This window comes from Corynebacterium silvaticum (assembly GCF_004382825.2).
GTDB lineage: Bacteria > Actinomycetota > Actinomycetes > Mycobacteriales > Mycobacteriaceae > Corynebacterium > Corynebacterium silvaticum.
This window is the reverse complement of sequence record NZ_SDQO02000004.1, coordinates 115,343-173,013: the sequence shown is the minus strand read 5'-3', so window position 1 is coordinate 173,013 and position 57,671 is coordinate 115,343. Positions and strand designations below refer to the sequence as shown.

The following is a 57,671-nucleotide window of genomic DNA, read 5'->3' as shown; positions in this document are numbered from 1 at the left end:
CGGAGGGGCGGCCTCCCTGGCCTGACGCCACTCCGCCACCTGACCGGCCGCGCGCGCCACGGTCCGGCCCGGCCAGACCGAGGCCAGGATGAGCAGCCACCAGGGTGCGGCGTCCCCGGCTACCCAGAAGAGCGCGGTGGCGATGGCCGCGACGGTGAGCAGGGCGCTGAGGATGCCCGCCCGCTCGGCCCGATCGAGCGCGAGGTCGGCGATGACGCCGGCGCGGGAGAGGAGATCAGCCATCGACCTGCACCTCCTCCTCAGGCACCGGGGCCTCCCGCGGCAGCGGCCAGGAGCAGCACCATCACGGGGAGGTCGACGATGAGGGTCGTGGCCCGGGGCCAGCGGAGGAGCGCGCGCATCACGGCGCTACCCCCGCGAGAGCGTGCTGTGCGGCGGCGGCGACGGCATCCGGCCAGGTCAGCCGGTGGCGCTGCCGCCAGGCGCCGATCTCCCGGGCCCAGGCCGCCGGTCGGCGGGGGCACATCGGCGCTGGACGACGCGAGCAGGGGATGCGTCGGCGCGGGCTGCGGCCAGCAGCGCATCGGCGAGGTGCTGCTCGCGGTGGGGACGCGACGCGTCGCCGGTCAGGACGTCAAAGGCGGCGGGGGCGCCGTACACGGTCACGCGGTGGAGGGCTGAGGGCATGGGGTGGCTCCTAAGACAGGGAATGGGGGTCTTGCAGGTCACGGGCTGGATTGCTCCGCTGTGTCCCACCGTCGGGGCGCTTAGCGGCGTCCCAAGGGCTCATGGGCGTAAAGAAACCCCCGGCCGTACTGGCCGGGGTGATGTCGGAGCCACCGACACTCCTCACCGTGCCGGCGGAGCGCTTTCCCGCAACCGCTGGAGGCGGGCTACTGCCGCCTCCAGCTCCGGCCCTGCTGCGTGGGCGAGCGGGGCCAGCACATCGTCCTCCCAAACTCCTGCGGTCTGGATCTGCAGCGGGGCGACCGCTCCCATCAGCACAAAGGCCTGATCGGCCGGCTGTTCTCGGAGGGCCGCCGGGGATGCCAGGTCCTGGCGCTGGATGGACTCGGTCTTCGTGACCGTCGTCGACTTCGACGTCGACTTGGAGCGCTGCTCGCCGGTCGAGGTCGAGGTCCCTTCCGTCTCGGCAGTAGAGGTCGTGACCTCCCGGAGATTTCGCTGTCCAGCCAGGGTCTGGAAGTCCCGAAGGCCCTCGACGTCTGCGAGGCCGGGCAGCACGATTACACCACCCGCGCAGGAGCTGACGATCTCGTACCACCCGTCGCGGGTGTACCGGCGCCGCAGCTGGGCGGGGGACTGGATGCCAAGCGCGAGGCGGACCCGGTACGACCGTGCGGTGGACAGCCACTCGGTCAGGCCCGGCAGGCTCGCCACCGACGCGAGCTCATCGAGGACGACGAGGGCGCTCTCGGGCAGCGCTTGCCCGGGGCACCGGCCGGCGTGGTCGAGGATCTCAGTGACCGCTGCGGTCACGAGGGCGGAGAAGTACCCGCGGTAGACGGACGCGCGGATCGGTGCGATCAAGTGCAGGGTGTCTGCCTGCGACCGCGCCCACGCACCGAGGTTCAGCGCGGCGGGGTCGTCCCACGCCACTTCTGCGATGGCTGGAGATGCCAGCAGCGGCTTCAGGACCGTGTGGAGATTGCCGACGATGCCGGCTGCGGTCTCGCCCGCGGCCTGGGCCACCCCCGCGATCGTGTCGAAGACGCCCCTCATCGTGGCGACGTCCCACTGGGCGCGCGCGTCATCCTGGGCGTATCGCCCAGCCAGCCCCTGCAGCACTGCTGCCACGGTCCGCCACCCGCCACCTGCCTGCGTGCGTACGAGGTCTACGAGGCCGTCGGGGGTTTCTGGGAGCTCCAGGCTGGTGGGAGGGGTCGTCTGGAGCGCCGAAGACGCCGTCCAGCTCTGGCTCAGGGCTCGTGTCAGCGACCCTCTGGACTGCTGCGAGCAGCTCGCCCACGGTCTGCATCGTGCTCCCGGGCACGCGCGTGGCGAGCCAGAGCAGCACGGTGAGCAGGGATTCAGCGCTGCTGTCCCAGAACCGAGCGCCACCACCACCCTCCTGCACGACCTCAGCAGATGCTGTCACGAGCAGGTGAGCTGTAACCTCGGCGGCCTCGGCCGTGCGCGCTGCCTGCAGCGGGGTCCAGGCAGCGCGGCAGTCTGATACGGCACGCGCGCGGGCGGCCTTGGCCTCCCCGTGCTTCCGCGCAGTCGTGGTCTGGGCGACGGCAGTGGAGACTCCGGCGGGGTCGATGACGCTCACCCGCCCGATGAGCGCCCTGGGAGCTGTGGTCATCTGCGCGAGGTCGGACTTGACCGACGTAGAGAGCACGGGTCCGGGGGCGGTGAGGATTGCGGGGGCGAGCACCCGGGTGGTCTTGCCGGACCCCGGCGGCCCGACCACCATGACGGAGGTATCGCCGTCGGCGATGACCCGCTGGCCGATGGACCCCGCCGGGGGGATGTGCCGGCCCAGGGGTAGCCCTCGGCCTGCGTAGTAGGCCTCGTCCGTGGCGGCGACACGCGTGCCGAGGTCCTGCTCCTCTGCTGTGGAGCTGTCGCGGCGTAGCTGGCGGGCCTCGGCGTCGGCGGCGTCCTGCGCCGCCCCCGACGCTTGACGATCCAGACAGCGGCGACCGCGGTGACAGTAGACACTGCGGTGTGGTCGAGCAGCAGCGCGATGAGGGACACCAGCGCGAGCAGCAGGCCCGCCCAGTGGCGCCGTACTCGCTCGGGGATATAGGCAGTGATGGGCATGGTGTAGATGGCTCCTAAGTCAGAGGGGGTTACGGGGTAGGGGTGAGGTGGGCTGCGGCGCGGATGGCCTGCGACCAGGTCAGGCCGGCGTGCTGGCGCCAGGTCTGGACGGAGTCGAAGGCCGCACGGTCGGGGAAGACCAGCAGCCGCTTGGCGACGTCAGGAAGTGGGCCGGCGCCAGGGGTCCCGGTTACGCCGGTATCGGCGGCTGCGGTGAGCAGCCCTGCTGCGTGCTGCCCGATTGGCTCGCGCGCGTGGATCGCGGCGGTGGCGATTCGCCGCCAGTCGGCGGCGGAGGCCCTCACGTCGATGCGGTAGGGGTGCATGGATCGCTCCTCTGATGGGATGGGTTCGTGGTCACCGTGCCGACTTTTTGTCCACACGCCCCCACCGTGGGGGCGGGGTTCGGAGGCACAAGAAAAACCCCACCGGGGCTCTCCGGTGGGGGTTGGGCGTCCGCTACTCGCGGGCATCAGGGGCGGGCAGGTCACACGGGCACGCACCCCGCCGACCGCACTCGCACAGCGGGGGCGTGGATGACGTCGGCGACGCGCACGCGCGCGAGGTAGGCCCTCTCTCGAATCTCCACGCGCACATGTTCAGGTAGCGCCGCGCGCACGGACACCAGCCCCTGCGGTACAGGGGTGGTGAGGTCGGCGGGGGAGAGCTCGACGAGCATGTCAGCGATCAGGTCCTCGACGCGGACTCCGCGGGCGGTGGCTGACGCGGTAAGCGACTCCCAGTCGCTGCGGTCGACGCGGGCGCTCCATCGCGGGGCGGGGGTGCTGGGCATCATCACGGCTCCATCTCAGTGGGGTGGTGGGTCTCGGTCACCGATGACCGTCGGCGCGACGGCCCGGCACACCCACCGTGCCGGGCGCGGGGTTGCCAGCCTGATGGACGCGCGCGAGGTCATGCCCCTGTAGTCGAGCTTCATCCGCGGCGAGTCACAGTCACGTGCTCAACTCCGACACGAGCACAAACCTCTCAGCACCTCAAGCACCTACACGAGCACTACTCACCCTTCCTCTTTTCTCCCTTCACACCCCTCTTCCTCTTACTTCTACTTCCATCCTTTTCTCCTCCTCTACTCCTCACTCTCCTTCACCACCTCTAACTACCCATAACCACACAACACAACATTTAGGCGTTTGCACCTTGGGTGCCCGCCCGGCGTCGCCTCGTCTTGGGGTCGCCGCGGCCGCCCCGACGGGTGGGTAGTGCGTGGACAAAAACCGGCACGGTGACCACGCATCCACCGACCCGAGGAGACCTACACTTGCTTTCGATCAGCACCATCAAGGCCGGCCAGGCGGCCGCGCTCAGCGACTACTACAGCGCCAAGGTCAGTGCCGGCGAGCTGACCCCCGAGCAGGCCATCGAGCGCCAGGTCGCCGACCGCGCGGCTGAAATCGCGGAGGGCCGAGGCCTCTCAGACGAGGACGCGATGGCCCTCGCTAAGCGCGAGCAGCTCATGAAGTCAGGCCTCGCTGCGACCCAAGGCGCTGGAGCCTACTACAAGAGCGCCGAGGAAAAGCCCCGCCTTGTCTGGATCAAGGGTGGCGGCCCCAAGGGGGCCCGGGTCACCGACGAGCAGCTCCTCGCGCACCTCCAGGGGTTCACTGCGGATGGCAGCCGACGGCTGCTGGATGCCCACCCCAAGCGCCTGCAGGCCATCGCCCGAGAGCTGGGAATGGCCGACGATGCGGTGATGGAGGGCCCTGCTCTGGCGGCTGTCCGGGAGGGACTCCACCCCGAGACAGGCGCTCCGCTGGAGGGACGCGCCGCGAAGATGGCTCGCGCGGCGTGGGCCGCCAAGGATCACTCCGACACTCAGGTCACGACATACGATCTGACGTTCTCGGCGCCCAAGGGCCTGTCGGTCTTGGCGGGGTTTGGGGACGAGAAACTCCGGGAGCGGATCATTGGGCTCCACGAGCAGGCGGCCGACGCGGCGATGGAGTGGGCCGAGACGGCGGACATCTTCGCGGTGAGCCGCGGACACGCGCGGGAGATCGCCCTCGGGGCCACGCCCCTCCAGACCATGCGCAAGACCGAGTTGTCGTCGCGGGCCGGCGACCCCCTCATCAGCCACGTACTCATGTCGGCAGCTGCCGTGGGCGACGATGGCCGGCGTACGACTCTCGATGGCCGGAGCGTTTACCACGCATCCCGGGTGATCCGCTCGCGCTACGAGGCCACGCTGGCCACCCTCGTCCAAGAGGAGATGGGAATCACCATCGCACTCAACGAAGCGGGGGTCCGCGAGGTCGTCGGCTTCGATGAGGGGGTATTGGAGCAGTACTCGAAGCGGTCCGCCGAGGTGGCCGAGAAGCTCGCGGAGCTGCAGCGCGCGGACAGGCTCCTGGTGACACGAGTAGAGAGCGACCGGCTGGGGTACGAGGAGGCCGCGGAGCGCCGAGACGCGGGGGTTCCTCTCGATGCAGAGCAGGCCCAGATGGCGGACGATTGGGATCGCTACGAGCAGGTCCTCCGTGAGTGGGCATCGGGGCGGGTGGCGACGTCCACGCGCCAGAAGGCGTCCCTGGAGAGCCGCTCGACGAAGGGCGAGCTGTCGGAGCAGGAGCAGCTGCGGGTGTGGGCTACAGCGGCAGATCGGCCGGACGTGGCGCGCCTCCTGGGCGACGTCCGCCGCGTGACCCAGGGGCAGCGGCAGGCCGCTACCGTCGAGAGCGTGGTCGCCGCAGCGCTGGCCCGTGCGACCTCGGACGCATCGGTCATCCGTCAGAAGGATCTCGTGGCCAGCCTCCACGAGGTGTGGCCCGCCGCGTGGCCGATGGAGAATCTCCCCACGGTGCAGCAAGCCCTCATGCAGTCCGAGGAGCTCCTCCAGCTCACCGAGCACACGCTGCTCCAGCCGGGCGCCTGGACCCGTGGCCAGGGGGTCGAGTTCACCACCCGCACGGCCGTAGCCCAGGAGTCTCGCATTGAGGCGATGGCGACGGCACTCGCCCACGACGGCGGCGAGTGCTTCGATCCGCGTGTCACGGCCCAGTGGGCCGAGCGCTACACGCTCACCGACGATCAGGCCGCGCTTCTCGCGGCTGCGACCCGGGGCACCCGCCTCGTGGTAGCCGAAGCGCCGGCTGGCGCGGGCAAGACCCACACCCTGAGCCCCCTCGTAGCGCAGTACCAGCAGCTCGGATACGAGACGATCGGAGTCTCGACGAAGGCCCAGACGGCGGCCGCGCTCGCTGAGGCAGGTGTGGTCCGTACCGCCTCGTTGGCTCGACTGGAGATGTGGGCGGAGAAGGGGCGGTGGGATGACGGGATCAGCCCCGAGATGGCACTGCAGGGCGAGGCCTGGCGGACGGCTGTGCGTCAGGCTTCCACCCCCGAGGAGCGAGCGGCGGCCCAGGCCGGCCTGGATGCGTGGGAGGAGCAGGCTGCTGAGCTCCCACACCGGCTGCAGGCAGAGAAGGAGGAGCTCCAGCGGGAATGGGCTGCTTTCAAGGCATCACCTCCTCACGACTCCAGTGAGCGCCAGCAGGCGTACGAATCGCTGAGGGCCCGGGGCGCGGATTTGCAGGAGCGCGCCCCAAAGACGATGGAAGAGGCCCGGAACCGGGTGCTCCTCGTCCTCGATGAGGCAGCGATGTCCTCGAACGACCAGCTGGAGAAGGTCCTCCGACTGGCTGGACAGCGAGGCTGGACCACCGTCATGGCAGGCGACTCGCGGCAGCTGCAGGGCATCGGCCGATCCACCGGATTCGGCCTTATCGCCGACGCGGCAGGCCGCGTCGAAATCTCCGAGACCTACCGCGCACGGGACGCAGTCGAGCGGCAGCTCCAGGTCGCATGGCACGACGCTGAATCGCTTGTGGAGGGCCGCGTCCCCGAGGGTGCCGAGGCAGCAGAGGCGATGCTCGAGTACTGGCAGGAGAGGGGCCGCGTCCACATCCAGACGGTGGGGCAGCTCGAGGAAGCTGCCCGCGAGCGACCGGACGCCAAGAACCCCGCAGAAGAGGAGGTCATCGAGGAGATTGCGCGGAGGTACGTCGACCACCAGGAGGCCCAGCCGGACGTCGATCGCCTCGCACTGGCCCGCACGAACCGCGGCGTCGGGCAGCTGGCGGAGGCCATCCAGCGCGAGCAGATCCGGCGCGGGCTCATCGACGAGCAGCTGCCAGCGGCGTCCCTCGTGGACCAGAAGCGCGGCCTCACCCAGACCATCCGCCAGGGGGAAAGCATCCGCATCACGAAGAACGTGGCAAAGTCTGCAATCCGAAACGGCCAGGTCGGTGTCGTGCGAGCCGTAAATCCGGACGGGTCAATCCGTGTCAGCCTCCCCACTGGCGTCGGTGGCGCCATGAAGACAGAGACCATCCGGGCCGAACATCTGACGAGGGGATACGCGGCACTTGGGTGCGCCACTACCGGCCACGGGGCCCAGGGGCGCACGGTCGAGCAGGCATGGGTGCTCGCGGACGCCGGGGCGGATCGGGAGTGGCTGTACCCCGCGATGACCCGGGCGAAGTCGGGGACGGACCTCCACTGGGTGACGGATGCTCCCGACCGCGCTCCGGAGGAGATCCGAGACGCGATGCTCACAACGGGTGCCGAGGCATCGGCACTGCAGGTCGCGCGAACCCACCCGACCCCGGCCCAGCGGGCGGCGGCTGCCCACCACCTGGAGGCGCGGGGACAGGTGGCCACCCCGGAAGCGGTGGCCACGATGGCGTCGCAGCTCCAGGCGGTGGAGGCAGCTAAGCGGGAGCAGCAGAGGGCCGAGCTCGGGTGGCTCAGGAGAGCAGCGTAGAGGCGGTCCAGCGAGCTCGCGCCCGCCGGGCACAGCAGGCCTCACAGCAGCAGGCCCAGAAGCGCCGGGGCCCTCCGGCCGCGCTTCCGAGACACGGACTGTCACGATCTGCCGCTCGCCGTGGTCCTCGACCCACGCCTGAAGGGGATTCTCCCACTCCAGGGCACCGAGCACGGACACCGTGTACTGCGTCCATTCGGGAAGGCCAACGACGTGGACCTCCTCCCGGCTCACCGGATCCACGAGGAGGGCGCCGAGGCGGGGCTCGATGTCAATGGCGCTGGGGTCAACCGGGGCAGATGTGGTCATGCTGCCTACCGTGCCTGCTCGCGTCAGCGAGGAAAGCTACCCCCACCCCGCGGGCGGCGGGCCGGGTACTCGGACTGGCGCGGGGCGCCCGGATGCGCGTGGTAAGCGGCGGCCATGCGGTCCAGCTGCCCGGCCGTCGGCTCCTCGGCGCCGTTGACCTCGACGAGGGCGTCGAGCAGCGTGCGGCCGGTGGACGTGGTCGGGGTATCGGGCATGCCCCGACCGTACCCCGCCCCCGGCGCTCTCAGACGCACGCCACGAGCCGCGGCCAGCCACGCGACCAACTTGTCGCGTGGCCCCCGGTCCAGCCGTATCCCGCTGGCTGAGGGCGTCTGAGGCCGATGTAGAAGGCGTAGCACTCTCACTACGCGCCGGAAATGAGCCATTCGTTCACACCGGGGAGGTCACCCTTGCGTCAGCTGGGCGATCATTTGGACATCGCGGGATGGGTCTTTGGCACCTGAGTACACGGTTAGTTCGTGGTAGTCGGGGTCATCAATTTCAAGAGAGTGTAGAGGTGCTTCTCGGAGCCTGACCACAATGTGACCATCTCGGAGCAGGTCAATGCTCTTGATGCGGTCGACGGGTCCTTTGTCCTTGTGCCAGTATGCGCCGTCGTATTCGATCACCAGGGATCTCCCGTCGGCCAGCGAAACACGGATGTCTACCGACCACGAGGAGTGGTTGGTGAACGCAGGTGAGTGGATCCGCGGCCCCGACTGGGCTTCGCCCCAGTACGCACGAGCGGCCTCGACGTACAGCCGCTCAATCATCGACTTGCCTGCTGTCCGGCATTTGGGACACTGGGAGCCGTTGACGCGAACTGCCGGCATCGCCGACCACGTGTGCGCTGGGTTTCGTCGGCAAACCCACAGGGGAGGCTCTACCAGCTGGCTGGTATTAGGTCGAACATGCCATGGTGAAAGCGAGTTTTCGGAGGACCACTCATCCGCGATTTCGGGGTAGTGGAAAGCCAGCGAGTCGAGAATTGTCCTGCACTCGGGGCACCGTAGTCGCTCGTACTTATCTCGCTCCCGGGGCGTTGCCTGAAACTCATGGCCGCACCACCACACAACTCGACGTGAATTGGGCGAGATGGTCGACAATTTAAACTTTTCATTCTTGGTTGGGTGCCATTGGCTGGCGATCTCTGGTGTCAGACGCGTGGACAAAGGGTCTTCCGCAGCTTCATCAGCACGCCGCTTTCGCGTTTCCGCCGCGGCCTCTCGGCACGTGGGACATGGAGAGGAATGGCTGCCAGTTACGTCCGAGATTCGCCGTTGGAAGGAGTGATCTGCGGGGCAGCGCCACCAGGCTTCTTTTCGACTTTTGAGCTTCGCGGTTTCCCACAACTCTGGCGGGTTGCGGTCGTGGTCCCACCAGTCTGCGTACCGACTGTCGGAGTTCTTTAGGAGGTTCGCTCCGGCTGTCTTCTTAGTCCCGGCGGATGCCGTTTTTGTGTTCCGGCTGCAGGTGCAGCCCCAACCGAGGTCCCCTGGCCGTTGGGCCTCGACGCGTCCGCACCGGTTGCAGCGTGTTCCATGTGGATCTTCGTCGAGGCTGGGTTCCGTCAGTGGACCAAGGTACGTGAATCCATTGGCCTCTGCCATTTGCTGAATGTGGTGGAGATCGACTGGACGATTCCCTGAGTGCTTACGGGCACCCTTCGCCCACTTGGTCCAGTAGCAGGCACGACAGACCTGTTCCGAGTGCTTGCGGCGCTCGAGAACGTACTCGAACCGGTAGTGGCCCTCAAACCCACAGTGATTGCAGCGCGTGAGGAGGTATTCTGCGGGTTTGGTAAACCTGTCGAGAAGAGTAAGCCCGCCTTCCTTATACAGAGCGCGCAGGTGCTCGTCACACCAAGTCGGCCGAGTGCGTGTCCTAAATGCCCCGGTTCTTTCACAGCCATCAGCTGCGCAGGTCATCATCGTCTTTCTCCGCTCGTGATTCGAGTTTCTTAACTTCTTTTTCAATCCTATTCCGGCACTGCATCAGCTGGGCTGACAGACGCGGCACGTCAAGGCTCGAAGCCCTTCTCCGGCAGAGCGTCGGTAACGGCCCAGCCGTATCGACTGAGGGTAAAAGCTTCGTGGGCATGGCCGGCCTGCTGGGTCACGAGTGGTACTGGTACGCCGCGGGAGAGCCACTGGGAAACCGCGTAATGCCTCAGGTGATGGTGGGACCAGCCGCGGCGGGTGGTGCCTTTGTACCCGGGCCACACGTGGAGGACGTCCGAAACGTAGTCGTAGAGCGGCGAAACGTACCTTCCTGTGAGGTTGGTAGGGGACTGGTATGTGCCGTGGGGGATCTGGGTCGCGAATGGCCAGCGGGCTGGGAAAGCAACTCCGGGGCCGCGATTACGGGGCGGGTTGCGCGTCGGGAACAGCAGTGCGTCCCAGAAAACCCGCACGTCGCGGTCGCATTCGATCCACATTTCGCGCAGGCGGTCGTGCAGTAGGTAGGCGATTGGAGTGAATCCCGCCCGCCAGAGGAGAAGTGCGTCGACCTCGGTCATGTCCCAGAGGATCCCTTCGCGAGCGGTTGCGTCGAAGACATCGAATTCAGCCGAGCGGAGGATGCCATTATGCGGATCTGCGAGGAGATCCCGCAGCGGGCGTTGAGCGTCTCGATCCCAGGCTGGGTAGAGGAGGGGGGAAAGATAAATCCGTCGTGCTTTACCCATCTTCGGGGCAGTGACGGCCATGCGCCCGCCGTCCGGGGAGACCTGCTCGACGACATCGACAGCGCCGCGGTATCCGCGCATGAGCAGGGGATTGAGGCCTTCGAGAGGTGTGGGCGTGTATCCGTCATTGACCTCTCGCAGGAGCACCCCGTGCATGGTCTCCTCCAGGTTGCGTGCGGTGTTTTGGTCCAGGTGTAGGCCGAATAGGTGCCGCGTGCGCAGCGCCAGGGCCTCCCCGATGCGCAGGCCGCCCGCAGCGCCGAGGGCAGTCAGTAGGGCGATTTGGCGGAATCGGGACGCGAGCTCTGCCGTCTCCGCTGCGCGGCGGCCGATCGGGTCCTTGTAGTGGTCCGGGATGCCGCGTCGCATGCTGCTGATGAGGGGGAGCGGCGCCCCAAGCTGGAGCTTTTCGCGGACGAACCACATTGATCCGGGGTCGTCCGTAAGAACCCTGCCGGTGTGCTCCCCGGTGAGGGCGTCGACGGCTTCGCCGGGGCATGCGAGCGCGGGGTGCAGCTGGCATGTCGAGTAGCAGGTATCGATGACGCCGGAGACCCACTCGGACGTCGGGATTTGGGTGCGCTCGACCTCCCGTGGCGCGTCCTCTGAGGCGGTGCCGGGGAGGCGGATGGCGTCGGCGTAGCGGTCGCCTGGACGGCCGGTCCAGCGCCTCGCCGCGTCAAACGCGGACCGGACGATGGTCCGGACCCGCTTGGCCTGGCCACGGCTGAGGCCGTCGGCGAGCCCCCGGAGGTCGTCAGGCCGTACAGCGGTGACGGGGAGGTCCCAGAGGTCATGGAGGGCGCGGGCGCGGTACCGGTACGCGGTCGTCGTCCGTGACACCCATCGATGCTCATTGTCGGCGATCCACGCCTCGACGGCCTCTCCGACAGTGGGCGGTGCGACATCGGTGGGGTCGTCAACCCAGTCGCCGAGGGCCTCAGCGGCTTTCTGGACGACGATGTCCTTGGTAGCGCCGGTCCGGTTCTTCGGCTTGCCGGTGACGGGGTCGCGCCAGACCACCTGCCACCGGCCCCCGGGCGTCGACGGCCGGTAGAGTCGGGCCCGGCCGCCGAGGATTGGGACAGATTTCTTGCGGGGAGGCATAACGAGAAGATTAGCGAAATACGTGAAACTCCGTCCTGATCAGGGGTAAGAAGTTGGGCGACATGTGCCTCGTAGAGTTTAAGTTCAACATCTAGTCGGGCTGCTCCGTGTCACAACGGCTTCTGGATTCTCGCCCCCGGCATCGTTTTCCTTCGGGAGATTCGATGCCGGGGGCGTTCCTCACGGCGCTATCCTTGTGCCTGCACTAGTGCGAGACGATTGCTAGAGGAAGTGCGTCAGCTCTTTCGCAGCTATTTTTGTGCGCCCGTATATCCATGGCGAAATCGGCTGCAATGGAGTGTGCACGACCGACGCTGATGGGGACGGTGGGGCGTGGCTGTCGGGGAGCCTAATGGTGATAATGCTAATGCTCTATCGTCGGAAAGAGGTTTGCGTAGGGGCAGAACACCTCCGTGAAGTGGGTACCGTTTTCGTCGCAGGTAAGAGGGAAAGAAACGACGAAGTCTGGGTTGGCGGTGAGTGTGCCGTCGATAAGCGAGATGCTCAGAGGTGTTGCTGCTGAAGGGGGTCGGCTTTCAATCTGGGCGTCGCAGGCGAAGAGCCCGGCCAAGATGAAGGTGTCCAGAACACACCAGGTGTACGCGCTGGTCCCGGTGGATAGGTGCACCAGGTGGGGTGTGGGATTCGGTGAGATGAGACGGTCGGCGAGCCGCTGAATACCGCCGTCTGTGTGGCCTTTGAGCAGGGTATGCAGGTCGCGTGCGGAGGGGGAGAACGAGTTTGAATACACTCGGTGAGGCTACCACTAATGGCAATGGTTGTCAGCAATGGTCTTTGTGTGGGATCCGCGCCATATGGGTCTTAGGGCATCGGTTGTAAGGCGATGTCACAGCGGCCCTCGTAGAAGTTAAATTCCAGCGGAATGTCGTGTAATTTAAGTTCAATGCTAGATCAACTTCCTCCGTGGCCTGAATGCTCGGAGCCGTACACCTATGAACAGGGTGCGCTTCTCGTGTACCCGATGTGCGCTTATGAATGGACCCTCGCCGCGGATAACGATGACGAATCGCTGTCCACAGGAGGCGAAGGCATCCGTGATGCAGTGGGCAATCTGCTTGCTGACGGCGATTCCGTAACCGTGGTCAAAGGCCTGAAAATCGCTGGCAGCGGCGGCGGAACCATCAAGGTCGGGACTAAAGTCAAGAGCATCCGACTGCTCGATCAGCCTGTCAATGGCCACGACATTGACGCCTCTGTGCCCAGCCTCGGGCGGATTTACCTGAAATCCTCGGTGGTCAAAAAGGCTTAAGCCGAGGCGCTGTGGAGGGATCAGAACAATCTGGTCCCTCCTTTTGCCGTTCTGTGTATCCCTCTCTAGGAGAGTAAAGGGATAATCCGCTGGTCATCACCGTGCTCATGTGCGCGATGCGAGATTTCGATGATCGTAAGCTCCGGATAATGCTCCGCGAGCGAGCTTCTTATTGCCTGGTCCAGCTCCGCGTTGACGTTGGCGGTGAATTCGTCGAGAACCAGCACCGAAGGTTGAGTAAGCAGGGCTCGAGCTAAGCATAAGCGCTGCATTTGCCCGCCCGATAGCCCCGCAACCTCGGTGCCGGTGAGCGAATCTAGGCCTTGCGGTAGGCGACGAATCTCTTGATCTAAGTGCACCACACTAAGCACATGCCACATGGCTTCTTCTGTGGCGTCGGGGCGCGCGAGTAGGAGGTTGGATTTGATGCTTGCAGTCAGTAGCTCGCTGCGCTGCGGCACAAGCGCAATGGCTTTGCGCAGTTCTGTCAGCTGATACTGAGATACGGAAATTCCGTTGAGCAGGATGTTGCCGCTGCTAGGGTTATCAAACCTGAGTAGGAGATGGACTGCCGTGGATTTTCCACTTCCTGATGGTGCAACAAAGACCGCATGCTCACCGTTTGTGATGGTCTGCGTAAACCCCTGCAGCACCGGTTTTCCCGGGGCATCGGGATATGCATAGCTAACGTTGTCCCAGGTGATCGTGATGGGCTGTGTGCGATCAACGCTAAGGGTGCCGTCTCTTACTACTGCTGGGAGATGGCAGATGTGATGGAGTCTGCGTGCGGCAGCAAGCGAGTGATCGAGCGCACCGGCGGCGTCTTCTAGGCCGCGTGGGGCGTCGAAAAGCAGCAGGCAGCCGCCCATAATAAAAGCTATGTCGGCGGGGTTCGCGTTGCTTGCGATTCCGATGATGAGCACGCCGAGCACACACGCGTAGGTGAGTCCGAGGTTGATTCCGCACCGAAGCGCACGATAGTGCGCGGCTGGCATAGCTAGCTTTGCGACGTCCCCCGCAATTCCCCAATTCTGCTCAAGCCGTTCCTGCTGCCGTCCGTAGGAGACGATTTCCTCCGCACCAAACACCGAATCCGTGACGTGTTGCGACAGCTCACGGCGCCTGCTCAACACTTTTTGCGTGGAATCGAAGGACTGCTTCGCCCCAATCAGCGGAACCACAAGCGCAGAAAACAAGCCAAAAACAAGAGGAACCGCAGACAGCTGCCAGCCGTAGAGCAAGCCCCACGCAACACCGAATCCTAGGGGGACGGTGACTCCCGCAATCGCTGGGGCGATAGTGTGGGCATAAAGCACCTCAATCCGGTCGATGTCCCTGGTAAGCGAGGTGACGAGGTCGCCAGATTTAATGGAGCGCAACACCCCGGGAGCCTTGGGCCAAAGCCGGGAAAAAGCGGCACTACGAAGCAACTCAAGGGCCTTAAACGCGACATAATGACCAGAAAACTGCTCTACATAGTGGGTGAGCGCCTTGATGCCAGCCAGCACCACCAACGTGACGAGGATAGGGGTTATCTGGCCAGCGCCCATAACGATTCCTACTACGTTCTGCGCAGCCAGCTCAAAGATCATAATTCCTAAGCTGAGCTGGATGATGCGCATGACGATAGAGCAATAGAGCGGGGCGTGAACGGGTCGAGTGATCGACAGTACCCAACGCACCACCTCTCCTAGTGACGGTGGCATCGTAGTCGTCGTGGTCATCGCAGCTCACCTGCTTCCATTGTGTAGACGGTATCGGCTGCGGCTAGGAGGGCGGGGCGGTGAGTGACCATGATGGCTGTGATGTTCTCCGGAAGCTGTTGGATCGAAGAGACGATGAGCGCCTCGGATTCGAGGTCGATGTGGCTGGTGGGTTCGTCGAAAAGCACAATGTCGCGGCCGGATAGTAAGGCACGGGCAAGGGATAATCGTTGCGCTTGTCCTCCGGAGAGGAAGGCCCCGCGCTCGCCGACGTCGGTGTCTAAGCCGTGGGGCATACTGCGTACCTCATCGGCTAGGTTGGCGCGCGAAAGCGCTTCCCACATGTCGGCTTCTGAGGCATCGATGCGTGCGATGCGCAGATTATCGGCGATCGAACCGCTAAAGAGCCAGGTGTGCTGCGCTACGGTTGCGGTGGCAGTGCGGATGGTGTTGAGAGGCGTTGTTGCTACGTCTAGGCCTCGGATAGCAATCGCGCCGGGAGTCGTGGGGAGGAGACCGCGAAGGAGATGGAGCAGCGTGGATTTGCCTGATCCGGAACGCCCGACGATAGCTATTTTCGCGCCACTGGGAACTGTGAAACTGACGTTGGTGAGCACCGGAGTCTCTCCGTAGGAAAAGTTCAGCGAATCGACGACGATAGCCTCGGAACACGCGCCATGTTCTATCGAATTGGCGTCGCCGTTATCTGCGGTCTCTGTGCGTTCGTGCGTGTGAAGGTACTTCTTGATGGCTCGCTGCGCGGCAATGCCTCCCATGCCGACGTAGAAAAAGCCGGCGACCTTGGCTAGCGGTGCGAGTAGGAGAACTAATAGGAAGACGGACGCTAAACCGTGACTAGGAGAGAGGGATCCGCTGGAAACCCGCGCAGCGATAATCGCAACGGTGGTGCAGATAAGAACAAGCGAAACCGCAAGATCCATAACGATGATCACCACCTGATTGCCTGCCAGCAACTTCATGGTGGCGCCACGGTTGCGTTCTCCTTCTGCGCGTAGTTGGCGTTCCACCCGACTGCCTGCATCGATGAGGCTGATTGTGGTGAGATTTCTGATGGCGTCGAGATATTTTTCTGAAAGTCCGGTCCGCTTGCGCCGTGAATCAGCAGAACGGCCCCTGAACAATCGCATGAAGTCGCGTAGGAGGAGGGGGACAAGGATGAATTGGCCGAGCATACTAAGCCCCAAAAGCCAGTCGTAAGCAACGGCAATGTAGATGACGACAGCGATGGGAAACGCCATGGCTGCCAGCGCCGAACCCAGATATGCATGGCGAAATTCCGCAGCCCGTTCAACATTGTCAGTCAAGAGTGCGACGAGTTTTCCGGGGTGAAATTCTTTTCGATCCCGATTCGACATGGTTGGCGCAGAGTACAGCGTCGCTAAAAGACGATGCCGTATGTGGCGTTCGTGGTCGCGTGCAGTGCGTGCTCCGGTGCGAATATCCAGGGCAGTAAACACTCCCGCGGCGAGGATGGCCGCTCCGGCTGCCGCGTAGGAGAGGGAGGGGGGTTGCTCCTGGTGAATATACCGAGCAAGCGCAGCAGCCATAATCACAAGAGCAATGCCCGCGGCGAAGTAGCTTAATACCGCATATAACGGCACAAGCCAGGCGGAAAGCGGACTCATCTCACGGTGGCTGCTGGTGGGGGATGAGTCGATATGGGGAACAGACGACATAATTAGTAATGATAGCATTGCCTAATGTTGGTGTCTGTCTGTCACCTCTCCTACTCGCGCGATGGGTGCGGTGAGTAGGAGAGGTTAGCTCACATAAGACTTCAAATACTGCGCAGTCACAGTATCGGCCTTGTCGATCATCTCCTGTGGCATCCCGGAAAAAGCAACGCGCCCGCCAGCAGAGCCTGCCTCGGGGCCCATGTCTATCACATGGTCGGCGTGGGCGATTACTCCGAGATGATGCTCCACACAGATCACGGTTTTGTTCGCGTCGACGAGGCTATCCAATAGGGCAAGGAGCTTATCGACGTCCGCCAGATGCAACCCTGTGGTCGGTTCGTCCAAGATGAAAGTGGTGGCTTTCTCGGCCAAATGCGATGCGAGCTTGAGGCGTTGGCGCTCGCCGCCTGACAAAGTGGTCAGCGGCTGGCCAAGAGTGATGTAGCCGAGTCCGACGTCGACAATTCGCTTGAGAATCTTTGCTGCGGCTGGGACTTTGGCTTCCGCTGAGGAGAAGAATTCCAATGCCTCCTTGGCGGGCATGGTCAAAACAGTGGCAATATCCTTGCCGCCAAAGTGGTAATCGAGGACGGAGTCGTCGAAACGCCGCCCCTCGCAGACCTCGCAAGGAAGGTCAACACCAGACATAATCCCCAGGTCGAGGTACACCACGCCCGCACCCTTGCAATTGGCGCACGCGCCTTCGGAATTAGGAGAGAACAGCGCGGGTTTCACACCGTTGGCTTTTGCAAAAGCCTTCCTAATGGGCTCCAGGGTGCCCGTGTACGTGGCGGGGTTTGAGCGGCGAGACCCGCGGATAGGAGACTGATCGACCATGACGATGTTATCGTTTTTGGGCAGCGATGCGATTAAGGAATACTTTCCCGACCCAGACACACCAGTAACCACGGTAAGCACTCCCAACGGAATATCTGCATCAACATGGTCGAGGTTGTTCAGAGTGGAATCGCGGACCTCGATGACTCCGCGAGAAGCGCGGACGCTGGCTTTGGTGGTGGTGCGGTCGTCGAGATGCTTGCCAGTGATCGTTCCCGATGTTGTAAGTCCTGCCAAGGAACCCTCATATTGCAGTATGCCGCCCTCGCTACCTGCGCCCGGGCCTAGATCAATAATGTGGTCGGCGATCGCGATGGTTTCAGGCTTGTGCTCCACAACAAGTACGGTGTTGCCTTTGTCGCGAAGTTCCAGGAGCAGGCGATTCATCCGCTCGATGTCGTGCGGGTGCAGGCCGGCGGTGGGCTCATCAAAGATATACGTGACATCGGTGAGCGCGGACCCCAGATGGCGCACCATCTTTGTTCGTTGTGCCTCGCCGCCAGAAAGGCTGTTTGCGGGACGATCTAAGGTGAGATAGCCCAGGCCGATCTCGACGAAACTTTCCAAGTTGTGCTGAATCGCTTCCAACAATGGGGCAACTGATTTATCAGTGACACCGTGCATCCACTTCGCAAGATCGTGGATCTCCATCTGGCATAGCTCAGCAATGTTTTTCCATTGATCTTGGATTCCAAAGCATGGCGAGCCAGTCGTGTGCCGCCGCATTCGGGACACGCGATGAAGGTCACGGCGCGGTCGACAAACTCGCCTATAGCTTTTTGCATCGACTCGCGATCTTTGCTCAAAATAGACTTTTTCACCCTGGGGACAAGGCCCTCGTAGGTGTAGTTGAAGCCGCTGAACTTGGCCTTTGTCGCCTCCTGATAGAGCAGCGAGTGTTTTTGTTTTTCGGTGAATGCATCGATGGGCTTGTCTGCCGGATACAGCCCTGTTTCCGCGAAAGTCTTCCACACCCAGGAGCCCACTTTGTAGCCGGGGACGAGGAGGGCGCCGTCGTTAAGCGATAACGACGTATCCACCAACTCAGACATATCAATGTCGCTCACCCGGCCCATGCCCTCGCACGTGGGGCATTGTCCGCCGGTGCGCTTGAAGTTGACGTGTTCTTTCTTCCCCTCTCCTTCGGAGATCGCGCCGGAGGCCTGGACGCTAGGAACATTGAACGAGTACGCCCCAGGCCCTCCTACGGACGGTTGTGCGATTCGGGAGAACAGAATGCGAAGCATCGCGGTGGCGTCTGTTGCCGTCCCTACTGTGGAGCGTGAGTTGGTGCCCATGGGGTCTTAATCCACCACGATGGCCGTGGTGATGCCCTCTAGGCCGTCTACGTCCGGCCGTGCCAATGTGGGCATAAAGCCTTGGACGAAGGTGGAGTAGGTCTCGTTAATGAGTCGTTGCGACTCCGCGGCGATCGTGCCAAACACTAACGACGACTTTCCAGATCCCGAGACACCTGTAAAAACGGTGAGCTTGCGTTTGGGGATGTCTACGGTAACGCCGCGAAGGTTATTTTCATGTGCACCGATGACTCGGATGAATTCTTGGGACATGAGGCAGTTGCTCCTAGGGTTAAGACGCTGAGTGGGAGGAGCCAGATCGGCAAGAGGGGCTAATGAATCTGGGGTGAAAATACGAAGAATCAGCATACGCAGCGGATTATGTTGATGCATCACAAAAATTGACCCCGATAAGAATACTCATCGGGGTGGAGTGTGATCGGGGCGCGCGTCTAGAAGCGTTTAATGCTTCTTCTTATGCAACGCACGGTGAATTGGCTCAACGAGAGCTACGATGATGCCGCCTAGTAGAAGGCCGAAGATCAACGAGCATGTTGTTTCTGCAATCCAGCGGACAAACTTACCTAAGTGCTCCACGTGGTGAACAACATCATGGATCACATTATGCGGAAGGTGCCACCACCCAAGTTCTGCAAGGCCGGCGACCACGATATGCCCGCCCACCCACAACATGGCCAGCATTCCGATAATCGAAATCGCATTGAGCACCTTGGGCATCGCCGTGACGAGTCCTCTGCCGAGTCGCTTGGCACCAGCCGAGTCGCGCGTGCCAAGTTTTAGCCCAAAGTCATCCATCTTGACTAGGAGGGCAACCGCTCCGTAGACAATTGCAGTGATAAAAATTCCGACAGTGATAAGAACTGCGGCTTCCATCCAGATGCTCTTGTCGGCTACTTCATTCAGCGAGATAACCATGATCTCTGCAGAAAGGATGAGGTCAGTGGTAATCGCGCCTCGGACGAGAGTGTTCTCGTCTTTATTGCCTGCTTCTTCCTCACTCGCGTGCTGCTTGCCGGAGATCATTTCCCAGACTTTTTCTGCGACCTCAAAGCACAGGTAGGCACCTCCGAGCATAAGGATAGGAGTGAGCAGACTCGGAGCTATGGCGTTGAGCAACAACGCTATGGGCAAGATGATGAACAGCTTGTTAACGATGGACCCTTTGGCAATACGCCAGATGATAGGAAGTTCCCGAGCGGGCGCTACTCCTTTGACATATTGCGGGGTCACCGCGGTGTCATCGACCACCACGCCTGCGGCTTTGGCACTCGTTTTTGCGGCTGCTGCTGCAACATCATCAACGTTGGCGGCAGCGGCTCGGGCGATAAGGGCTACGTCGTCGAGAAGGGCAGCGAGGCCACCAGCCATGAGAGAATCCTAACAAGAGAGGGAAATATAGAAATTCCATCGTAGCGGGGAACCCCGCCATCTACCCAACAGAAAAACAAAGGGGGATAACCGTCTTGTGGTGCTGTGAAGTGGCATAAGGTCTAGATCATGCACATCGTTATTATCGGCGCCGGGGTGGTTGGCGGATACTTCGGCGCTTTGCTTCATGAAACTGGAACAGACGTTACTTTTGTGGCTCGAAATGAGAGCTTGCGAGCACTAAGAAGCAGGGGACTGCGCATTCATACTCCCGAGGGACTTCGAGACGTTCCCGTACAGGCGGTGTCTTCTCTTTCAGAAATAGAGTCGGCAGACATCCTTCTCCTAGCCACGAAGACGCTTTCTGCTCCCGAGCTGCCAGAAGCACTGCCTCGCGGTGCCGTGCTGGTGACCACACAAAATTCTGTGGAAATGCCACAGATAGCTATCGACGCCTTTGGCCCGGCTTCAGTGATCCCAGGCGTGGTGCGCAGTTTCCTTACTAGGAGGGGGCCTGCGGAAGTCGAATTCACTGGAGGCGTCCTGAGCTTTACCTTTGGCTCGGTAGACCCGGCAACACAGGACACTGTCAATGAATTGCAGCAGGCTTTAGCTAAGGCGGGCATCGAACCGATTGTTCACCCCGCGGTGATGGAGGACATTTGGGCAAAGCTATGTTTGTCACGTGTTTTGGTGCGCTAGGTGCCCTTGTGGAGAAGCCTTTGGGCGACGTTCGCACAACATACCGTGCGGATTTAAGAAACTTAATGCGGGAGGTTGAAGAGGCCGGACATGCATTAGGAATTGATCTTCCCTCGGATGTTGTGGAGACCACGCTTGCGTTCGCAGATCCTCAGGCGGCTCACGTGACCAGCTCCATGCAAAGAGATATTCTTGAGGGCCTTCCTAGCGAGTTGGATGCTCAAGTGGGAGCTGTGGTGCGGATGGCGGAGCGCGGGGGTAGGGAAGCACGAATGCATCGCCTGATCCTTGATGTTCTTTCCCACCGATAGAGGTAAACTGTCCCGCGCGCATAAGCGCACAGAGGAAACGGGTGCTTAAGGGGCGATACGCCTTGAGCTGAGATGGGCCGCTATATGTTGCGTCGTAAAGCCCAAACCGTAGGAACCTGATCCGGATAATGCCGGCGATAGGGAGAAAAACATGAGTACATCTGTATCTTCATCTGCTTCCGCGCGCGCGTCCTGGCGCGTTGTGGATATTGTTATTGCTTCAGTCCTGGGCATTGCCTGCGGATTGATCTTCTGGGCTTGGAACTCCGTTGGATACGCGTGGTATCAGGCGGCCAACGCACTTACTCCTGGACTAGGAGGTATTGCCACCGGCATCTGGCTGATGGGTGGCGTGATCGGTGGGCTTGTTATTCGTAAGCCTGGCGCTGCGGTATTCGTGGAAGTTCTGGCGGCTGCAGTCTCCGCAGGAATCGGAAATCAATGGGGGATTGAAACGCTGTATTCGGGTCTAGCGCAGGGCTTGGGGGCAGAACTGATTCTGGCTGTCTTTTTGTATAAGCGTTTTGGCGTGGTCGTCGCGATGCTTGCGGGCGTGGGCGCTGGAGTCGGCGCATTCATCCTCGAGCTCTTCCTTAGCGCAAATTACGCCAAGACACTTGCGTTTAATCTGACGTATTTAGGGGCGATGGCAGTCTCCGGTGCGATTTTAGCGGGACTCGTGAGCTACCTCTTGGTCAAAGCGCTTGCCTCAACTGGTGCTTTAGATCGCTTCGCCGCAGGTCGGGAAGCTCGCGCGCGGGTGTAACGCTCTCGCTCGGCTCGCACTCAGCTCGTGCCATGAGTTTTCCGCGCGTGGCACATAGCTGGTTACGCGACTAGGAAAGGGAATGTCGTTTTTGAGAACACAAGAAAAGCTGTCCTGCGCTTTTATGCGTGACGTACGCTCTACCGTTCTCAAAAACGACAATGATGGCCTTTTCGCGTCATCATCTCTCCGCGCGTCCCAACGATGAGGGCGGTTGCCGCGTTGGCTGGGCTGGGCCATATGCGGTTGGACTAAAAGCACTGTTCCCAGCACCGCCTTGTTGATTAGGAAGATAGGAATGCCTCCTCAGATTTATGCCCGGGATTTTGGGTACCGCCACTCAAGTCGTATCAAGCATGCTTTGCAGGGCATCAATTTTGAGGTGGAGCGTGGGGAACGCATCCTCCTACTCGGGGCGTCGGGCGCGGGAAAATCCACGTTACTTTCTGCTCTGGCAGGAGTGCTAGGTGCCGATGAGGGGGAAAGCGAAGGCCTACTAGAAGTCAATGCGACGCCTGGGATGGTGCTGCAGGACCCGGATTCGCAGGTTATTTCCTCGCGAGTAGGAGATGATGTGGCGTTTGGCTGCGAAAACCTCCGCCTTCCTAGGGGCGAGATATGGCGTCGCGTGCCTGTTGCCTTGGACCACGTTGGATTGCAGCTGCCTCTGGACCACCCCACCGCGTTGCTGTCGGGAGGCCAAAAACAGCGGCTCGCACTTGCCGGAGTGCTTGCTATGGGCGCCGATTTATTGCTTCTCGACGAACCCACCGCCAACCTGGACCCACAGGGGGTGCGCGACGTGGTGGCAGCAGTGGAAACCGACGCGGATGCCACGAACGCCACTGTAATAATTATTGAGCACCGCGTGGATACGTGGCTCGCATTTGTTGATCGCATCGTCGTGCTAGGCGATGACGGAAGCATCATCGCCGATGGCCCTGCGGATACTGTGATTTCTCAGCACGGGGAAGAACTCGCGCAAGGAGGCGTGTGGGTGCCGGGCAACGACCCCCTCCTACCCGCGGCACAACCGGTGAGCTCATCGGAAGAACACGCACTGACCACGCATGATTTAGCCGTGGGCTGGGATTCTCCGCTACGCCACTCGCTGGACCTTGCCATACCTAGGGGCTATTCGACTGTGCTCACCGGGGCCAACGGCGCTGGAAAAACAACGACCTTGCTCACCCTCGCAGGACTACTTCCGTCCCTAGGAGGGGAAGTACGGGTAGACCCGGCAATCGCCGGAAAGCTCGGCCCCCACCCTTATACATGGTCCTCGACAGCGCTTGCTACCCGTATGGGATATGTCTTCCAAGATCCTGAGCACCAGTTTGTGGCTAAAACGGTGCGCGAGGAACTTCTTGTCGGTGCCCGAGGGTCGAAAACGTCCCAAGACGAGGCGCGTCGTCGCGCTGACTCTCTCCTAGCGACGCTCCGCCTGGATCACTTGGCGGAAGCGAATCCTTTTACGTTGTCTGGGGGACAAAAACGACGGCTTTCTGTGGCTACCATTCTGGTGAACACACCTCACGTGGTGTTTTTAGACGAACCGACTTTTGGCCAGGATCGCCGCACTTTTACCGAACTCGTTCTGCTCTTGCGCCAACTCACGGCGGACGGAACCACGGTGGTATCCATTACCCACGACCCGCTGTACCGCGCGGCGCTAGGAGACAAGGAGATTCAGCTATGAACCTCATCAAGGACGTCAACCCGGTCTCTCGCGTCCTCGGCCTTGCCTTGTTTACCACGCCTCTTTTGATCAGCGTGGATATTGTGTCCGCAGCTATTGCGGTGATGTTTACAGTGGTGTGTGCGCCCTGCGTTGGGGTGAGCTGGCGAGTGCTGGCGCGGCGCGGTCTTTCTATTTTCATTGCTACGCCAATAGCTGGGCTCTCGATGGCCCTATACGGCAGGCCCGAAGGCCACGAGTATGCGTCTTTTCTTTTTGCACATGTGACGGATAATTCTTTGAGTCTTGCCGCGGCGATCATGGTGCGTGTGTTAGCTGTAGGGCTGCCGGTCATTGTGTTGCTGACAGCCATCGATCCCACGGAACTAGGAGATGGGCTTGCTCAGGTGCTCAAGCTACCGTCTCGATTTGTCATTGGGGCAGTGGCCAGCACCAGGCTTATCTCGCTGTTTCGTCGGGATTGGCAGTCGCTGCGCCGGGCGCGCCGGGCGAGGGGGTTGGATGACAAAGGCCGCATGAAGACCGCTTTTTCTGTGACGTTTGGCCTGCTTGTTTTAGCGTTGCGACGCGGCGCGAAGCTGGCGACGGCGATGGAGGCTCGGGGTTTTGGCCGGTATCCGGATAGGACATGGGCGAGAACCTCAACTTTTGGGCGTCGTGACGCCCTCCTAGTCGCGGCATGCGGTGCGATGTCGACAGTGGCGATTGCGGTTTCGGTGTACACGGGCAGTTTTAGGTTCTTGGGCGCATGATTGTGCTTATCGACGGCCCCTCTGGTTCCGGAAAAACCACACTCGCTAGGAAGCTGGCGGGGATTTTGGGGTTTGAGCTGGTGCACCTTGATGATATTTACCCAGGCTGGCATGGCCTTGCTGAGGGGTCGCGGATTGTGGCCGAGGAGGTGTTGGGCGAGGCCGCTGGGTATTGGCGGTGGGATTGGCAGCATCACCGGCGGGGCGAGTGGGTGCCTGTGCAGGCTAAGAACCTGGTGATCGAGGGGGTTGGGGCGATCACGAGGGAGACGGTGGCGGCGTCGAAAAGCAAAGGCTATGTTTTTAGCGTTGTCCTTGACGGCCCGGAATCGTGGCGGAAAACGCGGGCCTTGGCGCGCGACCCTGAGTATGGACCGTGGTGGGACATATGGGCGGAGCAGGAGCAGGCTCATTTTGCAAAGATCCCGGATGCGGATGTGCGGTTATGGCTAGGAGAGGCATGATTATCAGAATCGCGGCAGTTGTGTTTTTTAACGAGGGAAAAGTAGCGAGTGTACGTAAAAGAAAAACCGACTTTTTATGCTGCCTGGCGGAAAATTGGAGAAGGGGGAGGAACCTGTGGCGGCGGCGATTCGGGAGATCGCTGAAGAACTACATATCCGGATGCGTGCTGATGAACTAGAAGCAATCGGACGCTATCAGGCACCAGCTGCCAACGAGCCGGGGGCGACCGTTGACTGTGACGTGTTTCTCTATAGCGAGGAGGAAAAACCGCACACCGTGTACGAAGAAATTGCAGAAATCGCGTGGTTCGGACTCGACAGCGGTTCTGAGAGGTTAGCCCCACTGTCCCGAGATGTGGTTTTTCCTGCCCTGAGGGGGTAAAAATTCTACCCCCATTTGGTAACAAGATAATAACTTTAAAATCATATGGGGAAACTCACCATTCGTCTGACGTGCAGGTAGAGGGTGAGAAATTTTTGCAGAAACTATAAGCGGACAGTTTTAGTGACCTGGGCACGTCCGTAACCCTTATGTGTGATATGCGTCACGGACTAGGAGTTCGTGCAAGCAATGACCCGTTTCCGGTTGGAGACTATTGCGAAAGATGTTCGTCATCCCCTGGGAGGTCGTAAATGACGCTTAAGAAGACTCTCGCCGTTGGTATGTCCGCGGCCCTTGCTGTGAGCCTAGCTGCTTGCTCCTCGGACTCCTCTGGTAGCAAGTCCGGTAAAAACTATGTTCTGGCTAACGGCTCGGAGCCGCAGAACCCGTTGATTCCTGCCAACACCAATGAAACTGGTGGCGGGCGCATCGTGGATGTTATTTACTCGGGGTTGGTTCGCTATGACTCGGATGGCAAGGCACATAATGAGCAGGCCGAGTCGATCACCCTTGAAGGTGATCGAACATACAAAGTCACCTTGAAAGACGGACTGAAGTTCTCGGACGGAACTCCCATCAAGGCAGAGAATTACGTCAAGACGTGGAATTACGCTGTGGCTAATGATCAGCGCAATGCCTCTTTCTTTGAGCTTGTGAAAGGATTCGGCTCCGGCGTAAAGGAGCTTGAGGGGCTGAAGGTCATCGATGATAAGACCTTCAGCATTGAGCTTTCCCAGCCCGTGTCGGATTTCCCGCTCGCCTGGGATATAGCGCGTACTTTGCGCTTCCAGATGTGGCGTTTGATGACATCGCGGCCTTTGGTGAAAAGCCCATCAGCTCCGGTCCTTACAAGGTTGCAGAGTGGAACCACAACGAGTCCATCACCCTTGTGCCCAATGAGGAGTACACCGGGGATCGCAAGGCTAAGAACGACGGCGTGAAGTTCACGTTCTATTCTTCTCAGGATGCTGCGTATTCCGATCTCCTGGCCGGTAACCTCGACGTTCTCGATGTCGTTCCGGACTCCGCGTTTGGCACCTTTAAGAGTGAACTCGGCGAGCGCGCTGTTAACCAACCGGCTGCGGTTTTCCAGTCCTTTACTATCCCGCAGAAGCTTGAGCACTTCTCGGGTGAGGAAGGCGTGTTGCGTCGCCAAGCTATCTCCCTGGCGATTAACCGCGAAGAAGTAACCAAGGCTATCTTCCAGGAAATCCGTACCCCAGCTAAGGACTTCTCCTCCCCAGTCGTCGATGGCTACAAGGAAGGGCTGTCCGGAAGCGACGTAGCCAAGTTCGACGCTGCCAAGGCAAAGGAGCTGTGGGCCAAGGCCGACGCTATCTCGCCATTTACCGGCGAGTTCACCATCGCCTACAACTCTGATGGCGGACATCAGTCGTGGGTCGATGCGGTAGCTAACCAGATCAAGAACAACCTGGGAATTTCCGCATCAGGCAAGCCATACCCAGACTTCAAGTCTTTGCGTGACGAGGTCACTCACCGCACTATCAAGGGCGCATACCGCACCGGCTGGCAAGGCGACTACCCGCTTCTCGGCAACTTCCTCAGCCCGCTTTACGCCACCAACGCTAGCTCCAACGATGGCGACTACTCCAACCCTGAGTTTGACAAGAAGCTTAACGACGCTGCCGCAGCTTCCTCCGTGGAAGAAGGAATCAAGCTTTACCAGGAAGCAGAAGAGATCCTCTTCAAGGAACTTCCTGCTATTCCTCTGTGGTACTCGAATGTGACCGGTGGCTACTCGCAAAACGTAGACAACGTGGTATTCAGCTGGAAGTCCGTTCCTGTGTACGAACAAATCACCAAGGGCTAAAACCCACCGTCATAGAGACGTTTGTTGCTTGGCCCCGCGTGGACTCTGCGCGGGGCTCAGCCATCGTTAATAAGCTTTAAGGAAATTGCATATGTTGCGCTATGTTGGGCGCCGCTTGCTCCAAATGATCCCAGTGTTCTTTGGTGCGACACTCCTGCTCTACGCACTCGTATTCCTCATGCCTGGCGACCCCGTCGCAGCCCTCGGCGGAGACCGTGGTCTGACGGAAGCTGCCCGGGCACGAATCGAGGCGGAATACAATCTAGATAAGCCATTTATCATCCAATATCTGCTGTATACAAGGGCATTTTCTCCCTTGACTTTGGTACCACCTTCTCCGGTCGCCCTGTTGCGGAAGCCATGGCACATGCCTTCCCCGTGACCATAAAACTTGCCGTCATGGCGCTTATCTTTGAAGCTGTCTTTGGCATCTGCTTTGGCGTGATCGCAGGAATGCGTCGCGGCGGAATCTTCGACTCCACCGTGCTCGTCATGTCCCTCATCGTCATTGCAGTTCCATCGTTTGTGATTGGTTTTGTTTTCCAGTTCTTTGTTGGCGTGAAGTGGGGGGATTCTGCCGGTAACCGTCGGATCGAACACATCGATCACGTCGCTCCTCATGCCAGCGATCGTCCTAGGGGCGCTCTCCTTTGCTTATGTGGTTCGCCTTACTAGACAGTCAGTCTCAGAAAACCTGCGGGCAGATTATGTGCGCACCGCGCGGGCGAAAGGCCTAAGTGGCAGAAACGTGACCATGCGGCACGTCTTGCGTAACTCGCTGATCCCCGTAGCCACCTTCCTAGGCGCTGATCTTGGCGCACTTATGGGCGGAGCTATTGTGACCGAGGGAATCTTTGGCATCAATGGTGTTGGCGGCACGGGCACGATGTATCAGGCAATCCTCAAAGGCGAGCCCACCACAGTCGTGTCCTTTACCACGGTCCTCGTGATCGTCTATATCATCGCTAACCTCGTCGTGGACTTGATCTACGCCTTGCTCGACCCGAGGATCCGCTATGCATAATCACAATATTTTCCAGCCTCATCCTGGGCAGGAGCACTTCATCGCAGATACAGACGAGACAGGCTTGGGTGCTGTCGACGCAGTCGCCGACGAGTCTGCCCCCACCTCCACGTGGGGCGAAGCATGGAAGTATCTGCGCCGCCGCCCACTGTTCTGGTTCTCCGCCGCGTTGATTCTTACCGCAGTGCTTCTCGCCGTAATTCCGCAGCTGTTCACGTCTACGGATCCCGGTTTTTGCGAGCTATCCAAATCCTTGGCAGACCCGACAGAAGGACACCCCTTTGGCTTTGATCGCCAAGGTTGCGACATCTATGCACGCATGATTTACGGCGCGCGGGCATCTGTCGCGGTAGGTGTGTTTACCACTCTTGCGGTAGTGATCATAGGAACCGTTATCGGAGCTGCAGCTGGTTTCTTTGGTGGCATCCTGGACACCTTGCTGTCTCGACTTACTGACATTTCTTTGCCGTCCCCCTCGTCCTCGCGGCGATTGTGGTCATGCAGATGTTTAAGCAGGAGCGCACAGTCATAACGGTTGTGGTGGTACTCGCTATGTTTGGCTGGACCAACATTGCCCGCATCACCCGAGGCGCCGTGCTGTCGGTCAAAAACGAGGAATTCGTTACTGCCGCTCGTGCGGTAGGGGCATCTAAGTGGAAGATCCTCAGCAGCCATATTCTGCCTAATGCTGCGGCCCCGATTATCGTGTACGCGACGGTGGCGCTAGAACGTTTATCGTGGCAGAGGCCACTCTGTCCTTCCTAGGCATTGGCCTTCCACCGAATATCGTCTCGTGGGGCGGAGACATTGCTAAGGCCCAAGTGTCGTTGCGTACTCAGCCCACGGTGCTGTTTTATCCGGCGGTAGCGCTCGGTGCGACAGTCTTGAGTTTTATCATGATGGGCGACGTAGTCCGTGACGCCCTTGATCCGAAGGCTAGGAAGCGATAAGAGCCATGAGTGAAAATAATAATGCGCCGCTTCTAGAGGTGAAGGATCTACAAATCTCCTTTACCTCCTCAACTGGCACTGTCGACGCCGTCCGTGGCGTCAACTTGACCATCTATCCCGTCCAGTCGGTGGCCATCGTGGGCGAATCTGGCTCGGGTAAATCCACCACCGCAATGGCGATCATCGGACTGCTCCCTGGAACTGGAAAAGTAACGGGCGGCCAGATCTTGTTTGACGGAAAAGACATCACAAAACTTTCCGACAAGCAGATGCAATCCTACCGAGGCTCGTAGATCGGCCTTGTCCCTCAAGACCCTATGAGCAGCCTCAATCCTGTGTGGCGCATTGGCACGCAGGTAAAAGAGTCGCTCAAAGCAAACAATGTGGTCCCGGGTTCTGACATGGATACTGCGCGTCGCAGAGCTTTTGGAGGAAGCAGGGCTTCCCGACGCCCACCGCCGCGCGAAGCAATATCCGCACGAATTTTCCGGAGGCATGCGCCAGCGAGCCTTTATCGGTATCGGTTTGGCTGCGCGTCCCAAGCTGCTCATTGCCGACGAGCCCACCTCCGCCCTGGATGTGACGGTACAAAAGCGCATCCTGGATCACCTGGGTGGACTCACTCAGGATTTGGGAACCGCAGTTCTCTTTATTACTCATGACCTCGGATTGGCGGCTGAGCGTGCCGAACACCTCGTGGTGATGCACCGCGGTCGCGTCGTTGAGTCTGGCCCCAGCCTCCAGATTCTCCGCGACCCGCAGCATCCATACACCAAGTGGTTGGTTAAAGCGGCGCCTTCCTTGGCTTCTGCCCGCATTCAATCGGCGCAAGAACATGGAGTGGAAAGCTCCGAGATCCTCGCTTCTGAAAAGACGGACAGCAAAGAGATCATCCGGGTAGAAAATCTCACCAAGATTTTCGATGTTCGCGGTCAGCGTGGGAAAAAGCTGAGCTGCGCGCTGTCGACGACGTCAGCTTCTCCCTCAAACAAGGAACGACCCTCGCGTTAGTAGGAGAGTCGGGGTCCGGTAAATCAACCGTGGCCAATATGGTCCTCAACCTTATCGACCCAACCTCAGGCAAGGTCTACTACAAGGGCACGGACCTATCCACGCTAGGAAAGAAGGAACTCTTTGCGATGCGGCGCAAGCTGCAAGTAGTGTTCCAAAATCCCTACGGCTCATTGGATCCAACGTATTCAATTTTCCGATGCATCGAAGAACCGCTTGTGGTGCATCAGGTAGGAAATCGCAAAGAGCGAGAGAAACGCGTGGCCGACCTCCTAGACATGGTGGCTATGCCGCGTTCGGCCATGCGACGCTATCCCAACGAACTCTCCGGCGGGCAGCGCCAACGCATCGCCGTAGCTCGTGCGCTGGCACTAAACCCTGAGATCATCGTTTTGGATGAGGCGGTCTCCGCCCTGGACGTTCTGGTTCAGAACCAGATCCTGCAGCTGCTGGCCAACCTGCAGTCCGAACTCAATTTGAGCTATCTGTTTATCACCCATGACCTAGCCGTGGTGCGCCAAACCGCGGATGAAGTTGTGGTGATGCAAAAAGGACGCGTGGTGGAGCAGGGGACGACCGACGACCTCTTCCTAGCGGCGAAGGAAGAATATACGCGTAACCTCATTGATTCTGTTCCTGGTCTGGGTGTGGAGCTCGGCACCGGGATGTAGTTACCGCCGTTGGCTCTGCTGTCACTAGGAGAGGGGATTCCTTGCGAATCTCCTCTCTTTTTCATTTAAAGCTTGCAATCTCGATGGTTACTCGGTAACTTTTACTCATGGTTACCGAGTAACCATCTCTTTGGTAACAAGAAACTTTGCAAAGAAGGCAACCGTATGACCATTCGGCACTCGCTACTCAGCCTCCTAGCGGCTAAGCCACGGCCAGTAGGAGAGTTGCGGACGCAATTTCATGAACTCACGCAACACACCTGGCCCCTCAACATCGGTCAGGTATTTCAGACAATCCAAAGACTAGAGCGCGACGACTTTGTCGAGTCCCTAGGAGAAGTAGAGGGCAGCACAGGACATACCGCGCAGGTGTATGGCATTACCTCTCACGGGCGGGACGAACTGGAGACATGGTGGAGTACTCCCACGCTGCTTTCTAAAAATCAGCGCGATGAGCTCGTCATCAAAATTGCGATGGCTCAAGCCACCAATGCTTCGGGAGTAGGAGAGATGGTGCAGCGGCAGTGGGAAGCGGTGATGCTGGAACTTCGCGACGTCGTGAAGCAAAAAATGGCACTCGCACCGCAACGCACCGCGGCCCGCCTCCTACTGGAGAGACGAATATTCAATCTTGAAGCAGAGTCGAGATGGCTTGATTACATAGAAACTCTAGAGATCCCCGCAGAAGGAAAACAATAATGATGACCCAACCAGCAGCATTGATCTTGGATAATATCGGCAAAATTCATGATGATGGTTCTCACACAACGGTGACTCTCGATTCTGTGTCGCTTACCGTAGAGCCCGGCGAACTCGTCGCAGTTATGGGACCATCAGGGGCTGGAAAAACAACGCTCCTTAAATATTGCGGGAACCCTGGACACTCCTACTCGTGGGCGCGTGCTTATCGACGGCTGCGACACCAGCGGATTCAGCGCCAAAGAACGCGCCCGCGTGCGACGCGAATCCGTCGGCTTCGTCTTCCAAGACTTCAACCTCATTCCTACTCTCACTGCCTCCGAAAACGTGGCTCTTCCACTTGAGCTCGGCGCCATGACTAGGAAGGAGTGTGAGGAACAAGCCCTCGCAGCGTTGGAATCCATCGGCCTTCCTAACGTGGGCGATTCCTTCCCCGCGGAGCTTTCTGGCGGTGAGCGGCAGCGCGTTGCCATCGCGCGTGCTCTTATCGGCAATCGTCGATTATTGCTTGCCGACGAACCCACCGGCGCCCTCGACACCACCACCGGCGAGGCGATCATGGCTGTGCTGCGGTCGCGCATCGACCAAGGCGCAGCCGGCCTCCTAGTAACGCATGAGCCAAGGTTTGCCGCATATGCAGATCGCACGGTGTATTTACGTGACGGAAAATTGCAGGGGGCTCAATAGTGACTTCGCTTTCTAGGCGCCTGGCAGGGCGCGAGCTAACTACACACAAAATTCGATCAGGTGTAGCGATTTCTCTTTTCGCACTGCCCATCGTAGTGATTTGTGCTTTTACCAATGCGCTATTGGGATTCTCGGCCTATTCCTACGAGAAAGATCGCCTTCCTAGCACCTATGTGAACATCAATAACACCGTCTGCTCAGGAGAAGAGGAAAAAGACGCAACCTGGTGTGTGCGAGACCGTGAGGTGCTGGATAAACCAGATGTTGAGCGTTTTAAGAACCTTGCCTCCGGCATAGCCGATACATTTAGCCCGGTGTGGCAGCTCGACACGTCGGTCGCTAGCTCCTATGGTGCGGATATCCGTCTTGCACTGAGGACTGCTCCGCAGGAGAAAGGCGAACCGCACGTGCCAGCGCGCGGTGAGATAGCGCTGAGCGACAGCGCTCTCTCCCTCCTAGGCAAGGGAGTAGGAGAGAAGGTGAGGTTTGTCCCTTGGGCAGGTGCACAACCTTTAACCCTCACCATCGCTGAGGGAACCGATGACAGGTCCTCCAACGTGGTTGGCATTGTCAACAAAGAAGACATTAATGTCGCACAGTTCGGCAGTGACGCAGAATTGGTAAGCGCACGGCTTCCTCAAGAGGTTTCCCTTGCGTGGGTTTCGTCGCAAGTGTTAGACGAGGACACTGGCCAAGAGGACAATGGAGTCTCGGTTCGTAGTGTGGATCAGTATGAGGTCCCATCGAGGTACGCGTCCTTCCTCTTCTCCTACGTAAATGTTACGGCTTCTACAGAGAAATTCTTTATGTTTGTGTCGATGGGGGCGCTTGCGGTTATTTTGATCGCGAGTATCGTTGGCACGGTTTTCGCAGTTGCTGCGCGGCGGTCAATCCGTTCGACTGGATTGCTGGCCGCAATCGGTGCAGATCCACAGCAACTGAGGCAGATTATGTTGTGGCAGGGTGCAATCGTAGGATTCCTGGGTTCCTTAGTAGGAACGGTGGCTGGTCTAGTCCTCGGCGCAGTCCTCCCATGGATCTTTACGGAGGCTCATGTCTTCGGTTTCGCTTGGGATATTTCGCTTCTGTCTGTTGCGGTCGCAGTCATTGCAGGTCTTTGTGCAGCTCTGATGCCCGCGATACGCAGTGCCTCAATGGAGCCTGTTCAAGCGCTGGCGGAGGGGGCGTCGACACGCATTGTTCGCTTACGACCGCTCTACCTCGTAGGACCAGCACTTGGTGCTTTGGGGTTGATAAGCATTATGCTTTCGGATCCTGAGAAGCCGGTGGGGGCGTGGTCTGTGATAGTTGTTATCGGTGCGATTGCATCGGCGCCGGCCACAATCCTCTTCCTAGCGAGGTTCGGTCGCCGCACGCCGCTGAGCATGAGGCTGGGGCTGCGCGATGCACTCCGGAACATGCCCCGGACAGGTCCTGCGGTTGGCGCGATCACTGGAACAATGATGATATGTGCCGTTGTATTCCTCAGCATCACCGGTGGCCCCGTCAATCTAACGCCGCAATCGCATGTCAACGCTATCCGGATCACAGCGAACAAAGCGGTGGCTTCGGACGCCAGCCCTTATGCGGCAATTATTAAGGAAAAGCAAACAAAGCATTCCGCACCATTGCGTGTCGACGAATACTCTCCTTATTACTCCTCGCAGAGGGGAGGCCCCGTCGAAATCAACGTCAACCCTCCTACTAAGTACGTGAGCGGGGCGGGGTCAAGGCCTTCAGTGTTGGATTCCTTTAGCACCTTCAACAATTGGGATAATGGAATCGCTGTTCATGTGGTGACGCCATCAGTAATAGGCATGCTGGCCGACAACGAGTTGAAGAGCCTTAACAAAAAAGACCTCAACCGGTTGGAAGAGACGATCGCTCATGGCGGGGCAGTGGCCTTTAATCCTAGCCTCGTGAAATCGGGAAAAATCAGCGTGGATATCACAAAGAAAATGACTGATGAGGAAGATAGCCGCCACGAACTTCTGGCGATGGCCGTGCCAGGCGCTCACACCAACGCCATAGTGATCTCCCCGGAGACTGCGCGGTCCTTGGGCTCAGCAGCAGTATTCCAGGCGTCGCACTTGGTAGGAGGATCAAAGCTTAGCTGGTGGGAGACTCTCAACCCAGATTATTCCGGCGAAGGCTTTGCTAGCGTCACGGTGTCCAAGCAGTCGGCATCGCAAGATCGCTTTGGAGTGACAATTGCGATGTTCCTATCGTGGGTGCTGTGCTTTGGCCTCATCCTCCTCCTAGTGGCGTTGGCGAGCTTTGAGACTCGTCGTGAAGTCATCACGATGTTCTCCCTAGGAGGGGAGAAGAGACTGATTCGACGATTCAGCGCGATGCAAGGGCTCTTCGTCGCACTGGTAGGCGCAGTGGGAGCTATAGCGTGGCTGCTTGCGCTAGAGTTTGCCGAATCCATTCGTCTACACGGTGACTACATTCCGTTCAGGGTGTTTGATATTCCTTGGATAGTGGTTGGTGTTCATGCAGTGGGGGTTGTCTTTGTCGGCTGGCTGACAGGATACCTCTACGGGGTAAAGCGGGGTCGCGACTATGACTCCTTAGTCCCTAGGCGATAGAAGGGAGCGAGGCCCTCACCAAGAAACAGGTGAGGGCCTCGTTATATGTGTATTAAGCGTGAGTGAAGAATCCAATCCGCATGGGATTGTTAGTGGCTGCCGAAGGGGAGCGGGAAACTCGGCAGCGGGATGACGGTGGGGAAGGCAGTGGCGTCGATAAGCGGGCTAGGAGCATCCGAAGCGTGTGGTATAGGCGCCCCGCTTACGGCTGAAATCCACTCGGCGTGCTCTGCGACAGGCGTGTACCAGCCGACCGTTCCGGTATGGCTGGTCATGCTGAGAACTCCGACCACAGCGTTGCCCTCCATCAGTGGGCCGCCGGAATCGCCTTGGCGGAGAATTCCTTGGCTGATCCATTGCTCAATTAAGACGGCCTGACGGTCGGGGCCAGGAACGTTGGTGACACGGCGCTGTGTTGTAGCTTCTGCCCACTGCGCGTGGCCGTGGCCGATCCCGCCCCGGCCTGCGGCGATAGTTTTTTCACCAAAAGACAGGTTGTTGCTGGAAAGCGTCATCTGGGCTGTGCCGGAGGGTCGATCGAGTTTGATCAACGCAATATCTGCGGCGGGATGGGGAATTTGTTCGACAGCTCGGAAGACCTGGCCGCCGACGCCGATAGTTGATGGGCCTGCGCCAAGGCAGTGGCGAGCGCTCAGTACCCATTCGGGAGAGATGAGAGCTCCTGTGCATTGCTGCTCTCCTAGTCCCACGTAGGCGAGACTAGGTTGGTTGCGGTGCCTCCGACGACTGCGTGGCTAGGAGCAACTATTCCTAGCGAGAGAGCGACGGCGGTGGTGACAGCGGATAATCGGCGAAAAAGCCGCATTTAGAGAATCTCCTCTATTACTTCCGTGGGACGTGCAAGGCGTACGCCTTTATCCGTTGATACGATCGGCCGTTGAATAAGCCGGGGGTGTTTTACCATCGTAGCAATGAGATCGTCGTCGGAAGTTTCTGGCGAGAGGCCCAGGTCTTGGTAGAGCTGTTCGTTTGTTCGTATCGCCTCGTGGGGGCTCAGCCCTGCTTTGTGTAGGAGGTTGCGGAGAGTGTCCTCGCTAGGAGGGGAAGAGAGATAATTAATGACCTGCACATCGTCGTGCCCCCGATCCTGCACGAACTCCAGTGCAGCGCGCGACTTAGAACATTGGGAGTTGTGGTAGATGGTGATCATGGTGCAGGTTCCAGCTCGACGGCGTCGGCCCATTCTAAGTCGTAGCCTAGGGATGCAAGCCAGCTCATGGGGTCGTCGTTGTAGCGGGTTATTCCTTCGACGGCGAGAAGGGTCGCGTCAATCGCGCGCTCGGCTTCTTCAGCGGTGATGATGCCGGCAGAGGTTGCTGCTGCGAGTTCGTCGATGTCTACAACTTTGACGGGTTCGCCTGTCACGGAGATGAGGTCGACATACAAGTCGCGGGTGACCCACATGTTGTCTTCGCGGGAAATGTCGGCGACATCAAAGTAGAAATCTTGACGTTCGTCAACGCCTTCGCGGAAATGGAAGATGTTGGCGCGCAATCCCAAGTTGGGGAGGAGCCAGGACTCTAGGTATCCAAATTTGGGATGGTCGGCGCCCCGTGCCATGTATAGACCGAAATCAGTGGAGTGAAAGTCATCTACGCGTCGCTGAAAACCTTTGGGGTCGATATTGGTCATCGACAATGGGTCGAAGGTTTCCTTTTTCACTGGATGCAGTTCAACCATTATTTCACCTCGAAGAGTGCAGCCGTGGGTAGGAAGGTGCAGGGGCTTGCTTCGGTGGCAATAGTCCCCTCGATGAGTGCAATGACGCGCCCCTTCCCCGTATCAGCGGTTCCAGATACGGTGCTAGGCCCATCCGGGTTGATCCCGTGGCCGGCAAGGCGAGTGCTTCCGCCTTGCAGCGTGGAAAGGTTAAACCAGTGGACGTTCATTGCTTGATGCTCGTTGGGACCGAGCTTCCCAGTTCCTAGCGCGGTAAACACAAAGGCAGTTTCGCCTTCTTTCGCTCCCGGTGCTGGAATCTCTGCGGGTCCGGGGACCGCGATTGCTGATCCGGTAGCAGTGAGCTGGCCGCTGATGCAGCGCCCTGCGATGCTTGGCCAGAGGAACTGGTTGAACTGGGGGCCGTTGTCGGGGACCTTGATGTCACCCTGTCCGGTTCCCTCGATGAAGGCCACGGCTGCGAGTAGCTGGTCGCGGATCGGCTCAGGCAGGGTGTTGGCAAAGTCTTTCGCTTTGCTTAGTGTCTCGGCGTTGGGGCGTCCGAATTGGTCCAGGGGAAGCCAGGAGGAAAGGTTGATCGTCGAGGAGGACGACAAAAGGGGCGCTGCCGGCAGCGGTTGCGCAGGCATAGCAGTCGCACCACCAACGGAGGTGAGGGTGCCAGTAGCCGCGAGAAGCGTTGCGGTGATGGCGTGGGTAATTCGGCGCACGTACAGCCTTCCTAGCTATTGGATTTGTTATTGCCTTATAGAGAGATGCGTTGAGCGGGTGAAGGGCGTCGATAAGCACAATAGCAAGTCACAATAATCACAAGAGTTTACTCGAATAACAGTAGTCACTGCTTTAAAGGTGTCAAGGGTTACTAACTAATATTCTCAATGTGGGGGAACTAGAAAATTCCTCTCTTGATACACGTCGCTCATCGTGATCTTTTTGTTACATGTTGCTGTATTCACGTTTCTAACGTGCACAGTTATGGGTAAGTGGAGTAATGTAACAGCGCTGTACTATGCGCCCGCACTCTTCGCACGATTGTGCGGCACGATTTCACCAGGCGCATCCAATTTTTCAGGAGACACTTTTGACCCGTCCAGAGTTTCGCAATGTAGCCATCGTTGCGCACGTTGACCACGGAAAGACCACCCTTGTAGACGCCATGCTGTGTCAGTCAGGCGCCTTCGATGAACACGCAGAGCTCGTCGACCGCGTGATGGACTCTGGAGACCTAGAAAAGGAAAGGGGCATCACCATTTTGGCCAAGAACACGGCCATTCGTCGTAAAGGTGCCGGCAAAGATGGTAACGATCTTGTCATTAACGTGATCGATACGCCTGGCCACGCTGACTTCGGCGGCGAGGTTGAGCGCGCCTTGAGCATGGTGGACGGCGTCGTTTTGCTTGTCGACGCCTCCGAAGGCCCGCTGCCACAGACCCGATTCGTTCTGGGCAAGGCCCTCGCAGCCAAAATGCCAGTGATCATCTTGGTCAACAAGACTGACCGTCCCGACGCGCGTATCGACGAGGTCGTCGAGGAGTCCCAGGACCTCCTCCTAGAGCTGGCCTCAGCCTTGGATGATCCGGAGGCTGCAGAAGCCGCCGAGCAGCTGCTCGACCTGCCGGTTCTCTACGCTTCTGGCCGCGAAGGCAAGGCATCTGTGGAAAATCCCGGCAACGGCAACGTACCTGAGGCTGAAGACCTGCAAGCGCTTTTCGACGTCATCTACGACGTTATGCCAGAGCCCACCGTCAACGTCGACGGAGCTTTGCAGGCACACGTGACCAACTTGGACTCTTCCTCCTTCCTAGGCCGCATCGGCTTGATCCGCGTGCACTCCGGAACATTGAAGAAGGGACAGCAGGTTGCCTGGATCCACTACGATGAGGACGGTAACCAGCACGTCAAGAGTGCTAAAATCGCCGAGCTGCTGCGCACCGTTGGTGTGACCCGCGTGCCCGCAGACGAGGTTGTGGCGGGAGACATTGCCGCTATCTCCGGCATTGATTCTGTGATGATCGGCGATACCCTCGCTGACCCGGAAAACCCTGTCGCTCTTCCTCGCATCACCGTTGATGAGCCTGCAATCTCCATGACCATTGGCGTGAACACGTCGCCAATGGCCGGCCGTGGCGGCGGCGACAAGCTGACTGCACGTGTGGTGAAAGCACGCTTGGATCAGGAACTGATCGGTAACGTGTCTCTCCGCGTCCTTCCTACTGAGCGTCCAGACGCGTGGGAAGTTCAGGGCCGTGGTGAAATGTCGCTGTCGATTCTCGTGGAAACGATGCGTCGTGAAGGCTTTGAGCTGACCGTCGGCAAGCCTCAGGTGGTTACGCAGACCATCGACGGCAAGCTCTACGAGCCTTATGAGCACATGGTTATCGATATTCCATCGGAGTACCAGGGCAACGTCACCCAGCTGATGGCTGCTCGTAAAGGTCAGATGCTGTCCATGGACAACATCTCTGATGACTGGGTACGCATGGAATACAAGGTTCCCGCGCGAGGCCTGATCAGCTTCCGTACCATCTTCCTCACCGAGACCCGTGGTACCGGTATCGCCAACTCCTACTCAGAAGGCACCGACGTGTGGGCGGGCGAAATCAAGGGCCGCGCATCCGGATCCCTCGTGGCAGACCGTTCCGGTCAGATCACCGCTTATGCTCTCACCCAGCTTTCCGACCGTGGCAACTTCTTTGTCGAGCCGGGCATGGAAGCTTATGAGGGTATGGTCGTTGGTGCCAACAACCGTGATGAAGACATGGATGTGAACATCACCAAGGAAAAGAAGCTGACCAACATGCGTTCAGCTACTGCCGACGCAACCGTCACCCTGGCCAAGGCACATGTGCTGTCCTTGGACGAGGCTATGGAGTTCTGTGGGCAGGACGAGTGCGTGGAGGTAACCCCAGACGTCCTACGCGTACGCAAGGTTGTTCTCAATGCCACCGAGCGTGGCCGTGCCCGTGCACGTGAGAAAGCACGCAACAAGTAAGATAGCTCGCATGATGAACAAGCACCGCGTTTTCCTAGCAACAGTCTCGGCCGCGGTGCTTGTGTCATGTTCGGCAAACCCCGGTCCCGCACCTGTGGAAAAGGAACCGGAAGCTACGCCCGCTAGTAGTGCGGCCAGTAGCACTTCGGCTGCGCCGAAGTCGGAAAAGAAAACCAAAAAGTCGGTGTCGATAGGCATAGACCCGATTACCGGGGGATTGAATCCGCACGTGTTATCGGATGACTCTGTGTTTGTTCGTGCGCTGGCCTCCCTCGTCCTTCCTAGCGCCTTCGTGGGAGGGGAGATCAATGCCGATCTTCTTACCTCCGCGCAGGAGATAGAGCCAGCCGCTGGCACGGGTGCCGTTCAGACAGTGCGGTATACCATTCGATCGGAAGCTCAGTGGAGCGATGGAACCCCCATCACGGTGTCTGACTTCCAGTATCTCTGGGATGCGAAGTCGACAAACCCGGGTGTCCTGGATGCGTCGAAGTATCGAGCAATAGCCGGCATTCGTTCCTCTAATGGTGGCCGCACAGTGGACGTGGATTTTGCTGCGAAGGTAGCCGATTGGCACACCCTCTTTTCCTCCCTCCTACCCAGCCACCTATTGCGCGATAGCGACGCCAGCTTCACTTCGGTCATGGCCCACAGTATTCCGGCTTCGGGGTGGAAGTACTCACTGGTGAGCGTCGATAAGCAGCGGGGAATTCTTACGCTTAATCGCAACGATCGATTCTGGGGCAAAAACCCTGCGAAGAATGAGACAATCACCTTCTCCGAGGTTCGCGACGTAACCCAGGGTGCGGAGATGCTGCGGACGGGGCAAATCCATTACCTTGACATCACTCCTACGGAGGTCGCCCGCGAGGCGTTCGAGCTCATGCCAAACACCCAGGTACGCACGCAGGAAAGCCCGCTGACGCTCCAACTGATCGCTAACCTTAACCTGAGCGAGGCCCAACGGGCCGAGTTGCAGTCGCTGGTGGACCGCCGATTGATTGCCAAGCTGGCTATGGGGCGTTCTAGTGATTTGGTGGTGGCGTCGGAAAGCTATGAGCCCCATGCGGAGCTGCTTACGTCGCTAGGAAGGGATGTGAGGATCGGCGTAGATCCCGCAGACCCACACGCAGAAAACGCCGCCCGTGCGCTTGTCGACCTTCTTGCTCGCCATGGGGTGGGGGCGAAGCTCGTGACCACGGACACCACCTCTCTCCTAGGCACGAAGCTTATCGACGGCAGCGTGGATGCCATCGTAACGTGGAATTCTGCGAACAATCTTGATCGCTACCAATGCTCACGACCCAAGCCGGCCACCAATTTCACTAACTGGTGCAACAAACAGACCGATGCCGAAATTAGCGAAGTGCTCGCTGGAACCCGCACGTCAGAGGACTTCAATGGCATCGCCGCCAACATCGAAACAAGTCAACATTTTACTACCGAGATCACCAAAGACCTGCGCCTACAAGTGCGCGGTAGCGGTATCGTAGGACCGGACCAACAGCTAGATCAATGGCCAGAAGACCTTGCAGCCCTGGCCACGTGGACACCCAAAGAGGACTAATGCGCGACCTTATCGGCAAAAAAGTAATAGCCGTCCATGCCCACCCCGACGATGAAGCCATCTGGACCGGCGGACTCATCGCAGAACTCTCACTCCGTGGCGCTGACGTCACCGTGGTGACGTGCACGCTAGGAGAGCAGGGGGAGGTCATCGGCGAACCTTATCAAGGGCTCGTCGCGGACGCGGCCGATCAGCTGGGGGGATTCCGGATTGGGGAGCTGTCGCGCTCCCTCTCTCTCCTAGGTGCGAGAGGGGAGCACCTTGGCGGGGCGGGATATTGGCGCGACTCGGGAATGATCGGCGATAAAGCAAATGAACATCCTCGCGCATTCATCTCCTCCGGTGAGGAAGCGGTGGAGCAACTCGCCGAGATTCTGGCGCAGATTAATCCCGACCTCGTGATCACCTACGGCCCCGACGGAGGATACGGGCACCCAGACCACATCCAAGCGCACACAATTACTCACGAAGCCGTTCGACGCGTGCCCGTCGCCCGCATCATCTGGGCCGTCACTGATAAGATAGACCTTGACACAGGGCTCGATGCCATCAGCGCCGTTCCCGAAGCTTGGCGACGCCCGCGCCAAAATGAAATAGCGTGCGTCGAGAACGTCGACATCCGTCTCCTACTGAGCGACGAGGCCTTCGCTAGGAAAAAGGAAGCGATGAAAGCCCATGCAACCCAACTCTGGATTGCAGACGGATCCACAACTGCGACCAATCCCCACGCCGCCATCGCTGGCATTAGCGATCCGAATGCGGCGCCGGCTGTTTTTGCGTTGAGCAACTTGATCGCCCAACCTCTCCTACGCACGGAGTGCTACCAGATGGGCCAAGGCCCCCTTCCTAGCGGCGTCGACATTGTCGCAGAACTAGTGAGATAAAAGAGTGGCTGAACACATAACAAGCGATGACAACCGTTCCTACGTATACCAAGAATTCAGTAGGGGAGAAGCCGCATGGGGGCTCTTCTGGCTCTCCCTAGGAGGGGTTATCTCCGTCCTCCTAGAAATCGTCTATCTCAACACCTGGGTCGGACCAGTGCCTGTGCCTTATACCGTCGCAATCGCGTTCTTATTCAACATGGTTCTGACAAAAACAGCGATGTTGTGGACTAAAAATTCAGCCATTGCGCTTATCCCAATGTATGCGTGGGCGTTGGGATTCTTTGGGCTCATGGTAGCGGGAGGCGTGACGGGCGACCAGTTGCTTGGGGCAAGCCTCCGCCCCCTCCTACTCATGATCGCAGGTTTTGTAGGAGGCGGTTGGCCTCTGCTGCGCGGAAAGTGACATAATGAATCGAATCATCCGAATACGTGAAGTGGAGATCTATAAGCAATGACGTACACAATCGCACAGCCCTGCGTTGATGTCATGGATCGAGCATGCGTTGAGGAATGCCCAGTCGATTGCATCTACGAGGGAAAGCGTTCCCTGTACATCCACCCCGATGAGTGCGTCGACTGCGGAGCCTGCGAACCTGCGTGCCCGGTCGAAGCAATTTTTTATGAAGACGACGTTCCAGACGAGTGGCTGGATTACAACGATGCCAACGCCGCATTTTTCGACGACCTCGGCTCCCCGGGCGGCGCGGCCAAACTCGGCCCGCAGGACTTCGACGCCAAACTCGTAGCCGACCTCCCTCCACAGGCGTAAAAACATCTTCAAAGGACGGACCATGAGCCGCAGCCCGCTAGGAACAAAGCTTCCCGATTTCCCCTGGAACTCCCTCGCAGAAGCAAAAGCCAAGGCACAGTCGCACCCAGACGGAATAATTAACCTCTCCGTGGGGTCGCCTGTCGACGAAGTATCCCCAGGCATTTGCCTCGCACTAGCGGAAGCCGCTGCAGCTCCTGGCTACCCTCAGACCATCGGGACGCCCGAACTTCGCGACGCCATAATCGCATCCCTGGCCAGGCGCTACAACATCCCCTGCGTAGGAGGGGTGCTGCCGGTTGTCGGGACAAAAGAAGCTATTGCGCTCCTACCTTCTCTCCTAGGGATCAACTCCACCGTAGTAATCCCTGAGGTGGCATACCCAACTTATGAGGTCTCCGCTCTTATCGCAGGTGCCACCCCCAAGCGCAGCGACGCCCCCCACACCCTTCCTAGTCCCGAAGACATCGACCTCGTTTATCTCAACTCCCCATCGAACCCCACAGGCAAAGTTCTCAGCATCGAGACACTGCGCGAGATCGTGGCGTGGGCGCGCGAAAACAATGTCATCATTGCTTCCGATGAGTGCTATTTGGGGCTGACCTGGGAAGGCGAAGCGGTGTCTATCCTAGATCCGCGCGTCAACGATGAGGACCAAACAAGTCTCCTAGCGATCCATTCGCTCTCAAAGACTTCCAACCTCGCCTCCTACCGAGCAGGTTTCTTAGCCGGCGATGCGGAGCTGATCGCCGAGCTCACCGAAGTGCGCAAGCATGCAGGCCTTATGATTCCTGGACCAATCCAAGCTGCAATGACTGCCGCGCTCAACGATGACGACCAGGAGACTTTCCAGAAGCTACGCTACGCACGTCGCCGCGCAACTCTCCTACGCGCGCTTGTCGACGCGGGCTTTACCGTCGAAGACTCAGAGGCTGGTCTTTATTTGTGGGCGACACGAGGAGAAAACTGCCGTTCCACAGTGGAATGGTTTGCTGACCGAGGCATCCTCGTTGCACCCGGAGATTTCTATGGTCCTAGCGCGGAAAAACATGTTCGCATTGCTCTTACATCCACTGATGAGCGAGTGACAGCTTTTGCAGCACGCTTGCAAAACTAAAGATCAACGGAGTTACTTTCACTGCGGACTTGATTTAGCAGATCGGACTTATGCGGAAAATTCTACCGACTGTTTCTACACACGGTAGGTCCTATAAATAAGAGCGTTAAATTTTATGGATATGCCTCAAATTGGGGTTTCGATATCGTGCGGAAAGGTTTCTTATCTGTCACTAGGAGAGTGGAAGTTGTCGTTATCTGCCGCTGCTAGAGCGTTACGTGACAAGATTAGAGTTTATGAATCCTGTGTCGGGAGTTTTGAGAAGTTTCGATTACCGCTACAATCAACAAGGTTAATTGCCCACTAGGAGGAGAGACTCGGTGTCCGAGAATTCTAAAATACGGATGACTAGGAGCCTGCGACAGTTCATCCAATTCGGAATCGTTGGTGGATCCGGCACCGTAGTGAACCTAGCGGTTACAGTCCTAGCCAAGAAAATTGCTTGGTGGGTAGGAGAGGTGTCTGAGCATGACGCCTTTTACAATCTTTTAGGCTCTTCTTTCCATGTTCGTTGGTACCACGTTTTTATGACGATTGCTTTTGTTGTCGCCAATACGTGGAATTATCAGTTGAATAGGATGTGGACGTTTAAAGCCGCCCATATGACGTCGTGGTGGCGAGGTTTCTTCCCCTTCCTACTCACGGGAGTAGGAGCGTTTTTCGTGAGCCAGGTGGTGGCAACGTTGCTGATGAACCCGACGTCGCCGATTACGTTGTCGCCGGTGATTTTCGATGATTCTTCGGGATTGCGCACAAAGTTCTATTGGGCCAGCGCTATTTCGATTGTGGTGGCAATGCCGGTGAACTTTATTATCAATAAGGTGTGGACGTTTAGGAAGCCAAAGACGGTGGTCGTTCAGGTGGCCGAGCCGGTATAAGGCCAGGCGCGGGGAGGGCTAGACGGCTACCCCGAAATGCTGGCAGGCCCAGTATCGGCCAGATTTTCTGGCAAGGGGGAGGATGCTGGCACGTGGTTGTGCAGTGGGGGATGGGGGTTGTAAACCGGCGCGGCCGGTATGTGGCATGCGGATGTAGTGGCCGTTGCTGGGTAGGAGGGGGTTGTCGTCGTTAAGCTTGTTGTGCGTTGAGCAGCAAGCGACGAGGTTTTTGAGGTTTGTTTCGCCGCCGAATTGCCATGCTTGGAGGTGGTGAATTTCGCAGTTGTTGGCGAGCCTGTGGCAGTGGGGGTCGGCGCAGGTGAGTTGATCGGCGGTGAGGATGAGGCGCTGCTTTTTGTTGGCGTATCGTTTGGTGCGGAAAAGGTCGACAGGCTCAGGGACACCGTCCTGATTAAGGGCGTAGATGATCGCGTAGCCGAGATCCGCTAGGAGGTGTTCTGCAAGGTCTTTGGCGGGGATGAGCGCGCCGTCCGTGGTGGCTAGCATGCCGTCGCCAATATGCGTGAGACCATCAGCGGGTAGGAGGATGAGGCCTTCACGACGCGGAATGTCCGCAGCATCATGACGCAATATGCTCTGCTTCAGCGCCAGCGCCAAGGCGTGCGAATAAGTGAGTGTGGGGTTGTGGCGTCGTAAGTGCCGTGCCAGGGAGTTGAGCTTTTCGCTGATGGCGCTGGCATCGTCGTCGTGAAGCGAAGCGTGCACATGGCGCATCCCATCCGCATCGGTGTTGCGCGATATGCGAGCAGCCGGCGTTTGCTGTGGCTTCCCGCATTCACTATTGAGCGCGACGACTTGCGCCGCTGCCTCCGCTTTCGCTTCGAGCACGGTCTTGCCCCGAGCCCACTGATACAACCGCTTGCGGAGGGCCTCCCTGCTTATCGACGCCTCCCTGGACAGCTTGCTCAACGTAGCATTAGTAACTCGCAGAATCTCTATGCCCAAGTGATTGGCCTCAGCTATAGCAATAGCTTCCTGACGCTGCCGCGACTCCCTCTTCGCTCCAAACAGATCGCGGCCCAACTTCAGCACCGACCCTAGCCACTGAGGATGGAAACCAAACTGCGCTGCGATATCCTCCCTGGAGGTCGTCGCGCTCAACTCAAATAGAAACCTAAACCTGGCAATCTGAATGCCGCTGGTGGAATAGACGGAGAAAGCCCCTTCGATGTTCATAGCGATGAGGCTAAGACATGGAAGGGGCCTCCCTCTTTCTCCTAGGGACTGAGCGCCACAAACCTGTGGAATATGGCTTAATTCGTCCCGATACCTGTGGAATTCTCGCCAGGTAGTTGCGCTTTTTCAAAAGGTCGTCTAACAACAACCAAGCTCACTAGGAAAAGGATTGCGACCATCGTTAGCGCAGACAACAACTCAATTCGCGCATGTGCGTCACTGAGCATAAGTGCTGCGAGGCCGGCGAGGACGATGAGAGTGAAGCTCGTCAGCCACGGGTAGGCCCACATCCTCACTCCTAGGGACGGAACCAAAGCCTCAAGCCTACGACGCAGCTTCAGCTGGGAAACCGCAACAAACGTCCAGACCGTGAGCAACGACGCGCCCGCGGCATTGAGTAGGAAAGAGAGCAACCAACCGGTATCGAGGTAGTTAAGCACCACCATGACAACACTGAGAATCACCGATAGGAAGATCGCGGTCGTCGGCACGCCTCGTTTGTTCACCCGAGCAAACACTCGAGGCGCTTGTCGACGCTCCGCCAACGACATCATCATCCTAGAGCTGGCATAAATCTGAGCGTTAAATGCGGACAACAAAGCCAAAACAATGACAACTTCCATTGTACCTACGACACCGGGTATGCCGGCGATCGCTAAAACTTGGGAAAATGGACTCTCAGCGGCACTCTGCGCCTTTCCTAGCGATGAATACGGTAGGAGGAGGACGATCACGGCGACGGATCCAAGATAGAAAATACTGATGCGAGTAATCGTGGTTCGTACGGCGTTGACCAAAGATCGTTGCGGGTCCTCAGATTCAGCGGAAGCAATGGCTACGACCTCGATGCCACCAAAGCCGAAAGCAACCGCTAGGAGAGCCGCAGCGATACCACTGAGTCCATTGGGCATAAACCCTTCGTTTTCGATCTGATTGAGTCCCACGAAGTCATGGCCGGGCAGGAGACCCGTGACTAGGAGGAAGCCGACGACCAAAAAAAGAACCAAGACCGCAACTTTGATGAACGCGAACCAGAACTCGAATTCGCCGAAAACTCGCACGCGTAGGAGATTGATGGTGCCAAAAACTACAACAAAGAAAAGTGCAGGAACCCAAGGCGACACTCCTAGCCACGATGCAACAAATCCCGCGGCCCCGGTTATTTCAGCGCCTAGGACAGCGACGGTGGCGAGCCAATAAACCCATCCCTGGATAAAACCTGCCCAGTGTCCAATCCCGGCGTCTGCATATTCAGAAAAAGAACCGGAAGCTGGTACTACGGATCCCATCTCGCCGAGCATGCGCATAATCATGACTGCGATAAATCCTGCGATGATATAAGCAACAATGACAGCGGGGCCCGCGGCTTTAATGCCAACGCCTGTCCCTAGGAAGAGGCCGGCGCCGATTGTTGATCCCAATCCCATCATTGTGAGATGTCGGACTTTCAGTCCACTTCCTAGTCGCGTGGTGTTTTCGCTTGTCATGACAGGGGGTCTTTCCGAGGCAAGAGGGGAGAAGAACAGCGACGCCGCCGTTCTTTTCCCCTTCTGGATATTCGTTAGGTGTATGAGTGAGGGCTAGTTCGAGTGCAAGTCGGTGTTGAGCTCAACCGCTTCAGTTTTCCACGCAGTCGCTTCAATCGCACCGCTGATGGAGTTGCGGCGGAACAAAACGTTGTTGGCTCCTGCGAGTAGGAGGGCTTTGGTGCTGTCGCCGTCGTTAAGCTTCAATGCCTCAGCGACGGCACCACGGATGATGACTTTGGAGCCTGCGGTGACGTAAAGGCCTGCTTCGATGACGCAGTCGTTGCCGAGCGGAATGCCGCAGCCAGAGTTAGCGCCTAGGAGGCAGCGTTCGCCGAGCGAAATAACGTGCTTCCCTCCGCCGGAGAGCGTTCCCATGATGGACGCGCCGCCACCGACATCCGAGCCGTCTCCTACTACGACGCCGGCAGAGATTCGGCCTTCCACCATCGACGCCCCCAGGGTTCCGGCATTGAAGTTAACGAATCCTTCATGCATGACTGTGGTGCCTTCGGCAAGGTGTGCGCCGAGGCGGACCCGGTCGGCATCGCCGATGCGAACGCCGCTAGGAAGGACGTAGTCGACCATGCGGGGGAACTTATCCACAAGATGGACAGTAACTGGGCCGCGTGCCTGGAGCTTTGCGCGGGTCATCTCGAAGTCACTGATCTGGCAGGGGCCGTAGTTAGTCCACACAACATTGGTCAGGAGGCCAAAAATCCCATCGAGGTTTTGGCCGTGAGGTTTGACCAATCGGTGCGAAAGCAAATGCAGGCGCAGATATGCGTCGTAGGCGTCGCTAGGAGGGGAGGAGAGGTCCGAGATTCCGGTGCGGATTGCTTCACGACGCACACCTCGATCCGCATCCTCACCAACGAGACTGCGGAACTCAGCAGGAATATCGTCGCCCTGGAGTGTGACGGTTTCGGTATCGGTGGGGGTGTCGAGACGCGGAGCCGGGAACCACGCGTCTAGAACGGTTCCATCTTCGGTGATGGTTGCAAGTCCAATAGCTAGTGCAGAAGTCATGTGTGGGAGTCTACTTACTCTTCTTCCTAGTGAGGAATGACAAGATAATCAGGGCCGTAAAGACAACGGCTACGGAGGTGATTTGGCTGCGAGATGAATCGTCGGAAAGCATAAGCGCGGTGAGCCCAATAAAACCGACAACGGTAAACCAGCCGAGCCATGGATAGCACCACATGCGGACCGTGGTGATCTCCCCCTTTTCCACGAGCTCAGGGTGCAGCTTGATGTAGGACAGTGAAATCATGACCCAGATGACGATGAGACACCCTCCTACTGCGTTGAGTAGGAAGCTGAGGAGGCCCGCGGGGTTCCAATACTGAAACCCAACGGAAGCGAACGCAAAAAACATACTCAGGAGTACCGCTGCGATCGGAACGCCTTCACGGTTCGTTGACGCAAACATCCTAGGGGCGTTTCCTCGTTGCGCCATGGAATGTACAAAACGAGAGGTTGCGTAGATCTGCGCGTTGAAAGCGGAGAGCAAAGCAACAACGATGATGGCTTCCATGAAACCAACCACACCTGGGATATTGGCCATTCCTAGGATGATGGTGAAAGGAGACTGCGCCGCAGTCTTTGCCCCGCCGATTTGGTTGTACGGGAGTAGGAAGCTGATGACGAGCACTGAGCCCAGATAGAACGTCGAAATTCGCCAAATTACTGAGCGCACTGCCGTGGCAATGGCGGTCTTGGGGTCTTCTGATTCCGCTGCGGCGATCGTGACGATTTCAGTGCCACCAAATGCGAAGGCGACGGCTAGGAGACCAGTGGCAACTCCTGTGATTCCGTTGGGCATGAATCCGTCGCCGAGGAAGTGTTGCGTTCCTACGTAGTCGTGTCCCGGTAGAAGACCGAAGATGAGCAAAACGCCAACAATGAGGAAGACAATGATGACCGCAACTTTGATAAACGCGAACCAAAACTCGAACTCGCCGAAGCCGCCGACTTTGGCAAAGTTAATCACTGCAAAAAATACAACGCACACCAGTGCTGGTATCCATGGGTCGATTCCAAACCATTGACCCATGATCGCTGCCGCGCCGGTCATTTCTGCGCCGAGGACCATGGTGAGCATGAACCAATACAGCCAACCTAGGCTGAAACCTGCCCAGTGGCCGAAGGCCTGTTCTGCGTAGACGGAAAAGGAACCGGAGGCAGGGCGAGCCGCCGCCAGCTCTCCTAGCATCTGCATCACAAAGACGACGAAGATACCGGAGATGATATAGGCGATAAGAACAGCAGGGCCGGCAGCCGCAATTCCTACTCCCGTCCCTAGGAAGAGGCCGGCGCCGATTGCCGATCCTAGTCCCATCATCGTGAGGTGCCGGGTCTTAAGTCCGCTTCCGAGCCCGGTCTCGGAGGTTGCTTCAGTCATGAGAAGACCTTAACCCCACATGCGCTCGGAATATAATCAATCACTAGTTAATTTTATGTCCCTACCCTCGTGCAGGTGCGCTGACTAGGAGAAGGAGTGGACTACAGGCTCCGGATGCCCGAACTCCATGCGGACACAAAAGTTGGATTTTCCACGCAGTGATTCGGCTGTGCAGCGCTGTTGCGATGAGGCGTCGTAGATTTGTGTTGCCGGGTCAAGCACGATGTTGTTGCAGATGGTTACGTTGTCGCCAAGGTCGATTCCAATGACAGCAGCGCCAAGTCCAAGTTTGCAGTTGTTTCCTACTCGCAGGCGTTTGGTGTTTTTGTCGGGGACTAAGGAAGCAGAGATTCCTAGGTCGAGGTCATTGCCCACGACAGTCCCAGCGTAGAGGCGGCCTTCGACGCGTCCTTGTCCAAGGGTTCCGGTGTTGTAGGAGACGTAGCCTTCGCGTAGGACTTTGGTTCCCGGGGCAAGATGCGCTCCTAGTCGCACGCGCTCGGCTTCGGTGATTTCTACGCCGCTAGGAACGACGTAGTCCACCATGCGGGGAAGCTTATCGATCCCGTAGACATGAATGAGCCCACGTGAGCGCAAGGATGTGCGGACGTTTTCAAAGTCATCGGGTAAACACGGGCCTTTGTTAGTCCAAGCGACGATCGCTAGGAGATCGGTGGCGTTGTCCATGTTGATGTCATGAGGTCGCACGATGCGGTGGGAGAGCAGGTGGAGCCGGAGGTAGACGTCGTGAGCGTCGATAGGAGGGGAGGAAAGATCCGCGATGGTGGTGTGGACGGCGACTTGTTCGACGTGGCGGTCTTCGTCGATACGCACGAGATTGAGGAGCTTGGGCGATATGTGGTGCGCTCCTAGGCGGGTGGTGCCTGTGGGATGCATGGGGGAGCTGGTGAGCCTGGGAGCAGGGTACCAAGTGTCGAGGACTGTTCCGTCCATTGCGATATTTGCTATCCCTGTGGCATCGGCGCCGTGGTGAATCATGGTGAAAAGATTAGTAGCCACGTCAACGTTTCACTAACTTCATTGAGCCTCCTTGCCAAGGCGGGCTGTATTCTGTGTAGTCATGTTGGACTTGACTGCTAACCCCATTGAACTCACCCGTGCGCTCGTGGATATTGAAAGCCCTTCCCACCACGAGGAGCACATTGCGGACCTGATCGAACAGGCCTTGAAGTCCATTCCTCACGTCGAGGTGCTTCGCCACGGGAACACCGTGGTCGCTCGCACGCATCGGGGACTAGGAAGCAGAGTTATCCTCGCCGGGCACATCGACACCGTCCCCACAGCGGATAACGTTCCCTCCACCCTCATTGACGACGTCCTTTTTGGCTGCGGAACCGTCGACATGAAATCCGGCATGGCCGTATACCTGCACGCTTTTGCCACACTCGCCAACGCTGAAGACTTAACGCAGGACCTGACGATCGTCTGCTACGAAGGCGAGGAAGTCTCCAGCGAATTCAACGGATTAGGCCATCTGCAGCAAGCTCACCCCGAATGGCTCCACGGCGACATCGCGTTACTAGGAGAGCCGTCAGGTGCCGTCATCGAAGCCGGCTGCCAAGGCTCTATCCGCCTCCGGATCACAGCGCGCGGCGTGCGGGCGCATTCGGCACGTTCGTGGCTAGGAACGAACGCCATGCATCTCCTAGCGCCTGTTATTTCCCGAATCGCTGACTACGAAGCGCAGGAAAAGCTTGTCGACGCCTGCCTCTACCACGAAGGCCTCAACATCGTGCACTGCGAATCCGGCGTGGCCACCAACACCATCCCCGACGAAGCCTGGATGTTTGTGAACTTCCGCTTTGCCCCGGATCGCAGCCTCGATGAGGCGATGGCGCACATGCTGGAAACTCTCTCCCTTCCTAGCGGCGTCAGTTATGAGGTGGATGATGCGGTGCCCGGGGCGCGCCCTGGGTTGGATCGTCCGGCCGCTGCCTCTCTCCTACGCGCAACGGGTGGAAAATTCCGTGCTAAATATGGTTGGACTGACGTGTCGCGTTTTTCCGAAATGAGAATCCCTGCAGTTAACTTTGGCCCTGGCGACCCTTCCTACTGCCATAAGAAGGACGAGCAGTGCCCGGTCCACATGATCACAGATGTCTCCAACACCTTGTTGGCTTACCTTCGCGCCTAGGAGAGAGAATGAACGCAGAAAAGCTACCCTCAGCAGAAAAACGACGCCTATTGCGCGGTCCCGTTTTGATCCGTGAATCCAAAGACGAGCAAGCCGGGACCTACGATCAACGTCTCCTAGAGTTCCCCGCCGACAATGGCTGGCTTCACGACGACCCATGGCGCGTCCTACGCATCCAAAGCGAGTTCGTCACTGGCTTCGATGCGCTTTCCCAGCTGCCTCCCGCCGTGACGGTGTTCGGCTCTGCACGAATCGGCGCCGATCACCCCTACTACGACATGGGCGTGCGCCTAGGAAAAGAACTTGTCGACGCCAACTACGCCGTCATCACCGGCGGCGGCCCCGGACTTATGGAGGCTGCTAATAAAGGGGCCTGTGAAGCAGACGGCCTTTCCGTCGGCTTGGGCATCGAACTCCCGCATGAGCAAGGCATCAACAAATACGTCGACTTAGGGCTCCACTTCAGGTACTTCTTTGCGCGCAAGACGATGTTCCTCAAATACTCGCAAGCTTTTGTCTGCCTCCCCGGCGGTCTAGGGACACTCGACGAGCTATTCGAGGTTCTGTGCATGGTCCAAACCGGCAAAGTGACCAACTTTCCCATCGTGTTACTAGGAGAGGGATTCTGGGGCGGCATGGTCGAATGGCTCAAAGATCGCCTCGTCGCAGAGGGAATGATCGCGGAGAAAGACTTAGACCTCTTCCTAGTCACGGACTCGGTGGAAGAAGCTGTCGCTCATATTGTTGGCACGCACACAACGCTATTTGAGCCTGTGAAGGATAAAACTCAAGATGCCTAGGAGCCTTCCTAGGCACTGAAGGCTTAGCCACGGTCATGGCGATCGTGAATAGGACGCCCGATTCCTTTTACGACCACGGCGCAACTCATGCTTTCGATGCCGCAGTCGAGCGCGCGGGCGCGGTAATTGCAGCCGGCGCCGGGATCGTGGACATCGGTGGGGTCAAAGCTGGGCCAGGTGAATTCGTGTCAATCTCTGAAGAGATAGACCGTGTGGTTCCGGTGATCGCTGCGGTGCACGAGGCCTTCCCCGAGACGACCATTTCGGTGGACACGTGGCGCGCGGAGATCGCCGAATTAGCGGTCGACGCCGGGGCAGCGCTCATCAACGACACATGGGCAGGCCACGATCCAGAACTCGTGGAGGTCGCTGGTGACCGCCGGGTCGGCTATGTCTGCTCGCACACCGGCGGGGTCGTCCCTAGGACAAGGCCGTATCGCGTGCATTACGACGACGTTGTGTCCGCAGTCATCGACGAAACCACGCGGCAAGCGGAACACGCGGTGTCCCTAGGAGTGCCCGAGGACAAGATCTTCATTTACCCCACTCATGATTTCGGTAAAAACACTTTTCATGGGCTTGAACTCCTGCGCCGAATCGACGACATCGTGACGACCGGCTGGCCAGTCCTCATGGCGTTGTCCAATAAGGATTTTATTGGGGAAACGCTTGCTCGGAGCGTCGATAAGCGGGTGCCTGGCACCCTGGCTGCAACGGCATGGTCTGCGGAGCGGGGCGTGGCGGCGTTCCGTTCGCATCAAGTAGAAGAAACAATCGACGTGATTAGGATGACGGCGGCGATTCAAGGAACGACCCCTCCACTGAAAACAACCAGAGGTTTGGCGTGAAAATCTCTGTGGTGATCCCCGTGCTTAACGAGGAAGCGACGGTAGGAAATGTTGTGCGCGTGGCGGCTGCGGCACACCCGTGGGAGATCCTCGTCATCGATTCTGATTCCACCGACGCAACTGCGGCCGAAGCGCGCCGGGCGGGCGCTCGCGTCCTGAACTGGAAAGAACCCGTGGCGCTGCCACCGCGACGAGGAAAAGGGGAGGCCCTCTGGCGAGGAGTGGCCGCCGCCACCGGCGACATCATCGTATTCCTAGACGCTGATTTAACGGAGATCGCGCCAACGATTGTGACCGATCTGGCGGCACCTCTACGTGACCCGAACATCCACCTAGTCAAGGCCGCGTACCAGCGGGCCTTTGCTTCCTCTCCTAGTGGCGGTGGGCGCGTCACTGAACTGACGGCAAAGCCACTGCTGCGCGCCGTGTTCCCGGAACTCACAAGAATCACTCAGCCGCTAGGAGGGGAATATGCGATTCGCGCTGACAACGCTCGCAGCCTGCCTTTCGTTGACGGCTACGGGGTGGAGGTTGGATTGCTTATCGACGTCGCCCGCCTCCACGGCTCGGCTGCGATAGCAGAGGTGAACGTCGGCAGGCGTGCCCATCGCAATCGGCCGCTGGAGGAGCTTGCCCCGATGGCTGACGTCGTGGCGAGGACCATCCTAAGCCGCGCTGGTGTGGTGGAGCCGCGAGTAGGAGAGAGGCCTGCGCTAAAGTCCTTATCCTAGGGAGCAAGTAGAAAGGACTCGTGCTGCTATGGTGTCGTGGATTGTGCTCATAGTTTTATTAGTGATCTTCGTCGCTGTGCTGTCGTGGCTTCTGGGGATGTTGTTTGGGCGTGGGGAAGCCGCGGAGCCGCTGGGTGCGTCGATAGGCTTGACGAAGCAGAACGTGGAGGTTGTGCGTCGTGGTGACCTGGAATCGGTGCGATTTGATACGGTGCTGCGTGGGTATCGCCAGGACCAGGTGGATGCGGTGATCGGGGAACTTGAGCAGCAGGTGCGGGAGCTGCGGAGTCAAACACTTCCTAATGGAAGCGAGTAGACTGGTTGAGTGTGATGGTCGATAGTTTTTATCGACAAAGTTTTTCAATGCAATAGAGTGTAAGGAATCGGTGATTGCATGGCAGCCATGAAACCTCGTACAGGTAATGGGCCGATGGAAGTTGTTTTCGAGAGCCGCAAGATTGTGATGCGGATTCCTACCGACGGTGGTGGCCGTTTGGTCATCGAGCTTAACAAGGAAGAAGCCGCCGAGCTTGGTGCTTTACTGACCGAAGTATCTCAATAAAAATTATTTGATCAAGGAGCCCATGCAGCGTGCTTTCACATGTCATTGATGTTCTTGCCGATCCTACTGACGGAACACCACTGAGCTTGGTCGACGACTCCACGCGGCTAATGTCCGAATCCGGACACAGCTTTGATGTTGCACGTCAGGGCTATGTGACCCTCGCCGGAGGCGCTGGTCTGCGCTATTCCGGCGATGACACGTCGATGATCCGCGCCCGCGAAACCTTCCTATCCAGTGGGCACTTTGCACCATTCGTAGAAGCTGTGAGCGCTGCGGTTCATACCGTCCTCGACGAAGCCGGCGTTGCCGACGACGCCCACCCCACGATCTGCGAGATCGGCGCCGGAACGGGATACTGGATACTATCTAGCGCACACGCTTGATGACGTCGACAACTCCGTCGGGCTCGGCATCGACGTATCCGTTCCCGCCGCCAAACTTTTGGCAAAATGCCACCCGCGCGTAGGAGCTGTAGTCGCCGACGCTTGGTCCCGCCTTCCTATCCAAGACGCCTCTATCGATGCCATCACCGTCATCTTTGCGCCCAGGAACGCTTCCGAATTTGCTCGTGTGCTTAAACCAGGCGGCCAAGTCATCGTGCTCACCGCTGATACCGGACACCTCGGCGAGCTACGCGAGCCACTCGGCATCATCGATGTGGAACAAGGAAAAGTGCAAAGGATGATCGATCAGGCTGCCGGGCACCTTACACCAGTAGGAGAGCCGGAGCCTGTCCAATTCACTATGCGCTTAGACCAGGACTCGATAGCCACCCAAATCGGGATGAGCCCCTCGGCTCGACACATCCACCCGGATGTCCTGGCTGAGAGAATCGCAACGCTGCCGCCAGTGATGGAAGTAACGGCGAGGGCTATGATTACTCGTTTTACAAAGGTCTAACTCCCTTTCTTAAGGACGAAAAAGCCGGCTCCGGGAATGAAGAATTCCCGGAGCCGGCTTTTGTTGTGCCGTGAGACTAACGCACGGGTCCTTCCTCGTCTTCGTCTGTGAAAAGGACGCTCTTCATCGGGCGGATCTCGTCGGTGTGGGAGATACTTGCGCCTTCGCTAGCAACAACCGCGAATTCCTCGCAGTGTCCGTTGAAGTACACGCGGCTGGCCATGGCCACCTGCCCGCCGTCAGCGAAGACCTCGACGGTGGAGCCGTCCACGATGATCGTCATCGAGTCTGTATCGCTCTCAGTTAGCGGGGCGATAGCGATGTCATCGCCGAGATGCTGCGGATTCATGGATCTATCTAATTCGAGCAAATCGCCGCGGTGGGTGATCGTGGCTGCGACTTGGCCCGTGGAGTCGTGCAACTCGATGGTAATTTCTTCTCCTTCAGGAACATCCATGATGGACGTCCACATGGAGGCGTAGTCGGAGCTCTTAACGGCGCTAGGAAGGCCGGTTACGGGCGTGTGGTAAATCTTTCCACCCTGCAACGTCATCTTCCTAGGGAAGGACAAGCAGTTGGCCCATTTTTCTTCGATGAAGCTTAAGTGCTTGCTGGGGTCGTCGAGACGCCCGATTCCGTTCATGAGCCCGAACACATAAGCAGTGTCGTAGCGGTGCTCATCGAGGTCGCTGAGTGCCTCGGCGGTGTAGTTGGTGTTGCGCGGCCTAGTGAAGTCGTGCCCGTAGTCGAGTCGTTCGAAGGGGGCGTCGACGGTAAAAATACGGCCGCTGAGCGTTCCGACGAGGTATCCTGAGCGGTCGATGCCGCCGGTTTCTACGGTAACGATGAGGATGTCGTAAATGTTGTTGTCGACTTCGTCGCGAAGCCGGATAATGCGTGGAGCTACGAGTCTTTCGCCCTCAACTCCCGAGTCCCCAACGATTTTTAGCGGGCCACGCAAGGACCAATCGACGCCGTCGCGTGAATCAAGGACCGCAAGAGTAGGAGAGGCTACGTCGCCTGTCACGGCAAGCATGATCCAACCTTTATGCCCCTCCTCGCGATCGTCTTCGGTGGTCCAGTTGGGGACCACGCAGGGGGAGCGGAAGTTGTTGAGTCCTTCGCGGTCGTCGACCACCCTTCCTACGCGGCGCACATGCGGGTCGATCATGGAAGGATCGTCGCTGATGTCAGCGGCTGTGCTGTCGATTTCTGCGATTTCTGCCAAATGAACGGAGTCGCCGCTAGGAGAGACGGAGGTGAAATAGAGGTGGGCAGTGTTATCCGTATACGTCACTGACCCGGCACGCACTCGGATTTCGTCGTTGTCGGGGGCTAGGACGTCGTCGCAGATATCCCAGTCAAAAGGAGTTTCGTCGGCCACGGTGTGAGCCCATCGGGCACCGGACTCCAATTTGGGGCGGAACTGGTGGAAGACATGCCACGTTTGGCCGTCGAAAAGGGCCCCCGCTGGGGCATCAAGGACGCCGGTTTCCGGAGTGACGTGTAGTTCGGGGCGGTGTGCCATGAATTATTCTCCTAGCTCTTTACTTCCGTGGCGTGGATTTGTTGGTCTAAGTCATCTGGTGCCAAAGACGCCGTGCTGAAATCTTGGGTGAGAGGGAGCCTGAGCTGTAGGTCAGTCCCGGGGCATACCTCTATGGTTCCGTGGGTCATGGTGAAGTCGAGGACGTGACCACCGGCAGTACGGGCGTCGTCGATATAGTGGACATGGCAAACAGGGACACCGATGCCTTTTTCATAAACAGGAGTCCTAAATCCCGCGATAGTTCCGGTTGTGTCGTGGAATACGAGTTCGGCGTCATCGCAGGTTGCTTCTGTCATGGGTCGGTACGGTCGTTCTTGCTTGGTGACAGTTCTTACCGACACATGGCTGAACGTTCCCGTGATGCGAACGGCGTACATGTAGTTCTCGCTAGGAAGGAGGGAAGAGATAAACCTGCTGAGCTCTTCCCGTTTCATCCCGTGTGGTGCATCCGCGCTGATTCGCGGCACAAAGTTGGTTGCTATGGCGAAAGAGCTGCGTTGGTCAAGAGTAGCTACGCGTGCCGAGCCATCTCCGCGTAGCTGGTAGCAGACCCCGTCTAGAATGACCATTTCTCCATCGAGTGCGTCGAAGGTGCCGATGCCAAAGTTCCCGTGGCCGAGAAGCTCGCTGATGGAGATTTCGCCGTCGTAGATGCCGTCGAGAAGCGCGGTCATCAACGAACTCTGAAAAATAGTGTGGCGCTCAGTTAACAGAGCCT

44 protein-coding genes and 10 pseudogenes (2 of these 54 running past the window's edge) are annotated in these 57,671 nt (G+C 58.6%); 31 read left to right on the top strand and 23 right to left on the bottom strand.

Features of this window, described 5'->3' with window-relative positions; genetic code table 11:
• From ET810_RS10625 to ET810_RS10605, 5 genes are all read right to left on the bottom strand, one after another.
• Window positions 1-243: the 5' portion of a hypothetical protein gene (locus ET810_RS10625; protein WP_087453717.1), read on the bottom strand. Its footprint begins 90 nt before the window's first position; 243 of the gene's 333 nt are visible here — the first part of the coding sequence; its start codon is at window positions 241-243; its stop codon lies off the left edge, out of view.
• Between the two features lie 567 nt (window positions 244-810).
• Window positions 811-1,779, bottom strand: a complete 969-nt coding sequence (locus tag ET810_RS10620; RefSeq protein ID WP_134316025.1) for a type IV secretory system conjugative DNA transfer family protein — start codon at window positions 1,777-1,779, stop codon at window positions 811-813.
• Window positions 1,733-2,425: a type IV secretory system conjugative DNA transfer family protein gene (locus ET810_RS10615; protein WP_259484494.1), complete on the bottom strand. Its 693-nt coding sequence runs from the start codon at window positions 2,423-2,425 to the stop codon at window positions 1,733-1,735. The genes ET810_RS10620 and ET810_RS10615 overlap by 47 nt, the downstream gene beginning before the upstream one ends.
• Before the next feature lie 355 nt (window positions 2,426-2,780).
• Window positions 2,781-3,242 carry a hypothetical protein gene (locus ET810_RS10610; protein ID WP_134873833.1) on the bottom strand — a complete coding sequence of 154 codons (462 nt, stop codon included), beginning with the start codon at window positions 3,240-3,242 and terminating at the stop codon, window positions 2,781-2,783.
• Entirely contained in the window at window positions 3,239-3,547 is a 309-nt protein-coding gene (locus ET810_RS10605; RefSeq protein ID WP_087453721.1) for a hypothetical protein, read from the bottom strand. The genes ET810_RS10610 and ET810_RS10605 overlap by 4 nt, the downstream gene beginning before the upstream one ends.
• Window positions 3,548-4,030: 483 nt before the next feature.
• Here ET810_RS10605 and mobF point away from each other — a divergent pair, with 483 nt between their 5' ends.
• Together mobF and ET810_RS10595 are read left to right on the top strand one after the other, a co-directional pair.
• Complete coding sequence (gene mobF, locus ET810_RS10600; protein WP_134316023.1) at window positions 4,031-7,531, top strand: MobF family relaxase; 3,501 nt, start codon at window positions 4,031-4,033, stop codon at window positions 7,529-7,531.
• Window positions 7,510-8,166, top strand: coding sequence for a hypothetical protein (locus ET810_RS10595; protein ID WP_134316022.1), 657 nt, complete (start codon window positions 7,510-7,512; stop codon window positions 8,164-8,166). The genes mobF and ET810_RS10595 overlap by 22 nt, the downstream gene beginning before the upstream one ends.
• A gap of 78 nt (window positions 8,167-8,244) precedes the next feature.
• Here the strand turns inward: ET810_RS10595 and ET810_RS10590 are convergent, their stop codons facing one another.
• Both ET810_RS10590 and ET810_RS10585 read right to left on the bottom strand, forming a co-directional pair.
• Window positions 8,245-9,771 carry a zinc-ribbon domain-containing protein gene (locus tag ET810_RS10590; RefSeq protein WP_134316021.1) on the bottom strand — a complete coding sequence of 509 codons (1,527 nt, stop codon included), beginning with the start codon at window positions 9,769-9,771 and terminating at the stop codon, window positions 8,245-8,247.
• A gap of 89 nt (window positions 9,772-9,860) precedes the next feature.
• Window positions 9,861-10,682, bottom strand: coding sequence for a site-specific integrase (locus ET810_RS10585; protein WP_087453727.1), 822 nt, complete (start codon window positions 10,680-10,682; stop codon window positions 9,861-9,863).
• A 303-nt stretch (window positions 10,683-10,985) separates the two neighbouring features.
• Between ET810_RS10585 and ET810_RS12100 the strand changes: the two genes are divergently transcribed.
• Entirely contained in the window at window positions 10,986-11,135 is a 150-nt protein-coding gene (locus tag ET810_RS12100) for a hypothetical protein (RefSeq protein ID WP_166741012.1), read from the top strand.
• A gap of 862 nt (window positions 11,136-11,997) precedes the next feature.
• On the opposite strand, the gene merB is transcribed toward ET810_RS12100, so the two are convergent.
• The gene (gene merB, locus ET810_RS10580; RefSeq protein ID WP_225870117.1) at window positions 11,998-12,384 is read right to left on the bottom strand and encodes an organomercurial lyase; all 387 of its coding nucleotides are present in this window, start codon (window positions 12,382-12,384) and stop codon (window positions 11,998-12,000) included.
• Between the two features lie 132 nt (window positions 12,385-12,516).
• Between merB and ET810_RS10575 the strand changes: the two genes are divergently transcribed.
• Window positions 12,517-12,903 carry a zinc ribbon domain-containing protein YjdM gene (locus ET810_RS10575; protein ID WP_087453729.1) on the top strand — a complete coding sequence of 129 codons (387 nt, stop codon included), beginning with the start codon at window positions 12,517-12,519 and terminating at the stop codon, window positions 12,901-12,903.
• 65 nt (window positions 12,904-12,968) lie between these two features.
• On the opposite strand, the gene ET810_RS10570 is transcribed toward ET810_RS10575, so the two are convergent.
• The 4 genes and pseudogenes from ET810_RS10570 to ET810_RS10555 form a co-directional block, all read right to left on the bottom strand.
• Window positions 12,969-14,609, bottom strand: a complete 1,641-nt coding sequence (locus ET810_RS10570) for an amino acid ABC transporter ATP-binding/permease protein (protein ID WP_134316063.1) — start codon at window positions 14,607-14,609, stop codon at window positions 12,969-12,971.
• A 14-nt stretch (window positions 14,610-14,623) separates the two neighbouring features.
• Entirely contained in the window at window positions 14,624-16,303 is a 1,680-nt protein-coding gene (locus ET810_RS10565) for an ATP-binding cassette domain-containing protein (RefSeq protein WP_087453730.1), read from the bottom strand.
• Between the two features lie 84 nt (window positions 16,304-16,387).
• Window positions 16,388-18,711: pseudogene (locus ET810_RS10560) on the bottom strand (ATP-binding cassette domain-containing protein).
• Window positions 18,712-18,900: 189 nt separating this feature from the next.
• Window positions 18,901-19,827: a DUF808 domain-containing protein gene (locus tag ET810_RS10555; protein ID WP_087453731.1), complete on the bottom strand. Its 927-nt coding sequence runs from the start codon at window positions 19,825-19,827 to the stop codon at window positions 18,901-18,903.
• A 129-nt stretch (window positions 19,828-19,956) separates the two neighbouring features.
• On the opposite strand from ET810_RS10555, the pseudogene ET810_RS10550 reads away from it, so the two are divergent.
• From ET810_RS10550 to ET810_RS10490, 13 genes and pseudogenes are all read left to right on the top strand, one after another.
• A pseudogene (locus ET810_RS10550) lies at window positions 19,957-20,840 on the top strand (2-dehydropantoate 2-reductase).
• 151 nt (window positions 20,841-20,991) lie between these two features.
• Window positions 20,992-21,606: an ECF transporter S component gene (locus tag ET810_RS10545; protein WP_087453732.1), complete on the top strand. Its 615-nt coding sequence runs from the start codon at window positions 20,992-20,994 to the stop codon at window positions 21,604-21,606.
• 298 nt (window positions 21,607-21,904) lie between these two features.
• Entirely contained in the window at window positions 21,905-23,305 is a 1,401-nt protein-coding gene (locus tag ET810_RS10540) for an ABC transporter ATP-binding protein (RefSeq protein ID WP_087453733.1), read from the top strand.
• Window positions 23,302-24,057 (top strand): energy-coupling factor transporter transmembrane component T family protein, encoded by a 756-nt coding sequence (locus ET810_RS10535; protein WP_134316020.1) that lies wholly within the window; start codon window positions 23,302-23,304, stop codon window positions 24,055-24,057. Before ET810_RS10540 ends, ET810_RS10535 begins: the two co-directional genes overlap by 4 nt.
• Window positions 24,054-24,521 (top strand): nucleoside/nucleotide kinase family protein, encoded by a 468-nt coding sequence (locus tag ET810_RS10530; protein WP_087453735.1) that lies wholly within the window; start codon window positions 24,054-24,056, stop codon window positions 24,519-24,521. The genes ET810_RS10535 and ET810_RS10530 overlap by 4 nt, the downstream gene beginning before the upstream one ends.
• Window positions 24,518-24,903: pseudogene (locus ET810_RS10525) on the top strand (NUDIX hydrolase). The gene ET810_RS10530 and the pseudogene ET810_RS10525 overlap by 4 nt, the downstream one beginning before the upstream one ends.
• 251 nt (window positions 24,904-25,154) lie before the next feature.
• Window positions 25,155-26,734 (top strand): annotated as a pseudogene (locus tag ET810_RS10520) (peptide ABC transporter substrate-binding protein).
• A gap of 91 nt (window positions 26,735-26,825) precedes the next feature.
• Window positions 26,826-27,758: pseudogene (locus ET810_RS10515) on the top strand (ABC transporter permease).
• Window positions 27,751-28,708, top strand: a pseudogene (locus ET810_RS10510) (ABC transporter permease). Before ET810_RS10515 ends, ET810_RS10510 begins: the two co-directional pseudogenes overlap by 8 nt.
• 5 nt (window positions 28,709-28,713) lie before the next feature.
• Window positions 28,714-30,390: pseudogene (locus ET810_RS10505) on the top strand (dipeptide ABC transporter ATP-binding protein).
• Between the two features lie 165 nt (window positions 30,391-30,555).
• Window positions 30,556-31,089 (top strand): helix-turn-helix transcriptional regulator, encoded by a 534-nt coding sequence (locus ET810_RS10500; RefSeq protein WP_134316019.1) that lies wholly within the window; start codon window positions 30,556-30,558, stop codon window positions 31,087-31,089.
• A pseudogene (locus ET810_RS10495) lies at window positions 31,089-31,776 on the top strand (ABC transporter ATP-binding protein). Before ET810_RS10500 ends, ET810_RS10495 begins: the two are co-directional and overlap by 1 nt.
• The gene (locus ET810_RS10490) at window positions 31,776-34,367 is read left to right on the top strand and encodes an FtsX-like permease family protein (protein ID WP_134316018.1); all 2,592 of its coding nucleotides are present in this window, start codon (window positions 31,776-31,778) and stop codon (window positions 34,365-34,367) included. The pseudogene ET810_RS10495 and the gene ET810_RS10490 overlap by 1 nt, the downstream one beginning before the upstream one ends.
• Before the next feature lie 89 nt (window positions 34,368-34,456).
• On the opposite strand, the pseudogene ET810_RS10485 reads toward ET810_RS10490, so the two are convergent.
• The 4 genes and pseudogenes from ET810_RS10485 to ET810_RS10470 form a co-directional block, all read right to left on the bottom strand.
• A pseudogene (locus ET810_RS10485) lies at window positions 34,457-35,193 on the bottom strand (S1 family peptidase).
• Window positions 35,194-35,538 (bottom strand): arsenate reductase (glutaredoxin), encoded by a 345-nt coding sequence (gene arsC / locus ET810_RS10480; protein ID WP_087453737.1) that lies wholly within the window; start codon window positions 35,536-35,538, stop codon window positions 35,194-35,196.
• Entirely contained in the window at window positions 35,535-36,068 is a 534-nt protein-coding gene (locus ET810_RS10475) for a ribonuclease FAU-1 family protein (RefSeq protein WP_087453738.1), read from the bottom strand. The genes arsC and ET810_RS10475 overlap by 4 nt, the downstream gene beginning before the upstream one ends.
• The gene (locus tag ET810_RS10470; RefSeq protein ID WP_134316017.1) at window positions 36,068-36,778 is read right to left on the bottom strand and encodes an Rv1157c family protein; all 711 of its coding nucleotides are present in this window, start codon (window positions 36,776-36,778) and stop codon (window positions 36,068-36,070) included. Before ET810_RS10470 ends, ET810_RS10475 begins: the two co-directional genes overlap by 1 nt.
• 371 nt (window positions 36,779-37,149) lie before the next feature.
• Here ET810_RS10470 and typA point away from each other — a divergent pair, with 371 nt between their 5' ends.
• From typA to ET810_RS10435, 7 genes are all read left to right on the top strand, one after another.
• Complete coding sequence (gene typA / locus ET810_RS10465; protein ID WP_087453740.1) at window positions 37,150-39,060, top strand: translational GTPase TypA; 1,911 nt, start codon at window positions 37,150-37,152, stop codon at window positions 39,058-39,060.
• A 10-nt stretch (window positions 39,061-39,070) separates the two neighbouring features.
• On the top strand, window positions 39,071-40,627 hold the full coding sequence (locus ET810_RS10460) for an ABC transporter family substrate-binding protein (protein WP_171483244.1): 1,557 nt from the start codon (window positions 39,071-39,073) through the stop codon (window positions 40,625-40,627).
• Window positions 40,627-41,511: an N-acetyl-1-D-myo-inositol-2-amino-2-deoxy-alpha-D-glucopyranoside deacetylase gene (gene mshB / locus ET810_RS10455; RefSeq protein ID WP_087453741.1), complete on the top strand. Its 885-nt coding sequence runs from the start codon at window positions 40,627-40,629 to the stop codon at window positions 41,509-41,511. The genes ET810_RS10460 and mshB overlap by 1 nt, the downstream gene beginning before the upstream one ends.
• 4 nt (window positions 41,512-41,515) lie before the next feature.
• Window positions 41,516-41,917, top strand: a complete 402-nt coding sequence (locus ET810_RS10450; protein ID WP_087453742.1) for a hypothetical protein — start codon at window positions 41,516-41,518, stop codon at window positions 41,915-41,917.
• A gap of 48 nt (window positions 41,918-41,965) precedes the next feature.
• On the top strand, window positions 41,966-42,283 hold the full coding sequence (fdxA, locus tag ET810_RS10445; RefSeq protein ID WP_013241627.1) for a ferredoxin: 318 nt from the start codon (window positions 41,966-41,968) through the stop codon (window positions 42,281-42,283).
• 22 nt (window positions 42,284-42,305) lie between these two features.
• Window positions 42,306-43,400 (top strand): succinyldiaminopimelate transaminase, encoded by a 1,095-nt coding sequence (gene dapC / locus ET810_RS10440; RefSeq protein WP_087453743.1) that lies wholly within the window; start codon window positions 42,306-42,308, stop codon window positions 43,398-43,400.
• A 320-nt stretch (window positions 43,401-43,720) separates the two neighbouring features.
• Window positions 43,721-44,278 (top strand): GtrA family protein, encoded by a 558-nt coding sequence (locus ET810_RS10435; RefSeq protein WP_087453744.1) that lies wholly within the window; start codon window positions 43,721-43,723, stop codon window positions 44,276-44,278.
• Between the two features lie 18 nt (window positions 44,279-44,296).
• Here the strand turns inward: ET810_RS10435 and ET810_RS10430 are convergent, their stop codons facing one another.
• The 5 genes from ET810_RS10430 to ET810_RS10410 all read right to left on the bottom strand — a co-directional run bounded on the left by ET810_RS10430 (window position 44,297) and on the right by ET810_RS10410 (window position 50,404).
• Window positions 44,297-45,475: an HNH endonuclease signature motif containing protein gene (locus ET810_RS10430; RefSeq protein ID WP_134316016.1), complete on the bottom strand. Its 1,179-nt coding sequence runs from the start codon at window positions 45,473-45,475 to the stop codon at window positions 44,297-44,299.
• A 77-nt stretch (window positions 45,476-45,552) separates the two neighbouring features.
• On the bottom strand, window positions 45,553-46,962 hold the full coding sequence (locus ET810_RS10425; protein ID WP_134316015.1) for an amino acid permease: 1,410 nt from the start codon (window positions 46,960-46,962) through the stop codon (window positions 45,553-45,555).
• A gap of 93 nt (window positions 46,963-47,055) precedes the next feature.
• Window positions 47,056-48,030, bottom strand: a complete 975-nt coding sequence (gene dapD / locus ET810_RS10420) for a 2,3,4,5-tetrahydropyridine-2,6-dicarboxylate N-succinyltransferase (protein WP_087453746.1) — start codon at window positions 48,028-48,030, stop codon at window positions 47,056-47,058.
• A gap of 10 nt (window positions 48,031-48,040) precedes the next feature.
• Complete coding sequence (locus tag ET810_RS10415; RefSeq protein ID WP_087453747.1) at window positions 48,041-49,405, bottom strand: amino acid permease; 1,365 nt, start codon at window positions 49,403-49,405, stop codon at window positions 48,041-48,043.
• Window positions 49,406-49,489: 84 nt separating this feature from the next.
• Entirely contained in the window at window positions 49,490-50,404 is a 915-nt protein-coding gene (locus ET810_RS10410) for a DapH/DapD/GlmU-related protein (RefSeq protein ID WP_087454861.1), read from the bottom strand.
• Window positions 50,405-50,486: 82 nt separating this feature from the next.
• Between ET810_RS10410 and dapE the strand changes: the two genes are divergently transcribed.
• The 7 genes and pseudogenes from dapE (at window position 50,487) to ET810_RS10375 (ending at window position 55,404) form a co-directional block, all read left to right on the top strand.
• On the top strand, window positions 50,487-51,560 hold the full coding sequence (gene dapE, locus ET810_RS10405) for a succinyl-diaminopimelate desuccinylase (protein ID WP_134316014.1): 1,074 nt from the start codon (window positions 50,487-50,489) through the stop codon (window positions 51,558-51,560).
• A gap of 8 nt (window positions 51,561-51,568) precedes the next feature.
• Entirely contained in the window at window positions 51,569-52,360 is a 792-nt protein-coding gene (locus ET810_RS10400; protein ID WP_087453749.1) for an LOG family protein, read from the top strand.
• A 35-nt stretch (window positions 52,361-52,395) separates the two neighbouring features.
• On the top strand, window positions 52,396-53,208 hold the full coding sequence (folP, locus tag ET810_RS10395; protein WP_134316013.1) for a dihydropteroate synthase: 813 nt from the start codon (window positions 52,396-52,398) through the stop codon (window positions 53,206-53,208).
• Window positions 53,205-53,939 carry a glucosyl-3-phosphoglycerate synthase gene (locus ET810_RS10390; RefSeq protein ID WP_134316012.1) on the top strand — a complete coding sequence of 245 codons (735 nt, stop codon included), beginning with the start codon at window positions 53,205-53,207 and terminating at the stop codon, window positions 53,937-53,939. The genes folP and ET810_RS10390 overlap by 4 nt, the downstream gene beginning before the upstream one ends.
• Window positions 53,940-53,967: 28 nt before the next feature.
• Window positions 53,968-54,255 carry a DivIVA domain-containing protein gene (locus ET810_RS10385; RefSeq protein WP_087453752.1) on the top strand — a complete coding sequence of 96 codons (288 nt, stop codon included), beginning with the start codon at window positions 53,968-53,970 and terminating at the stop codon, window positions 54,253-54,255.
• A 78-nt stretch (window positions 54,256-54,333) separates the two neighbouring features.
• Window positions 54,334-54,501 carry a DUF3117 domain-containing protein gene (locus tag ET810_RS10380; protein WP_087453753.1) on the top strand — a complete coding sequence of 56 codons (168 nt, stop codon included), beginning with the start codon at window positions 54,334-54,336 and terminating at the stop codon, window positions 54,499-54,501.
• Window positions 54,502-54,530: 29 nt separating this feature from the next.
• Window positions 54,531-55,404 (top strand): annotated as a pseudogene (locus ET810_RS10375) (methyltransferase domain-containing protein).
• A 76-nt stretch (window positions 55,405-55,480) separates the two neighbouring features.
• On the opposite strand, the gene ET810_RS10370 reads toward ET810_RS10375, so the two are convergent.
• Complete coding sequence (locus tag ET810_RS10370) at window positions 55,481-56,932, bottom strand: glycoside hydrolase family 32 protein (protein WP_134316011.1); 1,452 nt, start codon at window positions 56,930-56,932, stop codon at window positions 55,481-55,483.
• Window positions 56,933-56,943: 11 nt separating this feature from the next.
• Window positions 56,944-57,671, bottom strand: the 3' portion of a protein-coding gene (gene budA, locus ET810_RS10365; RefSeq protein WP_134316010.1) for an acetolactate decarboxylase. It continues 13 nt past the right edge of the window; 728 of the gene's 741 nt are visible here — the last part of the coding sequence; its start codon lies off the right edge, out of view; the stop codon is at window positions 56,944-56,946.

Bases quoted from the DNA above. Each gene is read 5' to 3' on its own strand.
- ET810_RS10370 (WP_134316011.1), bottom strand. From the start codon at position 56,932: ATGGCACACCGCCCCGAACTACACGTCACTCCGGAAACCGGCGTCCTT.
- dapE (WP_134316014.1), top strand. From the start codon at position 50,487: ATGTTGGACTTGACTGCTAACCCCATTGAACTCACCCGTGCGCTCGTG.
- dapD (WP_087453746.1), bottom strand. From the start codon at position 48,030: ATGACTTCTGCACTAGCTATTGGACTTGCAACCATCACCGAAGATGGA.
- ET810_RS10410 (WP_087454861.1), bottom strand. From the start codon at position 50,404: ATGATTCACCACGGCGCCGATGCCACAGGGATAGCAAATATCGCAATG.
- ET810_RS10575 (WP_087453729.1), top strand. From the start codon at position 12,517: ATGTCGTGTAATTTAAGTTCAATGCTAGATCAACTTCCTCCGTGGCCT.
- ET810_RS10475 (WP_087453738.1), bottom strand. From the start codon at position 36,068: ATGGTTGAACTGCATCCAGTGAAAAAGGAAACCTTCGACCCATTGTCG.
- arsC (WP_087453737.1), bottom strand. From the start codon at position 35,538: ATGATCACCATCTACCACAACTCCCAATGTTCTAAGTCGCGCGCTGCA.
- ET810_RS10400 (WP_087453749.1), top strand. From the start codon at position 51,569: ATGAACGCAGAAAAGCTACCCTCAGCAGAAAAACGACGCCTATTGCGC.
- ET810_RS10535 (WP_134316020.1), top strand. From the start codon at position 23,302: ATGAACCTCATCAAGGACGTCAACCCGGTCTCTCGCGTCCTCGGCCTT.
- ET810_RS10605 (WP_087453721.1), bottom strand. From the start codon at position 3,547: ATGATGCCCAGCACCCCCGCCCCGCGATGGAGCGCCCGCGTCGACCGC.
- ET810_RS10555 (WP_087453731.1), bottom strand. From the start codon at position 19,827: ATGGCTGGTGGCCTCGCTGCCCTTCTCGACGACGTAGCCCTTATCGCC.
- ET810_RS10590 (WP_134316021.1), bottom strand. From the start codon at position 9,771: ATGATGACCTGCGCAGCTGATGGCTGTGAAAGAACCGGGGCATTTAGG.
- fdxA (WP_013241627.1), top strand. From the start codon at position 41,966: ATGACGTACACAATCGCACAGCCCTGCGTTGATGTCATGGATCGAGCA.
- mshB (WP_087453741.1), top strand. From the start codon at position 40,627: ATGCGCGACCTTATCGGCAAAAAAGTAATAGCCGTCCATGCCCACCCC.
- ET810_RS10530 (WP_087453735.1), top strand. From the start codon at position 24,054: ATGATTGTGCTTATCGACGGCCCCTCTGGTTCCGGAAAAACCACACTC.
- ET810_RS10565 (WP_087453730.1), bottom strand. From the start codon at position 16,303: ATGTCGTCTGTTCCCCATATCGACTCATCCCCCACCAGCAGCCACCGT.
- ET810_RS10500 (WP_134316019.1), top strand. From the start codon at position 30,556: ATGACCATTCGGCACTCGCTACTCAGCCTCCTAGCGGCTAAGCCACGG.
- ET810_RS10415 (WP_087453747.1), bottom strand. From the start codon at position 49,405: ATGACTGAAGCAACCTCCGAGACCGGGCTCGGAAGCGGACTTAAGACC.
- ET810_RS10540 (WP_087453733.1), top strand. From the start codon at position 21,905: ATGCCTCCTCAGATTTATGCCCGGGATTTTGGGTACCGCCACTCAAGT.
- ET810_RS10460 (WP_171483244.1), top strand. From the start codon at position 39,071: ATGATGAACAAGCACCGCGTTTTCCTAGCAACAGTCTCGGCCGCGGTG.
- ET810_RS10430 (WP_134316016.1), bottom strand. From the start codon at position 45,475: ATGAACATCGAAGGGGCTTTCTCCGTCTATTCCACCAGCGGCATTCAG.
- ET810_RS10385 (WP_087453752.1), top strand. From the start codon at position 53,968: ATGGTGTCGTGGATTGTGCTCATAGTTTTATTAGTGATCTTCGTCGCT.
- ET810_RS10545 (WP_087453732.1), top strand. From the start codon at position 20,992: ATGAGTACATCTGTATCTTCATCTGCTTCCGCGCGCGCGTCCTGGCGC.
- folP (WP_134316013.1), top strand. From the start codon at position 52,396: ATGGCGATCGTGAATAGGACGCCCGATTCCTTTTACGACCACGGCGCA.
- ET810_RS10570 (WP_134316063.1), bottom strand. From the start codon at position 14,609: ATGCCACCGTCACTAGGAGAGGTGGTGCGTTGGGTACTGTCGATCACT.
- dapC (WP_087453743.1), top strand. From the start codon at position 42,306: ATGAGCCGCAGCCCGCTAGGAACAAAGCTTCCCGATTTCCCCTGGAAC.
- ET810_RS10425 (WP_134316015.1), bottom strand. From the start codon at position 46,962: ATGACAAGCGAAAACACCACGCGACTAGGAAGTGGACTGAAAGTCCGA.
- ET810_RS10585 (WP_087453727.1), bottom strand. From the start codon at position 10,682: ATGCACGGGGTGCTCCTGCGAGAGGTCAATGACGGATACACGCCCACA.
- ET810_RS10380 (WP_087453753.1), top strand. From the start codon at position 54,334: ATGGCAGCCATGAAACCTCGTACAGGTAATGGGCCGATGGAAGTTGTT.